General features: G+C 41.3%; 45 protein-coding genes, 3 tRNA genes, 2 rRNA genes and 1 riboswitch (2 of these 51 only partly in view). Of the genes, 32 read left to right on the top strand and 18 right to left on the bottom strand.

Annotation, left to right across the window (positions count from 1 at the left end; genetic code table 11):
- Together PVK79_RS21470 and rrf are read left to right on the top strand one after the other, a co-directional pair.
- Window positions 1-2121: ribosomal RNA gene (locus PVK79_RS21470) — 23S ribosomal RNA — on the top strand; it begins 766 nt to the left of the window's first position.
- A 131-nt stretch (window positions 2122-2252) separates the two neighbouring features.
- Window positions 2253-2367 (top strand): 5S ribosomal RNA (gene rrf, locus PVK79_RS21465).
- A 714-nt stretch (window positions 2368-3081) separates the two neighbouring features.
- Here rrf and PVK79_RS21460 read toward each other — a convergent pair.
- The 6 genes from PVK79_RS21460 to PVK79_RS21435 are packed head-to-tail and all read right to left on the bottom strand — an operon-like array spanning window position 3082 to window position 8003.
- Complete coding sequence (locus PVK79_RS21460; RefSeq protein ID WP_182735679.1) at window positions 3082-4467, bottom strand: tetratricopeptide repeat protein; 1386 nt, start codon at window positions 4465-4467, stop codon at window positions 3082-3084.
- A 27-nt stretch (window positions 4468-4494) separates the two neighbouring features.
- The gene (locus PVK79_RS21455; protein ID WP_257324693.1) at window positions 4495-5157 is read right to left on the bottom strand and encodes an energy transducer TonB; all 663 of its coding nucleotides are present in this window, start codon (window positions 5155-5157) and stop codon (window positions 4495-4497) included.
- A gap of 1 nt (window position 5158) precedes the next feature.
- On the bottom strand, window positions 5159-5563 hold the full coding sequence (locus tag PVK79_RS21450; RefSeq protein WP_182718359.1) for an ExbD/TolR family protein: 405 nt from the start codon (window positions 5561-5563) through the stop codon (window positions 5159-5161).
- Between the two features lie 4 nt (window positions 5564-5567).
- Window positions 5568-5939, bottom strand: a complete 372-nt coding sequence (locus PVK79_RS21445; RefSeq protein ID WP_145234597.1) for a MotA/TolQ/ExbB proton channel family protein — start codon at window positions 5937-5939, stop codon at window positions 5568-5570.
- Window positions 5932-7242, bottom strand: a complete 1311-nt coding sequence (locus tag PVK79_RS21440) for a MotA/TolQ/ExbB proton channel family protein (protein WP_149983260.1) — start codon at window positions 7240-7242, stop codon at window positions 5932-5934. Before PVK79_RS21440 ends, PVK79_RS21445 begins: the two co-directional genes overlap by 8 nt.
- On the bottom strand, window positions 7239-8003 hold the full coding sequence (locus tag PVK79_RS21435) for a DUF3450 domain-containing protein (RefSeq protein ID WP_257324691.1): 765 nt from the start codon (window positions 8001-8003) through the stop codon (window positions 7239-7241). Before PVK79_RS21435 ends, PVK79_RS21440 begins: the two co-directional genes overlap by 4 nt.
- Before the next feature lie 336 nt (window positions 8004-8339).
- Between PVK79_RS21435 and PVK79_RS21430 the strand changes: the two genes are divergently transcribed.
- Window positions 8340-10520, top strand: coding sequence for a TonB-dependent receptor (locus tag PVK79_RS21430; RefSeq protein WP_257324689.1), 2181 nt, complete (start codon window positions 8340-8342; stop codon window positions 10518-10520).
- Between the two features lie 87 nt (window positions 10521-10607).
- Window positions 10608-11288: a Fe2+-dependent dioxygenase gene (locus PVK79_RS21425; protein ID WP_145234605.1), complete on the top strand. Its 681-nt coding sequence runs from the start codon at window positions 10608-10610 to the stop codon at window positions 11286-11288.
- A 134-nt stretch (window positions 11289-11422) separates the two neighbouring features.
- Here PVK79_RS21425 and PVK79_RS21420 read toward each other — a convergent pair whose 3' ends face one another.
- Both PVK79_RS21420 and galE read right to left on the bottom strand, forming a co-directional pair.
- Window positions 11423-12160 (bottom strand): DUF417 family protein, encoded by a 738-nt coding sequence (locus tag PVK79_RS21420; RefSeq protein WP_338052580.1) that lies wholly within the window; start codon window positions 12158-12160, stop codon window positions 11423-11425.
- Between the two features lie 204 nt (window positions 12161-12364).
- Window positions 12365-13378 carry a UDP-glucose 4-epimerase GalE gene (galE, locus tag PVK79_RS21415; RefSeq protein WP_257324684.1) on the bottom strand — a complete coding sequence of 338 codons (1014 nt, stop codon included), beginning with the start codon at window positions 13376-13378 and terminating at the stop codon, window positions 12365-12367.
- Window positions 13379-13626: 248 nt separating this feature from the next.
- Here galE and PVK79_RS21410 point away from each other — a divergent pair, with 248 nt between their 5' ends.
- Window positions 13627-14124 (top strand): DUF3016 domain-containing protein, encoded by a 498-nt coding sequence (locus PVK79_RS21410; RefSeq protein WP_145234611.1) that lies wholly within the window; start codon window positions 13627-13629, stop codon window positions 14122-14124.
- A gap of 45 nt (window positions 14125-14169) precedes the next feature.
- Here the strand turns inward: PVK79_RS21410 and PVK79_RS21405 are convergent, their stop codons facing one another.
- Window positions 14170-14460, bottom strand: a complete 291-nt coding sequence (locus tag PVK79_RS21405; protein ID WP_145234613.1) for a prephenate dehydrogenase — start codon at window positions 14458-14460, stop codon at window positions 14170-14172.
- Window positions 14461-14531: 71 nt separating this feature from the next.
- Between PVK79_RS21405 and PVK79_RS21400 the strand changes: the two genes are divergently transcribed.
- Entirely contained in the window at window positions 14532-14741 is a 210-nt protein-coding gene (locus PVK79_RS21400; RefSeq protein WP_145234615.1) for a hypothetical protein, read from the top strand.
- Between the two features lie 9 nt (window positions 14742-14750).
- Here the strand turns inward: PVK79_RS21400 and epmB are convergent, their stop codons facing one another.
- Window positions 14751-15764 carry an EF-P beta-lysylation protein EpmB gene (gene epmB, locus PVK79_RS21395; protein ID WP_182735674.1) on the bottom strand — a complete coding sequence of 338 codons (1014 nt, stop codon included), beginning with the start codon at window positions 15762-15764 and terminating at the stop codon, window positions 14751-14753.
- A 40-nt stretch (window positions 15765-15804) separates the two neighbouring features.
- Between epmB and efp the strand changes: the two genes are divergently transcribed.
- Together efp and epmA are read left to right on the top strand one after the other, a co-directional pair.
- The gene (gene efp, locus PVK79_RS21390; protein WP_145234620.1) at window positions 15805-16371 is read left to right on the top strand and encodes an elongation factor P; all 567 of its coding nucleotides are present in this window, start codon (window positions 15805-15807) and stop codon (window positions 16369-16371) included.
- 55 nt (window positions 16372-16426) lie between these two features.
- A complete protein-coding gene (gene epmA / locus PVK79_RS21385; RefSeq protein WP_257324680.1) occupies window positions 16427-17401 on the top strand; it encodes an elongation factor P--(R)-beta-lysine ligase in 975 nt (324 codons plus the stop codon).
- A gap of 78 nt (window positions 17402-17479) precedes the next feature.
- On the opposite strand, the gene PVK79_RS21380 is transcribed toward epmA, so the two are convergent.
- Window positions 17480-19573: a TonB-dependent receptor gene (locus tag PVK79_RS21380; RefSeq protein ID WP_257326409.1), complete on the bottom strand. Its 2094-nt coding sequence runs from the start codon at window positions 19571-19573 to the stop codon at window positions 17480-17482.
- 120 nt (window positions 19574-19693) lie between these two features.
- Between PVK79_RS21380 and PVK79_RS21375 the strand changes: the two genes are divergently transcribed.
- The 8 genes from PVK79_RS21375 (at window position 19694) to PVK79_RS21340 (ending at window position 27342) form a co-directional block, all read left to right on the top strand.
- Window positions 19694-20089, top strand: coding sequence for an acyl-CoA thioesterase (locus PVK79_RS21375; RefSeq protein WP_145234627.1), 396 nt, complete (start codon window positions 19694-19696; stop codon window positions 20087-20089).
- Window positions 20090-20213: 124 nt separating this feature from the next.
- On the top strand, window positions 20214-20615 hold the full coding sequence (locus tag PVK79_RS21370; protein WP_310736655.1) for an META domain-containing protein: 402 nt from the start codon (window positions 20214-20216) through the stop codon (window positions 20613-20615).
- Between the two features lie 55 nt (window positions 20616-20670).
- A riboswitch (TPP riboswitch) is annotated at window positions 20671-20782 on the top strand.
- Window positions 20783-20950: 168 nt separating this feature from the next.
- On the top strand, window positions 20951-22903 hold the full coding sequence (gene thiC / locus PVK79_RS21365; RefSeq protein ID WP_220491364.1) for a phosphomethylpyrimidine synthase ThiC: 1953 nt from the start codon (window positions 20951-20953) through the stop codon (window positions 22901-22903).
- 85 nt (window positions 22904-22988) lie between these two features.
- Window positions 22989-23990 carry an FAD-dependent oxidoreductase gene (locus PVK79_RS21360; RefSeq protein WP_257324675.1) on the top strand — a complete coding sequence of 334 codons (1002 nt, stop codon included), beginning with the start codon at window positions 22989-22991 and terminating at the stop codon, window positions 23988-23990.
- Between the two features lie 20 nt (window positions 23991-24010).
- Window positions 24011-24208: a sulfur carrier protein ThiS gene (gene thiS, locus PVK79_RS21355; protein WP_182732524.1), complete on the top strand. Its 198-nt coding sequence runs from the start codon at window positions 24011-24013 to the stop codon at window positions 24206-24208.
- Window position 24209: 1 nt separating this feature from the next.
- A complete protein-coding gene (locus PVK79_RS21350; RefSeq protein ID WP_257324672.1) occupies window positions 24210-25007 on the top strand; it encodes a thiazole synthase in 798 nt (265 codons plus the stop codon).
- A 33-nt stretch (window positions 25008-25040) separates the two neighbouring features.
- Complete coding sequence (thiE, locus tag PVK79_RS21345; protein WP_257324670.1) at window positions 25041-26576, top strand: thiamine phosphate synthase; 1536 nt, start codon at window positions 25041-25043, stop codon at window positions 26574-26576.
- Window positions 26569-27342, top strand: a complete 774-nt coding sequence (locus PVK79_RS21340; RefSeq protein ID WP_182732512.1) for a HesA/MoeB/ThiF family protein — start codon at window positions 26569-26571, stop codon at window positions 27340-27342. The genes thiE and PVK79_RS21340 overlap by 8 nt, the downstream gene beginning before the upstream one ends.
- 86 nt (window positions 27343-27428) lie before the next feature.
- Here PVK79_RS21340 and asd read toward each other — a convergent pair whose 3' ends face one another.
- Both asd and rsgA read right to left on the bottom strand, forming a co-directional pair.
- A complete protein-coding gene (asd, locus tag PVK79_RS21335) occupies window positions 27429-28295 on the bottom strand; it encodes an archaetidylserine decarboxylase (protein ID WP_182779322.1) in 867 nt (288 codons plus the stop codon).
- 18 nt (window positions 28296-28313) lie between these two features.
- Window positions 28314-29372, bottom strand: a complete 1059-nt coding sequence (gene rsgA / locus PVK79_RS21330) for a small ribosomal subunit biogenesis GTPase RsgA (RefSeq protein ID WP_257324665.1) — start codon at window positions 29370-29372, stop codon at window positions 28314-28316.
- Between the two features lie 121 nt (window positions 29373-29493).
- Here rsgA and orn point away from each other — a divergent pair, with 121 nt between their 5' ends.
- The 5 genes from orn (at window position 29494) to tnpA (ending at window position 31300) form a co-directional block, all read left to right on the top strand.
- On the top strand, window positions 29494-30039 hold the full coding sequence (orn, locus tag PVK79_RS21325; RefSeq protein WP_145234646.1) for an oligoribonuclease: 546 nt from the start codon (window positions 29494-29496) through the stop codon (window positions 30037-30039).
- A gap of 247 nt (window positions 30040-30286) precedes the next feature.
- Window positions 30287-30362: transfer RNA gene (locus tag PVK79_RS21320), tRNA-Gly, on the top strand.
- A gap of 160 nt (window positions 30363-30522) precedes the next feature.
- Window positions 30523-30598: transfer RNA gene (locus PVK79_RS21315), tRNA-Gly, on the top strand.
- Window positions 30599-30644: 46 nt separating this feature from the next.
- A tRNA-Gly gene (locus tag PVK79_RS21310) sits at window positions 30645-30720 on the top strand.
- Between the two features lie 136 nt (window positions 30721-30856).
- Complete coding sequence (gene tnpA, locus PVK79_RS21305; protein ID WP_182700879.1) at window positions 30857-31300, top strand: IS200/IS605 family transposase; 444 nt, start codon at window positions 30857-30859, stop codon at window positions 31298-31300.
- 78 nt (window positions 31301-31378) lie between these two features.
- On the opposite strand, the gene PVK79_RS21300 is transcribed toward tnpA, so the two are convergent.
- The 3 genes from PVK79_RS21300 to PVK79_RS21290 all read right to left on the bottom strand — a co-directional run bounded on the left by PVK79_RS21300 (window position 31379) and on the right by PVK79_RS21290 (window position 32783).
- The gene (locus PVK79_RS21300) at window positions 31379-31804 is read right to left on the bottom strand and encodes a secondary thiamine-phosphate synthase enzyme YjbQ (RefSeq protein ID WP_145234649.1); all 426 of its coding nucleotides are present in this window, start codon (window positions 31802-31804) and stop codon (window positions 31379-31381) included.
- Window positions 31801-32268 (bottom strand): chemotaxis protein CheX, encoded by a 468-nt coding sequence (locus tag PVK79_RS21295; RefSeq protein WP_145234652.1) that lies wholly within the window; start codon window positions 32266-32268, stop codon window positions 31801-31803. Before PVK79_RS21295 ends, PVK79_RS21300 begins: the two co-directional genes overlap by 4 nt.
- Before the next feature lie 80 nt (window positions 32269-32348).
- On the bottom strand, window positions 32349-32783 hold the full coding sequence (locus PVK79_RS21290) for a transcriptional repressor (protein ID WP_145234655.1): 435 nt from the start codon (window positions 32781-32783) through the stop codon (window positions 32349-32351).
- Window positions 32784-32876: 93 nt separating this feature from the next.
- Between PVK79_RS21290 and PVK79_RS21285 the strand changes: the two genes are divergently transcribed.
- The 9 genes from PVK79_RS21285 (at window position 32877) to PVK79_RS21245 (ending at window position 39045) form a co-directional block, all read left to right on the top strand.
- Window positions 32877-33497 (top strand): MarC family protein, encoded by a 621-nt coding sequence (locus tag PVK79_RS21285; RefSeq protein WP_145234657.1) that lies wholly within the window; start codon window positions 32877-32879, stop codon window positions 33495-33497.
- A 104-nt stretch (window positions 33498-33601) separates the two neighbouring features.
- Complete coding sequence (locus PVK79_RS21280) at window positions 33602-34072, top strand: outer membrane lipoprotein-sorting protein (protein ID WP_145234659.1); 471 nt, start codon at window positions 33602-33604, stop codon at window positions 34070-34072.
- Between the two features lie 202 nt (window positions 34073-34274).
- Window positions 34275-35207 carry a tRNA dihydrouridine(20/20a) synthase DusA gene (gene dusA / locus PVK79_RS21275; protein ID WP_246175640.1) on the top strand — a complete coding sequence of 311 codons (933 nt, stop codon included), beginning with the start codon at window positions 34275-34277 and terminating at the stop codon, window positions 35205-35207.
- A 235-nt stretch (window positions 35208-35442) separates the two neighbouring features.
- The gene (locus PVK79_RS21270) at window positions 35443-36114 is read left to right on the top strand and encodes a PspA/IM30 family protein (RefSeq protein WP_182735668.1); all 672 of its coding nucleotides are present in this window, start codon (window positions 35443-35445) and stop codon (window positions 36112-36114) included.
- Between the two features lie 11 nt (window positions 36115-36125).
- Window positions 36126-36332 carry a PspC domain-containing protein gene (locus PVK79_RS21265; RefSeq protein ID WP_145234665.1) on the top strand — a complete coding sequence of 69 codons (207 nt, stop codon included), beginning with the start codon at window positions 36126-36128 and terminating at the stop codon, window positions 36330-36332.
- Between the two features lie 9 nt (window positions 36333-36341).
- On the top strand, window positions 36342-36665 hold the full coding sequence (locus tag PVK79_RS21260; RefSeq protein WP_145234667.1) for a hypothetical protein: 324 nt from the start codon (window positions 36342-36344) through the stop codon (window positions 36663-36665).
- Between the two features lie 101 nt (window positions 36666-36766).
- Entirely contained in the window at window positions 36767-37285 is a 519-nt protein-coding gene (locus tag PVK79_RS21255) for a copper chaperone PCu(A)C (RefSeq protein WP_145234669.1), read from the top strand.
- Window positions 37286-37293: 8 nt separating this feature from the next.
- Window positions 37294-38280: a DUF2333 family protein gene (locus tag PVK79_RS21250; protein ID WP_274803976.1), complete on the top strand. Its 987-nt coding sequence runs from the start codon at window positions 37294-37296 to the stop codon at window positions 38278-38280.
- A gap of 3 nt (window positions 38281-38283) precedes the next feature.
- Window positions 38284-39045, top strand: a complete 762-nt coding sequence (locus PVK79_RS21245; RefSeq protein ID WP_145234674.1) for a TIGR04219 family outer membrane beta-barrel protein — start codon at window positions 38284-38286, stop codon at window positions 39043-39045.
- 24 nt (window positions 39046-39069) lie between these two features.
- On the opposite strand, the gene PVK79_RS21240 is transcribed toward PVK79_RS21245, so the two are convergent.
- Together PVK79_RS21240 and PVK79_RS21235 are read right to left on the bottom strand one after the other, a co-directional pair.
- Window positions 39070-39957 (bottom strand): TIGR03899 family protein, encoded by an 888-nt coding sequence (locus PVK79_RS21240; RefSeq protein WP_145234676.1) that lies wholly within the window; start codon window positions 39955-39957, stop codon window positions 39070-39072.
- Window positions 39926-40456, bottom strand: a complete 531-nt coding sequence (locus PVK79_RS21235; RefSeq protein WP_257324648.1) for an SRPBCC family protein — start codon at window positions 40454-40456, stop codon at window positions 39926-39928. Before PVK79_RS21235 ends, PVK79_RS21240 begins: the two co-directional genes overlap by 32 nt.
- A gap of 240 nt (window positions 40457-40696) precedes the next feature.
- On the opposite strand from PVK79_RS21235, the gene PVK79_RS21230 reads away from it, so the two are divergent.
- Both PVK79_RS21230 and PVK79_RS21225 read left to right on the top strand, forming a co-directional pair.
- Entirely contained in the window at window positions 40697-42892 is a 2196-nt protein-coding gene (locus PVK79_RS21230; protein WP_182732595.1) for a bifunctional diguanylate cyclase/phosphodiesterase, read from the top strand.
- 94 nt (window positions 42893-42986) lie between these two features.
- Window positions 42987-43335, top strand: partial view of a YgiQ family radical SAM protein gene (locus PVK79_RS21225; protein WP_145234682.1) — the beginning only. 1826 nt of this gene lie beyond the right edge of the window; only the first 349 of its 2175 coding nucleotides appear in the window; it begins with the start codon at window positions 42987-42989; its stop codon lies beyond the right edge, outside the window.

The raw sequence follows: 43335 nt of genomic DNA, 5'->3' as shown, positions 1-43335 counted from the left end.
AAAGGCTAATCAAACCGGGAGATAGCTGGTTCTCCCCGAAATCTATTTAGGTAGAGCCTCGGACGAATACTTACGGGGGTAGAGCACTGTTAAGGCTAGGGGGTCATCCCGACTTACCAACCCTTTGCAAACTCCGAATACCGTAAAGTAATATCCGGGAGACACACGGCGGGTGCTAACGTCCGTCGTGAAGAGGGAAACAACCCAGACCGCCAGCTAAGGTCCCAAAGTCATAGTTAAGTGGGAAACGATGTGGAAAGGCCCAGACAGCCAGGAGGTTGGCTTAGAAGCAGCCATCCTTTAAAGAAAGCGTAATAGCTCACTGGTCGAGTCGGTCTGCGCGGAAGATGTAACGGGGCTAAACTATGCACCGAAGCTGCGGATTCAGAATTTATTCTGAGTGGTAGGGGAGCGTTCTGTAAGCGGTTGAAGGTGTACCGGGAGGTATGCTGGACGTATCAGAAGTGCGAATGCTGACATGAGTAACGATAATGCGGGTGAAAAACCCGCACGCCGGAAGACCAAGGGTTCCTATCCCATGTTAATCAGGGTAGGGTAAGTCGACCCCTAAGGCGAGGCCGAAAGGCGTAGTCGATGGGAAACGGATTAATATTTCCGTACTTGGTATAATTGCGATGGGGGGACGGAGCAGGCTAAGCAAGCATGGCGTTGGTAGTCCATGTGAAAGTGAGTAGGCTAGCGACTTAGGTAAATCCGGGTTGCTGTTAGGCTGAGACACGAGACGAGTCACTAAGGTGATGAAGTTGCTGATGCCATACTTCCAGGAAAAGCCTCTAAGCTTCAGATTATACCGAATCGTACCCCAAACCGACACAGGTGGTCAGGTAGAGAATACTAAGGCGCTTGAGAGAACTCGGGTGAAGGAACTAGGCAAAATCGTACCGTAACTTCGGGAGAAGGTACGCTCCGATTGGTGATGGGATTTACTCCCTAAGCTGATTGGAGCCGCAGTGACCAGGTGGCTGGGACTGTTTATTAAAAACACAGCACTGTGCAAAATCGCAAGATGACGTATACGGTGTGACACCTGCCCGGTGCCGGAAGGTTAATTGATGGGGTTATCTTCGGAGAAGCTCTTGATCGAAGCCCCGGTAAACGGCGGCCGTAACTATAACGGTCCTAAGGTAGCGAAATTCCTTGTCGGGTAAGTTCCGACCTGCACGAATGGTGTAACCATGGCCACGCTGTCTCCACCCGAGACTCAGTGAAATTGAAATCGCAGTGAAGATGCTGTGTACCCGCGGCTAGACGGAAAGACCCCGTGAACCTTTACTACAGCTTGGCACTGAACATTGAACCTACATGTGTAGGATAGGTGGGAGACTTAGAAGATGAGACGCTAGTTTTGTTGGAGTCGTCCTTGAAATACCACCCTTGTAGTTTTGATGTTCTAACGTTGGCCCCTGAATCGGGGTTACGGACAGTGCCTGGTGGGTAGTTTGACTGGGGCGGTCTCCTCCCAAAGAGTAACGGAGGAGCACGAAGGTTGGCTAAGTACGGTCGGACATCGTACGGTTAGTGTAATGGTAGAAGCCAGCTTAACTGCGAGACAGACACGTCGAGCAGGTACGAAAGTAGGTCATAGTGATCCGGTGGTTCTGAATGGAAGGGCCATCGCTCAACGGATAAAAGGTACTCCGGGGATAACAGGCTGATACCGCCCAAGAGTTCATATCGACGGCGGTGTTTGGCACCTCGATGTCGGCTCATCACATCCTGGGGCTGAAGTCGGTCCCAAGGGTATGGCTGTTCGCCATTTAAAGTGGTACGCGAGCTGGGTTTAGAACGTCGTGAGACAGTTCGGTCCCTATCTGCCGTGGGCGTTTGAGAATTGAGAGGGGTTGCTCCTAGTACGAGAGGACCGGAGTGAACGAACCGCTGGTGTTCGGGTTGTCATGCCAATGGCATTGCCCGGTAGCTACGTTCGGAACTGATAAGCGCTGAAAGCATCTAAGCGCGAAGCAGGCCTCGAGATGAGTTCTCACTAGACTTTTAAAGTCTCTGAAGGGCCGTTGAAGACTACAACGTTGATAGGCAAGATGTGGAAGCATAGTGATATGTTAAGCTAACTTGTACTAATTACCCGTGAGGCTTAACCATACAACGCCAAACGCGTTTTATGTGATAGTTGATAGCGCAAGAAGTTAATAGACTAAAGTAGATTTACTGAAAACTTTATTATCAGAATTCCAAATTTTAGTTAATTGCTAACGCGATTAACACCAAATTTGCTTGGTAACAATAGCGTTTTGGACCCACCTGACCCCATGCCGAACTCAGTAGTGAAACGAAACAGCGCCGATGATAGTGTAGCATTTGCTATGTGAAAGTAGGACATTGCCAGGCTCCAAATAAGAGAAACCCGTTACAGCGATGTGACGGGTTTTTTGTTGTCTGGCATAAAGTAAAAATAAAGGTTCGAGGTAAAAGGCATCAGGTTAAAGGAAAAGAATAAGCGCCTAATGCCGACTCTATACATTTGCTATGTGGCTCTCTACCGCTGTGGGCACTATGACATCACCAAGCTCCAAATTGAGAAAGCCCGACTAGCAATAGTCGGACTTTTTTACGTCTGGAACAAAGTTAAAACACCAAGCCAAGACCCCATGCCGAACTCAGTAGTGACCGCTCTTGCAATCCTATGCTCCACGGCATGTGTATTATTCCTATTCATCAAACAAACGCTCCTTCACATCCCAGGGCATCTACCTTTAAAGCAATTTGAGTATGGATACTTATTTGGTGTAGTGTGCCCAAGTAATAGTAAAACAGAAGCGCTGAGTGCCCTATCGTCAATAAAGATTTCATGACGCAACACATGGGAATTAATATCAAAAGCGACGCAGGCGGGACGTCATACGGTGTGATCGTTGATGGGTAGTTTATGCCAATCGACTTAAATATTTAACCATTCTAGCGAGCTAAATAAAGTGCTAACTGCGTTATAATTTATTCAAGTAAAACAACTACATGTCGAAAATTACGCCTTGTTATCACTGTATTTATCTGTCGCTATAAATGGTCAGTAACTTAACACGATTGGTATAAATCTGTTAACTATTAACCTTCTCGTTGGATCAGACCTTCAAGAGCGCGAATGTTGGAGAGTAAATCTTGCCTTTGTGGGTTAGCGTTAAGTGCTTTTTTAAGCTGGCTTAATGCTTCTTTGTAGTTTTTATTTTCAATTTCAATTTGCGCGAGACCTAACCATGCAGAGAGTTGGTACTCAGGTAAAGCTTGTGCTCGTACATACATTAACCTTGCTTGTGTCAGTTGGTTTTGTTGCTGATAGATATTTGCCAGGCTTAACAGTGCATCGCCAAGATTTGGGTCGATTGTTAATGCTTTATGTAAACTCTTTTGAGCTTGTTTAAAGTTACCTTGCTCAATTGCTAGCTGAGCGGTATAAACTGAAAACTCTGCGCGGGATTGTTTTGATAACTTATTTATAAAAGGGTTTAGTTGCGAAACGAGCTGCTTGGCTAGCTGCCATTTTTTTTGTGCGATAAGCCAATTTAGGGTTTGCATACTAATCTCGCTAGCTTCTGCTATTTGAGCTGGCTGAGTGCTTGCTAATGCATTACTTAACAATTCAACAGAGCGTGAGTAGCTACCTTGTGTAAGGTGAAGTTGTGCTGCAAGTAATTGATTACTTGCATTGCTAGGTGCCAGCTTTAAAGCTACTTCAATACTTGCCAAAGCTTGTTTATTGTTGTCTTGTTGTAAGGCAATTTGTGCACGTTGTAGCCAAAGATCTGGATTGTTAGGGGATGCATTTAATAGCTCTTTTAGCAGAGCTTGGGCTTGACCTAGATCGCCTGCAGCAATTAGTGAAAATAGTAACCCTTGTTGATATTCTGCTTGCTGTGGCTCAAGCATTAATGCCTGACGATAAGCTGCAATTGCGCTCCAAGGTTGCTCAGCTTGTACATGAATATAGGCAAGTTGCGCATAGACTTGCGCATCAGCTTGGCCAAGTTCAATACAGCGGGTTAGATGTGGCTGTGCTTGTTGATAATTACCTTGCTGCATATAGAGCAGACTTAAACCTTGATGAGCTTTAACTAAATCTGGCATGCTTGATAAACTAGCCTTTAACGCCTGCTCAGCTCCTGCAAACTGTTTTAAGGTTAACAAAACTTGGCCACGTAAAAGTTGTAACGCAGGGCTATCGTTACCTAATTCACGTTGTGTAAATAGATCAGCTACAGCTTGGTAGTTACCTTGTTGTAATAGTGGTTTTAGTTGCTGGGCGAAGCTGCGTTCATTAGCTTCGATTTTTATATCTGTTGGGCTCAGTAAATTATTATTGATCAGCAACTGCCAGTGTGGATCGCTTGGCTGTAGTTTTACCTGCAATGAGGTTGCTTGGCTGGCAGTCATATAAAAGGTTAATGGCACGATAGCTAAACACGTTAACCATTTTTTTGTTGTTAATCTTTTCATTGTATTTTCACTTAAATACTGGCTTTACTAAGGTTTAAATTCAATGGGCCAAATAAATCTGGCTCTCACTATTTCACCGTCTTTTTTTGGTGAACTAAACCGACTTTGCTTAATGATCTTATCTATTTCAGGCTTTAGCTCAGGGTACGGGTTTTGTATAACATCAATTAAGCTTAATCGGCCATTTTCATCGATAAAAACATCGAGCTTCACGATGAAGGTACTCACACCTTGGCGAGTTAACTTTTTAGGTAATACTGCTTTTACGGGAGTGAGTAGCGTGGGTAAACCATCTAGTTGATTTAAGCTAAAGGCATCCCAATTAACTTCGATAGATTGAAATTCAGGAGTCGCAATTGGCATATTTGCAAGGGTTGGTTTACTAAGCGAAATTTTACTTTCAATTTTTATATTAATGGCTTGAATAGTTGCACCCGCACCTTCGACAACGAGGCTTTGCATCGGCTCTGTCACAGCTGATTGCGTCACGGTTGGTGGCGGAGGTGGAGGGTGTGGCACTAAAGCAACTTCGCGAACGATAACTTTGTCGTTGATAACGTGCTCAGCAATTTGCCCAAGCCAAAGTAAAACTAATGCGCATGCAAGTACCGTTAGGCTCAACATAAAAGCAAAAAACGGATGACGATTATTAGCTATTGCAGGTTGTGATGCGAGTATATTATTTTGCATATTATTGCTGGGTCGCTAAGTTAACGGTTGCTGCACCAGCAAGTTTTGCTTCGTCTATTACTTTTACTAATAGCTCAGTTGGTACGGTTTTATCAGCTTGGATCACTACTGGTCTTTGCTGTTGTTTTAGCATTTGCTCTACGCTGCTGCGCACACCGGCCACGCCAATTTGGCTACCGTCAAAGTAAACCTGCTGACTATCAGTTATGGCAAGAAAAATAACTTGTTGCTTTAATCTGCTTGCTGAGACGGCTTGCGGTTTATCAACCTCGACCCCACTTTCGCGAACGAAAACGGTGGTTACAATAAAGAAAATCAATAGTATAAATACCACATCTAATAGTGGTGACATATCAATATGATGCGCAGATTGTTGTTCTAGGCGTTGTTTTAAACGTGCTTGCATTGGCTTAGCTCGCTTGCTGTTGGATAGCACTGTTACGTGTTACGTACAGCAAGTAAGCTTGCATCAGCCATGCAGGAATTGCGCAGACTAACCCCAGTTGTGTAGTGAGTAGAGCATTACTTATCGCTTCGCTCATTAATTCGTTTTCGCCTTGCGACATCACTTTAAATGTATCGAGTAAACCAATAATGGTGCCTAATAAACCAAGTAATGGCAGCGCAGCGGTCAAAATAGAGCTGACGTCGTGCCAGTAACCTTGGCGTTGCAGTTTATATTGTTTTAAATGCAGGATATCGTGCCAAATGAGCTGATAAACAAATAGCGCTAATAGGATGATAAGCCAGCAGATAAAATTATCGAACAGTTGCTCAAACATTTTTCACCTCAAGTTGACTAAGTTGCAGTGCGAACGCTTCAAGTTGGGTGTAATAGGCTTTAGCTTTACGCGATAGTAGCGCATTGAGTACTAATGCTGGTATGGCAACAACGAGGCCAAGCTCGGTAGTGATCAAAGCTTGGGCAATACCACCAGATACCACTTCTGGATCGCCTGAGCCAAATAACGTCATCATTTTGAATGTTTCAATCATGCCACTGACTGTGCCCAATAAGCCCAGTAGCGGTGCTACCGATGCTGTGATCGCGATTGCGCCAATGTAGTTATCAAGCTTGTGTTTATTATGCATCAGCTGATTAAATAACTGGTCATCTCTTATTTGTCCTATGTTGCTATCAACAGAGAGTTGAAACAGTGTTGCTTGCATTCCGCTGAAGCTGTGTTGCTCAGGTTGATTAAACGCAGTTTGTAAAGTCAGCGTCGAGACAGCTTTGATCTTACTAAGGCTAAATAATTGATATGCCTTGAATAGCGCAATTAATAATGCAAAACATGCAAATAAAATAATAGGGATTGCCCATAAGCCACCTTTTTCAAGATGTTCAACTGCACCTTCTTGTTGCGCTTGACTGGCAACTAAGCGGGTTAAACTTGGATCAAATGTTAAAGAAGCTGCGACCTTAGCTGAGTTTGTATTTACTTGTGAGTAAGCAATATCAAATGGGTTATTCTCATCACTTGATTGAACTATAGCTACTTTTGGTACTGCAACGTTAGCTGCTGATGAAAGCAGGCCGGTTAGTTTTGGCTGTGCAACACTAAACCAAGCCACGGGACCTACTTGTAATGTTGTAGCTGCGGTCAGTTCGCCATTTTTCAATACTATATTTTGTTTTTTAAACTCTGGATATAATGCCGCGGTTTGCTGCTCTATCACCGCGACTACATCATTCAAAAGTGCTTGTTGATCGTTTTTACTTTGCGCTTGCTGAGCGTATTGACGAGTAAATCGGTTGAGTAAATTTAGCCGATATTGCTGTTGTTGTTGCCAGCTATCTAAGCGTGTTTGTAGCTGGGTTAAACTCAATGTGTCTTCATCAGCTAAACGGCGATTGAGTGTCGCTTGCTCACGCTCTTTTTTAAGTGCTTGCTGTTTTTCAAATATCTGTTGTGCCATAGTTGTTTGCTGTTTGGCAATCCGCTGTTGTGCTTTATTTAAAACGCTCTGCGCCGTTTTAATATCCGTTAGCAATTGTTGTTTGGCAGCATCCGCAGTCGCGGCTGTTACTACTTGGCTAAAACTCAGTAGTGTAACAAACCAAAAAGTACAGAATCGTTTCATTGCGTCAGCTCCTTAGCTGCATAGCTAAATACAGGCAAGGTAAGCCAGTGAGCTGCTTGTTTTTTTTCTTGTACAGCGATACCGTGGGCAATTTGCTCGCCATCAATTTCAGTATCAAATTGCCATTGCCAACCTAACTCAGAAGGGAAGCCAATGCCCGCATAACTTAAATCATTACTAACAAACCATGCTTGTGCGGCACCCAAATAAAGCTGTTTTACCCATATTTCTTTGCCTTCACTATTACTGATTGCCATTTCATGAATTGAAATTCGGTTTTGAAAATCAGCCAATTGGCCAAGCATTTTTAAAGCAATTTGTAGCTTTTCATTCGCATCTAGGCTTTCGTTATCTAGATCGCCAATACTTTGCCAGCTCGCCAGTAATGGGGGAGGTAATTGTACTTGCAGTGAGCGCAATTGCTGGCTGAGCTGGATTAATTGACTATTGAGCGCGTTTTCATCGGTCTCAAGCTGGCTTTGTTTTTTAATTAGCGCAGTGCGCTTTTCTGCCAGCTCAGAGGTGTTCTTTTGACGATTTTGGTTTAGCTGTTTGAGTTGTGTTTGCTCTGCATCAAGTAATATTAATGTTTGTTGCATCGAGGTTTTTTTTTCTAGCCAATGTGTTTCTAACTCACTAGTTTGTTGTTCTATTTGTAACCACTGATTAACGAGGTTTTCAAGTTCGCTAACCGGATCAGCTAAGCTTGAGAATGAGCTTAGTAAAATAACTGCCCCAACAGATTTTATACAACGTTGCATATGCTAAGTAATGCCCTAAAAGTAATAACCATTTACAGTACAAAGCCAAGCTCTGGCTTTAACTTTATAAAATTAAAAAACCTTGATTTTTAAGCGCTTAAACTTAATTTTTCACGCCACTCATGCACCCAAGTTTACTGTGCATTTACAGTCGCGTTACGTAAGTTTAAAAGTGTGAAAAATAGTACAATGATTGACAAAATAATACAAGTGATAACATTTCGCATTTACATTAATATTACTCGGTGCTAGGATTCCGCCGAACTTAAATCAACGTGCTTAAATGACTTGCTACAAAAACAACGTGTTAGCAAGTTCCCTGCTAATGGAGCTAAAATGGGTAAAATGACTAATAAACGCCGAACTTATATAAAACCGCTGGCTGCTTTTGTTACCGCAACTTTATCAACTTGGGCGTCTGCTCAAGGAGCTGAAAATATACAAGAGCTATCAGTAACCAAAGCAAAAACGCAATCGGAACAAAGCTATAAAGTTGAAAAATCATCATCAATAAAGAACACCCAGCCGTTGGTTGATACTGCAAAATCAATAACGGTTATTAACAAAGCTGTGATGAAAGATAGAAATGTAGATAGTTTGCAAGATGCGTTACGTAATGTTTCGGGTATTTCATTGGCGGCGGGTGAAGGCGGTGCGCCAGCTGGTGACAGTTTATCTATTCGTGGTTTTAGTGCTGCCAATGATATTTTTATCGATGGTATTCGTGATATTGCCGGGTACGACCGTGATACTTATAACGTTGAGCAAATCGAAGTTGCAAAAGGCCCAAGCTCAGCAACAACAGGTCGAGGTTCAACGGGCGGTAGTATTAACTTAACTACAAAAACGGCGACGTTGGATGAATTTAATGATGCTTCGCTGCGTTTAGGCACAGAGAGTGATTACCGCGCGCAAATAGATAGTAACTTTAAAGTGGCTGAAACATCAGCGCTACGTGTCAATTTACTGGTTGATAAAGGGGATGTTGCTGGGCGTGATCATGTTGAAAAAGAAAAACAAGCAGTCGCGGTTTCGTTTGCGACTGGTTTAGGAACCAATAGCCGTTTTAATCTTAATGCTGATTATCAGAATCAAGATAATATGTCTGATTACGGTATTCCGTGGGTTGGTTCTAGCCCTGTTGCTGAACTTGCTGGTAGCGAAAATGCAGCGCCACCGGTGAATTTCACTAATTTTTACGGTAACGTATATCGTGATTTTGAAGATATCGAAGCGTATTCAACAACTGCAAAGTACGAGTATGACTTGTCGCAAACAACCATGCTACGTGCCCAAGGTCGCATTGGCCGTGTAGAGCGAAAAGATACAGTAACAGCGCCGCGTTTTATTGATGTAAAAAAAACAACTGATATCAGAATGAGCGACGTTAAAAATCGTGATACGCGCAATGAATTGGCAACACTGCAACTTGATTTAGTTGGTGAGTACTATTTTGCTGGTGTAAAACATAATGTGGTTACTGGTGTTGAATTAACTAACGAGACATTTAGCCGTTGGAATGTAACTGCATTGGTAGCTGATAATTTAAAGAACGAACCAGCGCTGAATGATTTATACAACCCAGATGCTTATTTACCTTACACTGGTGAGTATGGTCGTGATGGCACTAGTACTGAAGCGGTTGCTAAAACCCGTGCAATTTATGCATTCGATACAATTACATTTAATGAATATTGGCAATTAACTGCGGGTTTACGTTCAGAGCAGTACGATAGCGATTATCAGTATGATTACAAGGATCCAGCATTAATGATCTCAACTAGCGATACCATGACTAGTTGGAACGCATCTGCCGTATATAAGCCAAGTCAAAATAGCAGCATTTACTTTGGTGCAGGTAACTCGTATAACCCATCGGCTGAAGGCATTGCAGTATCTACTCGTGGTAATTCAAGTGAGTTAGATCCGGAGAAGAGCCAAAGCTATGAGTTAGGCACTAAATGGAATTTACTTGATGATAAGTTGATGACCAGTGCCGCTATTTTTAGAACGGTTAAAACTAATGCGCGCGTGGATGATCCTAATAGTGATCAGCGTGGTGTTGAAGTGCTTGATGGTGAGCAACGAGTGCAAGGTTTAGAGTTGTCTGCAACAGGTATTATCACTGACGAATTAAGTATTATCGGTTCTTATACCTATCAAGATAGCGAAGTTACTGAATCTACGGTTGATGGTGATGTTGGGCATAACTTGGCTCGAGCACCTAAAAATAGCTACAGTGTTTGGGCTCGATATGACTTTAGCGACGCGATAGCTGCAGGTTTTGGCGCACAATATATTGGTGAGCGTTATAATGGTAATTCAGCGACCAGTCGTAAAGCCGATAGTTATGTTTTGTTCGATATGATGCTTTCTTATCAAGCAACTGAGCAGTTAAGCATTCAGTTTAATGGTGAGAATTTAACGGATGAAGATTATGAAGATAAACTAGGTGGCGGACACTTTATTCCTGGTCAAGGTCGTTATTTTACACTAACGGCTAGTTATTCTTTCTAATTACAAACTAATGTTTGTTGAATAGGTTAAAGCTTATTAAACAGGTTAATGCTTATTAGCCTGTTTTTTTAAGATTTGGGAACTTCCATGCTATTAAAAATACCAGACTTGCTCAGTGCTGATGAAGTCGCTTATTGCCGTAATGTTTTATTGGCCGCGCAATGGACTGATGGCAGTGTTACCGCAGGTTATCAATCAACTAAGACCAAAAATAACTTACAATTACCTGAGCAAAGCGCTGCAGCCAAAGAGCTCGGTGATATAGTTATGGGCGCTCTGGCTCGCAGTGATCTATTTATGTCAGGGGCGTTGCCTGCAAAAATTTTTCCACCTTTATTTAACTGTTACCAAGGTGGCCAATCGTTTGGTATTCATGTTGATAATGCGATTCGACAAGTACCTGGCACACCAGTGAAAATTCGTACGGATTTATCAATGACGTTATTTTTGAGCGAACCAGAAGACTATGATGGTGGCGAACTCGTTATTGAAGATACTTATGGCTCTCACATAGTAAAACTCCCTGCAGGTAGTATGGTGTTGTATCCATCAACCAGTTTACATAAAGTCACTCCCGTAACTCGGGGGCGACGTTTAGCTTCATTTTTTTGGTTGCAGAGCATGGTTAATAGCGATGAAAAGCGTGGTTTGCTATTTGAGTTGGATATGTCGATTCAAAGCTTGCGCGAAAAAGTCAGCGATAGCCCTGAGATTGTTAGGTTAACTGGTGTGTATCATAATTTATTAAGGCAATGGGCACAGACGTAAACAGGTTGTAGTGATGTGTATTTAAACTCAAAATATAAAAGTATATATTTATAAGGCGCTACCACGATTGGTTAAGTGATAGTGCTTTTTAGATCTTACAATGCACATTATTAAATATGTTATTGAAATAGTAGTTAATTAAGACTTTTTTTTGCAAAGCTAACAATTACCAGTAAATTTGCGATAAACCATAAGTCTTTAATAACAAAAAGGCCTAATCTTGCAAGTAGTGTTGAGCTGTCAAAAGCTCCTTCAGCTGAGAATAAAAATGTCTGCGTCATTAAAAATACGGCACTGCAGCCAAGAGCCGCAACATAAATGGCTAATGGATGCTTTTTAATGATAGCCAAAGCGAGTGCTAAAGCAAAAAAGATGTCGTACGCACCAATTAGATTAGACGCTGTTTGCACTGAAAATAAGGTATATAACCAAGACATAAAAATAGAGGTTGATACCAGTGATATAATTCCATTTGCTTCAAACTCGTAAAATTTCATACCACCAATCCAAATAAGCACTAATGCAACAGGAAAGAAGTTCAAAATTACCATGCCTTGAGCTGACAAGCGCTGCGGTTTATAAAGGTAAATAGCGAGAGAAACAAGTGCGGTGTACTTAATTATACCTTGCCCAGAGCCTATAATTGGGAAGCCACCTAAGTCATTCATCCAGCGGCTTTCATTTAATAAGGTAACAAGCGGTATAACGGCAACAGTGATCAGGCTAACAAAAGCAGGGGTCTGAAAACGTGATTGTTTTAAACTTAAAATAATAAATAAAGCGGTTACTAAAAAAGCCACTCCTGCGAGTATTGATTGCCCAGTTTCAGGGATTACATTGGCTAATTGATAAAAATTGAAAATAGCATGCACATTATTTACCTCTGCTCCTAATAAGAGACTAAGACCCAATAGCGATAAGCTAATAATTAGCAGTGAATGAATACTGTAACGAGTATAGGTTGGTTGCATTTTTGATAGGTGATTAAATATAGATACTGTAAAAGAGTGATAAACGAGACTTTTTATTTCAAAAAATATAAAAAAACCAGCTTATTGAAGCTGGTTTAAGTTTAGCTATTTATACCCATTTGGGTTGTTACTTTGCCAACGCCACGTATCTTTCATCATCACATCGATACCACGCTCTGCTTGCCAATCAAGTTCACTAAGGGCTTTTTCAGGCGCTGCATAACAAGCTGCAATATCACCTGGGCGACGAGGTGACACCTGATACGGAATATCTTTACCACAGGCTTTGCTAAATGCGTTGAGCATTTGTAGCACCGAATAACCATTACCGGTGCCAAGATTGTAAACATGTGCACCGGTATCTTGGTTTATTTTATTAAGTGCCTTTAAATGACCAAGCGCTAAGTCAACAACATGGATGTAATCACGCACACCAGTACCATCAACCGTATCATAGTCATTGCCGAAGATACCCAGCTGCTTTAATTTACCCACTGCCACTTGCGCTATGTAAGGTAATAAGTTGTTTGGAATACCATTGGGATCTTCACCAATTAGGCCTGACTCGTGCGCACCTACGGGATTAAAGTAACGCAAAATTGCAAATGCAAAGCGCTCATCTGATTTAGCGATGTCTTGTAACATCATTTCAACCATCAGTTTTGATGTGCCGTATGGATTAGTAGTGCCACCTACCGGGAAATCTTCTTGAATTGGCAGGCTTGCTGGATCACCATATACTGTTGCCGATGAGCTAAATACGAGTTTAAACACACCTGCATCGCGCATAGCATCAACGAGAGTCAGCGTACCTTGCACGTTATTTTGGTAATACTCAATGGGTTTCACCATTGATTCACCGACAGCCTTTAAACCGGCAAAATGAATAACACTCTCAATTGTATGTTTTGCAAAAACGCTGGCCAAAAATGTTTTATCAAGGATATCACCTTGATAAAAGTGCACAGTTTTACCAGTGATTTTTTTTACACGCTCAAGTGATTCCACACTCGAGTTGCTTAAATTATCAATGATAACAACATCATTATCTTGTTGTAATAATTCAACAACAGTGTGTGAGCCTATGTATCCCGCGCCACCTGTTACTAAAATTGTCATGAAATCTCCATATATAAGGTGAAGGTGTATAGTTGTAATTTCATCATAAATAGCACTTCAATACATGCTTTATCTGATCTTTTTGTTGTTCCATGATGTTACGGTATCAATTAATCATAGTTAACTGGTGTCTGGTTACATATTTTACATAAATGATAACAATGAGACTAAATAGTATTAAGCTATAGTTAAGTTGTTAGTGCTATTATTTCAACTATATTAGCCCAAGGGCATTTTGGAGATAGACAATGAATACATTTAAAAAAGTAGCGATGGCTATGTTAGTTGTACTGCCTGTATTTGCTCAAGCAGGAGAAGCTGTCGTTAAATGGCAAGACTTCAATGACTACCGTGATGTACGTCCTTCAAATGAACCTAAAGGCTCATACCATAAACATGTAGCTAGCAGTTTTGAAAAGCACTTTAATAAACTGGCAGAAAAGTTGCCCGAAGGATATAAGTTTAATGTTGAAGTGACTGAGCTGGATTTAGCCGGTGATGTACGCTTTGGCGGTATGAATGATTTACGTATTGTAAAACCAATTTATTTTCCACGCATTGAGTTTCAATATTCGGTTACTGATAAAGACGGTAACGTGATTAGTCAAAGCGATAAAGTCGAATTAAAAGATATGGGCTTTATGGATAAAATTAAAATGGGCCGTGATGAACAGTTTTACTATGATAAACGTTTGATCACTGATTGGTTTGATAAAGAATTACTGCCAGTTGTTACCCCAAGCTAAATTAAGAGTAAAAAGCGCTACAGTTTAATGATAGCGCTTTTATAGTTACTTGAACGTTGCGAGTAATTGCAGTAACTGTTGTAATTTAATAACAGTGGTTTTTAGCTTTTCTTCACTAAAACCTTCTGAACTTAAGCTTTCTACATCTGCAGCTACATCTAATACATAAGGTTTGAAGCGTTTTGCTTCAAAGGTAAAACCAGCATCGGCAGGAAATAACGCTGTAAATTTACCTAAGCCTTGTTGTTGCAACTCATCTAATTTTTTATCTGCGTCAAGAGACTGGCGATAAACAATTTTTAAGTTGGCATTGAGTTGTTCAATAATTGAATCCATTTTTTTCCTAAAGCTTTAGACCGCAATGCCGATATAATACGGGTAATAAGCTAAAAAGTCAGGTATGAGCTATGAATATATCAGGTGGAAATCTACCGGCCATGAGTGGCGCGGGTCAAAGTGGCGAAGTATACAGCGCAGCATTGGCAAAAAAACAGCAAAAAGCGGATGGTGCAGCAGCACTGGCACTTATTGAAGGTGCCGCTAGTTCGAGCGCTGCACAAACGCCAGCAAAATCAGTTACAGCTTCGCTTGGCAATAACGTTAACGTATACGTTTAAGTCTTGTGTTTATAAAAGCTTGAGGTCAATCGGCGTTTTACTTTTTTGACCGCCGATTTCGCGCATCAGCTTTGGTACTAAAAATCCTGGCAATGCGATAAGCATTTCGGCCATGATTTTGCGTGCCTGTGATTCGTCGATATCAAAATGACTCGCTCCTTCAACTTTATCAAGTAAATATAAATAATAAGGCAGTACGTCGGCATCAAATAACGCTTCGCTTAATGCGACTTGCGCTTCGCTGGTATCATTTACATCTTTTAATAGCACCGCTTGATTGAGCAATGTGACACCTACCTTTTTGAGTTTTTGCATTGCCACTTTAAAATCATCATCAATCTCGTTGCCATGGTTAATGTGATTAATAAACACAATTTTAAGTGGAGACTTTGCAAAACGTTCGCACAATTGGTCAGTAATGCGAGATGGGATCACCACCGGTAGGCGGCTATGAATTCGCATTCGTTTAATTTGTGGTAATTGTTCAAGCTCATCCATAAACCAACTAATTGCGTCGTCTTTGGCCATTAACGGATCACCACCACTTAAAATCACCTCGTTAATATTAGCATCCGATTTTATGTAATCGAGCGCTGCAATTAAGCTGCGTTTATTTAGCTGATTTTCTTGGTATGGAAAATGGCGACGAAAGCAATAACGGCAATTAACGGCGCAACCAGTTTTAAACATCACTAAAACTCGGGATTTATATTTGTGTAATAATCCTGGTTGAGCGTTGTTTTGCTCTTTTAATGGATCTTTATCAAAACCTGTTTTAGCGATAAACTCTTGGTGGCGCGGCATGACTTGCAGCAGTAATGGGTCATTAATATCGCCATAACGCATTTTTTTGATAAAAGGCACAGGCACACGTACCGGGAAAAGAGCTCGTGCTTTGAGGTCTTTTTCGTCGGCCATGCTTGATAAACCTAGCATTTCTAGCAAGGTGCGTGGGCAAGTAACAACATTAGCTAATTCTTTTTGCCAGTTTATATGCAAATTTGCTTCATTTCTTTGTATCATTGGTAGGTAGATTACTCGAAATTATTAGATAGAGGAAACGATGGCGAATTATAGCACCAACGAGTTCAAGGGCGGCCTAAAAATTATGATGGACGGCGAGCCTTGCAGTATTTTAGAAAATGAAATGGTAAAACCTGGTAAAGGCCAAGCGTTTAACCGTGTTCGTATTCGTAAACTTATCTCTGGCAAAGTACTTGAAAAAACTTTTAAATCAGGTGAGTCAGTAGAGGGTGCTGATGTAATGGATACCGATCTTGCGTATCTTTACACTGATGGTGAGTTTTGGCATTTCATGAATAACGAAACATTTGAACAAATCGCAGCTGATGAAAAAGCGCTTGGCGATGCTGGTAAATGGTTAGTTGAAAATGATGTATGTACTATTACTTTGTGGAACGGCAATCCAATAGCTGTTGCACCACCTAACTTTGTAGAGCTTGAGATCACTGAAACAGATCCTGGTCTTAAAGGCGACACAGCAGGTACTGGTGGTAAGCCAGCAACGCTAAGTACTGGTGCTGTTGTGCGTGTACCATTATTCGTACAAATCGGTGAAGTAATTAAAGTCGACACCCGTAACGGCGAATATGTAAGCCGTGTTAAGTAACTTTAATATAGCTTAATAAATCCCAGCTTAAGCTGGGATTTTTTTTGGAGAAAATATGTCAGCAGATCTTTGGCAACCAAGCGCACAAGTAAATACTTTGGCACAACGAGCCGCAATTTTACGCACTATTCGGGAATTCTTTTACCAACGCCACGTTATGGAAGTTGATACGCCTAGTTTAAGTGCAGCGAGTGTTACTGATGTTCATTTAGCGAGTTTTAAAACGCAGTTTATTGGCCCCGGTTTCGCTAAAGGCTTACCGCTTTACTTACAAACATCACCAGAATTTGCCATGAAGCGATTATTGGCAGCCGGCAGTGGTGCTATTTACCAAATTTGTAAGGCATTTCGTAACGAAGAGGCGGGCAGCCATCATAATCCTGAGTTTACTATGTTGGAATGGTATCGCCCTGGGTTTGATGAGTTTACGCTGATGGATGAAATTGATGAATTAATGCAGCTTATCTTAAATGTTCCACCTGCAGAGCGTTTAACCTATCAAGATGCTTTTACCAAAGCATTAGGACTTGATCCGCTCAGTGCCACTATTGAACAGTTACAAACACTTGCCTGTGAACAGGGGTTTGCTGATATCGCTAAGCATGAAACCCATCGTGATACGTTACTACAATTATTATTTTGTATGAAAGTTGAGCCAACAATTGGCCAACAAAAACCTTGTTTTATTTATCATTTTCCTGCATCGCAAGCCGCACTGGCGAGTATTTGTGAGCATGATATTAGAGTCGCTGGGCGGTTTGAGCTTTATTATCAGAACATGGAGCTGGCGAATGGTTTTAATGAGCTCACCAATGCACAGGAGCAAGCTAAACGTTTTACTGAAGATAATGCATACCGCAAAGCGAATAACTTAACACAAGTGCCTATGGACACCCGTTTAATCGCCGCTCTTGAGCATGGTTTACCACAATGCGCAGGAGTAGCATTAGGGGTTGATAGGTTAGTGATGTTAGCAACGCAAAAAAACACCATAAAAGAAGTCATCGCGTTTGATGTAGGTAGGGCTTAAAAGGCTCAAGATTCAAGGTTAAGAAAAGGTAAAAGTAATCTAGCTTTTACCTTTTAACTTATCCCTTGAAACTCGTTTTTATAACTCGTAGATAAATGTGACGCCGGCAACCATTGGTTCGCCAAGCTGAGTGTATGTGTGAGTTGCATACCCTTCGCGTGGGTCGTTACCAAATTCAAAACCACGTGTAGGTACTTCTTCATCAAATACGTTACGTGCCCAAGCGCGAATTGACCATTGCTCAGCCTCGTAACCAGTAGTTAAATTAACTAAATTAATGTTCGGTGCCTGCGAGTTGTGGCTATCTGAGAAGTAATAATTATCTTTACCTTCAATGCCGATTGTAGCAAATAACTCATCAGTAAAGTTATAGCGAGCCGTGAATGCATACTGGTATTTAGGCGCTTGTGATTGCTCGCGACCATCTTGATCTAGACCAGATTGAGCGACAAAGTCATTGATTTTAGTATGTAAATAACCAGCGCTACCGGTGAAAAATAAGTCATCAGTTAATTGGTAACTGCCTTCAATTTCAAGGCCGTAATTCTCTCCAGAGCTGGCGTTATCAATATAACCAGTAAACTTTTGGTCTTCCACTTTCCAGGCTTTTAACTGCATATCTTCGCGATACATATAAAAGGCCGCTAAGCGCAGAATAAATTTTTCATCTAAAGAGCTACCTTTAACGCCAAATTCACCACTCCATAGGTACTCTGGTGCGAAACTAGTGTGGTTTTTAAAGAAATCAGCATCAAGGTTTAAACCGTCATCTTTCGCTTTGGCGAGTGCTTCAGAGTTAATCCCTCCTGCTTTATAACCACGAGTTAGGCTGGTATAAATCATGGTACGGTCAATGACTTGATACTCAAGGGCAAGTTTACCACCGACCATCACATCATCAGTACTTTCAATAAAACCATTATTATCGGTGTAATCACCTTGGTATTGCTCAACGCGTAAGCCTGTTATTAAGGTGGTTTTATTACCAATCGGCGTTGCTAGTTGGCCGTAAATTGCGGTATTACTAGTTTCATAAGTTGAAGCGAATGGAGCTGCAAGCCAAGTGTATTGGCGTTCTAAATCAACATTACGGGCTTGATAATAAAGTCCCGTAACCCAGTTACCACCTTTGCCATTAAATTGCAGTTCAGCAGCCTGGTCTTGACGATCTCGAAAGTAGCTATCGGTTGAGCTATAACCATCGGGGTGTAGTCCTGCACCGCATAACTGCGACTTATTAATATCGTTACATACCCAGTCTTCATCAAAGCTATAAACTAAATCACTATCAATACCTGATAAGTTTAAACTGACATCAAACCAATCAAAGCCAGTGTAGATGTTGGCAAGACCTACCGCGATACTTTCTTGGTTATCTTGGCCTGGGTGATCGGCTACACTATTACGGCTATTATCAAGCGTAAATGCATCGTAGCCGTTATTGATATCAATATAATGAACACTTAATTCAGTGCGAAGATGATCTGTAAGTTGGCTGTGTAGTTTAAAACGACTAACCAGTTCATCTTGCTGTTGTGTTGACTCGTTTAAATATAGGTTATCAACATAACCATCAGACTCACGTTGATAAATACTAGCGCGCACTGCGGTGCTGTCTGTAATACCAATACCTGCGGCAACACCCGCTTCATAACTGTTGTAGTTACCTGCGCCTAGCTGCACTTTGACGCTTGGATCAAAAGTTGGATCGGCTGATTCCATTTGGATCATACCAGCCATACCATCAGCACCAAAGCGAGTACCTTGCGGACCGCGATAAATCTCAACTTGGTTTACATCAAACAGTAATGAACTACCACCTAAGCCGGAATAATTAATGCCATCAATCACTAAGCCAACAGAAGGGTTAATAGGGTCAACAAATTGTGAGCGTAAACCAACCCCTCGAATTTGGATGTAACGGCCACGAGAAGCACCAGCGGTAAAATTTACGTTGGCAGCACTGGCAAGCATTTCGTCTAGAAAACTAGCACCTCGGTCATTAATTTCGCGTTCGCTAAATAAACTGGCACTGGCACTAAGGGTTTGAATGCTTTCTTTTTGAAAGTCTCCGGTGACGAGTATTTTTTCAAGTTCAGTATCTTCAGCAAAAGCTGGGGCGCTTATCAAAGGTAAAAGCGCGGCAGTAATTAAAGACAGGCGTAATTTCATTCTATTACTTAACTCCATTTTAAGGACTTGCATGATAGCAACTATTCTCATTAAAGTCGTGATACCAGTTATATTTATGTGCTATAAACGCGCACAGTATACATAATAAGGAATACAAATATGACCTTTAAAGTTGACTTTAAAGTACGCGACTACGAATGCGATTTACAAGGCATTGTAAATAATAGTGTGTATTTTAATTACCTAGAGCATGCGCGCCATGAGTTTTTGCATGCGAATGGGGTTGATTTTGCTCAGCTTACTCGCGATAAAATTAATTTAGTCGTAATGCGTAGCGAGATGGATTATAAGCAATCACTAATGCCCGGAGATGAGTTTTATGTCGCTGTAGAGCCTGAGCGTATTAGTCGCTTAAAGTTTGGCTTTCGACAAACCGTGGTAAGAAAGCATGATGAAAAAGTGATGTTAAAGGCACTGGTGATTGGCACCGCGGTGAATGAGCTAGGTCGGCCATTTTTGCCCGATCAAGTTGATCTACTATTTAAGCCTGAGTAATTTTCCGGTGCCACCTTTTTTACTATCTTAGAACATTTTTTTACATTAAAAACATGCATTATTAACGGTATAAACTGTTATTTATTGTTATCATGTTGCAATTGAGTTTTAGGTTAGTAATTACATGAAATTAGCAGCAATCCCGATGCTTATAATCGGTTTATGTATTGGCTGCTCATCGACAGGGACAGTCACCAGTGAGCAATTAAAATACACTAAGTGGCAACTATCACGGGTTGATGGTTTAGCGATCCCTGCATCATATTCAGCATCATTAAGTTTTATTGAAGCCCTGCAAGTCAATGGTTTTGCCGGTTGTAATAAATTTTTTGGTGAGGGTCAGCTTAATGATAACCATTTAACTGTGAATAAATTAGGCATGACCCGTAAATCATGCGGAGATGAGTTGGACGAGTTTGAACTGCAGTTTTTAAATGCGTTAAAGCAAGGTGTGCCACTGCAAATTCAAGATCAGCAATTGGTTTTAAATGGCGAGCAAACATTTGCGTTTATTCCTGCAAGTTGATCTCTTGCAGGCTCGCAATATCTAACGTACACTCGTTAGCGAACAATATATAGAATTTTACTTGTCGGAGTGCCTTGAGTTTTTAACTTAAAGGCTGAGATCGCGAAAGCGGGATCCGTGAACCTGATCAGGCTAACACCTGCGTAGGGAACAAGCTGCCTAAAACGGGTGCTTGTGCGCCAGTTTTGGGCATAAGCACTGTGGCTGCCAAGGTTGGTAGTGCTTTTTTGTAACACCAATCTACGATCCATGTAGCATTTGCTACTCTCTATTGCGTTGCTTTTTATCGCACAGCAGTATCTGACAAGACAACCCTTTTAGCAATGAGGTAAGTCATGTCAAACACATCAAATAAACCGTCTCGCCGCGAAACTCGTGCGGCTGCATCAGATTATATTTATAACCTTACTGGGCAACCATTTCCAAGCTCACACAAAGTTTATGTACAAGGTACGCAAGATAATGTGCGTGTTGGTATGCGTGAAATTACTTTGAGTGATACCTTTATCGGTGGCACCGATGAAAACCCAGTGTACGAATCAAATGCACCACTGCGTGTTTATGATACGTCAGGCCCATACACAGATCCTGATTTTACTCTAGATGTTCGTAAAGGGCTGGATAAGTACCGCGAACAGTGGATTGAAAGCCGTGGCGATACTGAAATTTTAGGCTCAGTCAGCTCGCAGTTTTCTCAGCAACGCATGGCAGATGAAGGCCTTGATCATATTCGCTTTGAGCATCTCCCAAAAATTCGCCGCGCTAAAGCCGGTAAAAATGTCACGCAAATGCATTATGCTCGCCAAGGTATTATCACACCGGAAATGGAATATGTCGCAATTCGTGAAAACATGGGCCGTGCGCAACTTCAAAAAGAGTTATTAGCACAGCAGCACCAAGGCGAGTCGTTTGGTGCGAGTATCCCTGAGTTTATTACTCCTGAATTTGTGCGTGATGAAATTGCCCGTGGTCGTGCGATTTTACCTAACAACATTAATCACCCAGAAACCGAGCCGATGATTGTAGGGCGCAATTTTTTAGTGAAAGTGAACGCTAATATTGGCAACTCATCAGTTAGCTCATCTATTGAAGAAGAAGTTGAAAAAATGGTCTGGTCAACCCGCTGGGGCGCTGACACAGTTATGGATTTATCAACGGGTCGTTATATTCATGAAACTCGTGAATGGGTAGTACGTAACTCACCAGTGCCAATTGGTACAGTGCCTATTTATCAAGCGCTTGAAAAAGTAAATGGGGTTGCCGAAGATCTAACGTGGGAAATTTTCCGCGATACTCTAATTGAACAAGCCGAGCAGGGGGTGGATTACTTTACTATTCACGCTGGGGTGTTATTACGCTACGTTCCAATGACGGCAAAACGTGTCACTGGGATTGTGTCGCGCGGCGGTTCAATTATGGCGAAATGGTGTTTAGCGCATCATAAAGAAAACTTCCTTTATACTCATTTTGAAGATATTTGTGAGATTTTGAAACAGTACGATGTGTGTTTCTCATTAGGAGATGGCCTGCGTCCTGGTTCAATTGCAGATGCCAACGATGACGCGCAATTTAGTGAACTGCGTACGTTAGGTGAGCTGACCAAAATCGCGTGGAAACACGATGTACAAGTGTTTATTGAAGGTCCAGGGCATGTGCCAATGCATATGATCAAAGCCAATATGCAAGAGCAGCTTAAGCATTGCGACGAAGCACCTTTTTACACCCTTGGCCCGCTGACAACTGACATCGCCCCAGGCTATGACCATATCACCTCTGGTATTGGGGCGGCGCAAATTGCATGGTATGGCTGTGCAATGCTGTGTTATGTCACACCAAAAGAGCATTTAGGTTTACCAAATAAAGAAGACGTTAAAGAAGGGCTGATCACCTATAAAATTGCCGCTCATGCCGCCGATTTAGCCAAAGGTCATCCCGGAGCGCAAGAGCGTGATAATGCGTTATCAAAAGCGCGTTTTGAGTTCCGCTGGCATGACCAATTTAATATTGGTTTAGACCCTGTTCGTGCTCGTGAATACCATGACGAAACACTGCCACAAGAATCTGGCAAAGTAGCGCATTTTTGCTCTATGTGTGGGCCAAAATTCTGCTCAATGAAAATCACCCAAGAAGTACGAGAATACGCTAAAGATCTAGAAGCCAGAGGCATAGATCCTAACAACGTAGGTGATGCTATTGAGATCAAAATGGTCGATGTTGAAGCCGAGATGCAAGCTAAATCAGCCGAATTTAAACAAAGCGGCTCAGAGATTTATCATAAAGCGGTTTAAAAACTAGTTAGCGAGTTAGAGAGTTGGCGAGTGAAAAGCTCGCTAACTTTACTCTTGTAGCTAGAAAACTGAATTAAGGATTCTCATGTCTTACAATATTGCGGTGGTGGGGTTTGGTTTAACGGGGCGTTTAACGGCGCTTGAGTTGAGTTTACAGCATCGGGTAACTGTTTATGAAGCGGGTGACGAACAAGCGCTTGATAGTGCAGGAAGAGTGGCAGCGGCGATGCTTGCACCACTGGCTGAATCTGTATTCTGCGAGCAAGACTTGGCCTTGATGGGGCTGGATTCAATAAAGCGTTGGCCGAGAATTTTAGCGCAACTTGATGAAGCGGTGTTTTTCCAACAGCAAGGCACACTTGTGGTTGCACACCAGCAAGATAAAGGTGACTTACAAAGTTTTATACTGCGTTTAAAGCCTTTAGCTGAACATCAAGGACATCAGTTAACAGGGGCACATATTGCTGAATTAGAGCCAGAGCTTACAGGGCGTTTTAACCAAGGTGTGTATTTACCTTGCGAAGGGCAAATTGATAATCAGGCTTTTTATCAAGCTAGTTTTAACACTCTAAAGCAGCGTAATGTGAGCTTTAAGTTTGCACAACAGGTTGATGTAACATCGCTAAATCTACAGCAATCGTTTGATTATATTATTGATTGCCGTGGCCTTGGCGCTAAAAGTGTAGCGTGTAAGCTACGCGGAGTACGTGGCGAAGTAGTGCGTTTGTACGCCCCTGAGGTTAATTTAACGCGGCCAGTGCGGTTAATGCACCCGCGTTATCCTATTTATATTGCTCCGAAGCCAAATCATCAATACGTAATTGGCGCGACAGAAATTGAATCACAAGATAAGGGGGCTGCCACTGTGCGTTCGACTCTTGAGTTGTTGTCAGCAGCGTACACAGTACACAGTGGTTTTGCTGAGGCGCGAGTGTTGAATATTCAAACCGGCCTGCGTCCTGCATTTAGTGATAATCGCCCGCAGGTTTCCCAGCAGCAAAATGTGATCAGCATTAATGGCTTATATCGTCATGGTTATTTACTCGCACCGAGTTTAGTGGCCGATGCCATTGCACGGATAAAATAAGGCTTATTATGAAAGTAAGTATGAAAATAACAATTAATGGTCAACATTTTGAGTTAGCAGATAACGCCAATGTAGCCCAAGGTTTGACGCAGTTTGCAGCAAAAGAGCCTTTTGCAGTGGCGCTTAATGGTCAATTTATACCGCGTAGTCAATGTGATACTACCTTACTTAACGAAGGCGATAGCATTGAATTACTGTCACCGATCCAAGGTGGCTAATATGAGTAGCGTAATATCAGATAGTTTCAGTATTTATGGTGAGCAGATCACTAGTCGGTTATTAATTGGCTCAGCACTTTATCCATCACCTGCGGTTATGGCCGATTCGATTGTTGCCTCTGGCACGCAGATTGTTACTGTGTCATTACGACGTCAACAAAGTGCCGCCGCAGGAGATGACTTTTGGCAATTGATCAAAGATACGGGCTTAAAAATTCTACCCAATACTGCAGGCTGCCACAGTGTCAATGAAGCAATTACACTGGCACAAATGTGCCGCGAAGTGTTTGCTACCGATTGGATAAAACTTGAGTTGATTGGTGATGACTATAACCTGCAACCAGATCCATTTGCATTACTGGAAGCGACACAGATTTTATTAGCCGAAGGTTTTAAAGTATTACCTTATTGTACTGACGACTTAGTGTTATGTCAGCGTTTAGCTGATGCAGGGTGTGAAGTGCTGATGCCATGGGGAGCACCTATTGGCACAGGTAAGGGCTTGTTAAATAAATATAATTTAAAAACTATTCGGGAGCGCCTACCCGATACCACATTGATTGTTGATGCTGGCCTTGGCTTACCATCACACGCCTGCCAAGCGCTTGAATTAGGTTATGATGCGGTGTTATTGAATTCGGCTATTGCAGGGGCGGGCTGCCCTGTTACCATGAGTCATGCATTTAAAGCAGCCGTTGATGCGGGTCGTTTTGCTTACCGAGCAAAGGCGATGCCAGAAAAAGACGTCGCTGCGCCATCTACGCCCACTATGGGTATGCCATTTTGGCATCAACAGTAATAAATGAAGTAAAAAATTAGGAAATACGTAACTATGAATCATGTTGTTTGGACAATTGCTGGCTCTGACTCTGGCGGTGGTGCAGGTATTCAGGCGGATATTAAAGCGATGCAAAGTTTTGGCGTCCATGGTTGTACAGCGATCACCGCATTGACTGCGCAAAACAGCCTAGGCGTTGAAGCACTTAACCCGATTTCAACCGATGTTATTGAGTCGCAATTACTCGCCCTTGAAAGCGACATGAAAGCCCGTGTTATTAAAATTGGTATGCTGGCCAATGTGCAGCAAATTCAATTGATCAGTGAGCATCTAAAACATTATAAAGCCACTTGGCCGGTTGCGCCTTTGGTTGTATATGATCCGGTGGCCATTGCTAGCAGTGGTGACTTACTGACAGAAGAAGATACCGTTAGCGCAATTAAAGAATGCTTATTGCCGCTGGTGGATGTGATCACCCCCAATACCCATGAAACGCAGTTGCTCACTGGGATATATTTAATTGGTCCCAGTGCTGTGATCGAGGCTGCGCAAAAGCTGCAAAGCTGGGGCGCAAAAGCGGTGCTGATCAAAGGTGGCCATTGGGATTATCCAAGCGGATATTGCATTGATTACTGCAGTGATGCCAGCTCTTATGGCAGTAATGAATATTGGCTTGGTAACGAAAAAATTCAAACGCCGCACAGCCATGGTACCGGTTGTAGTATGGCGTCAGTGATTGCAGCGTGTTTAGCGAAAGGTTACCCGCTTAAAGATGCCTTTATTTTAGCCAAAGCCTATATAAATCAAGGCTTAAAAGCTGCGGTTCGTTATGGTGAAGGAATTGGCCCTGTGGCACAAACGAGCTTTCCCGATAATCTTGATGATTACCCACAAGTCATTGAAGCGGGTAGTTGGCTGGGTGATGAGCTGGATTTTGAACAACCAAACGAATTTACTATGGCGGCAGGTTTTACTGAGTGTGAAAACAAACGGCTTGGTTTATATGCGGTGGTTGATAGTCTCGATTGGTTAGAAAAGTGCTTAGCGCAAGGCGTTAAAACTGTACAACTTAGAATGAAAAACGCCAGCGAAGAAGAGCTTGAACACGCTATTGCTGCGGCGGTAACACTTGGTAAAAAGTACGATGGCAATGTGTATATCAACGATCATTGGCAGCTGGCAATCAAACATGGCGCTTATGGTGTGCATTTAGGTCAAGACGATTTACTTGAGGCTAATCTGGTGGCCATTAAAGAGTCGGGCATGCGTTTGGGGATTTCGACCCATGGTTTTTATGAAATGCTGCGCGCTCATAATTACCGCCCGAGTTATATGGCGTTTGGCGCTATTTATCCAACCACGACCAAAGATATGACAGGGCAAATTCAAGGGCTTGAAAAGTTAAAGCATTTTGTGCCGTTAATGAGTGATTACCCAACGGTAGCTATTGGTGGCATTGATTTATCAAGAGCGGGCGAGGTTGCTGCAACCGGTGTTGGCAGTGTAGCTGTTGTTAGGGCTATTAGTGAAGCAAGTGACTATCAACAGGCGATTGCCGATTTACAAATGGCTATTAATAGCAATGAGTGAGGCAATAAAAGGATCTTTATCTGACAAAGAGCAGTTACGTTACAGTCGTCATTTAATGCTTAAAGAAGTCGGCTTTGAAGGGCAGTTAAAGCTCAAAGCCGCTCACGTTGTGGTAATTGGAGCGGGGGGGTTAGGCAGCCCCGCATTACTGTATTTAGCTGCGGCTGGCATTGGCGAATTAAGCTTGTTAGATGATGATAAGGTTGAGCTTTCAAATTTACAGCGCCAAGTGCTCTATAAAGTAAATCATTTAGGGCAAGATAAGGTCAGCGCTGCGGGCAAAGTATTAAGCAGCTTAAATAATCAAATCAAGATCAACACAGTAAGTGCAAAATTAACCACTGAAAATGCTGAGCAAGTTTTTACTGGCGCAACCTTAGTACTTGATTGCAGCGATAACTTCAGCACTCGCTATGTAGTAAACCAGCAATGCTTGGCACTGGGTATTCCACTGGTGTCGGGGGCGGCAATAGCGAGTGAAGGGCAGCTGATGTGTTTTGATTTTCGCCAGCCACAGAGCCCTTGTTACGGGTGTATATTTGGAGCACAACCGCAACAGCAAGCGCTTAATTGCAGTAACGCGGGCGTGCTTAGTCCGTTGTTAGGTGTTATTGGCTCGATGCAAGCACTGTTGGCAGTTAATATCTTGCTGGGCCATCATCAAGGCAGTCAGTTTATTCGTTTTGATGGGCTAAGTTTAGCGCAGCAGCAGTTTAAATTAACTAAAGCGCCCGAGTGTACTGAGTGTGCAGGGGAAAGAGCTTAAATAAAAAACGCGGCATGACTGCATTAGTCGGTCCGCGTTTTTAATTAAAATGAGTTATAACTTAATTATTAATTAGGTATTAATCATCAATCATCAACTTTAGCAAACGGTGTGCCCATGCGAGTCACTGTGCCTGGTTTTTGATCATCAAAGATATCTGCTTTATTAGCACCCCAGGCTAAAATAACCGTGGAGCCTAATTTAAAGCGACCCATCTCTTCACCCTTTTTCAAGGTAATTGCATTTTCACCTGAGGTTTTGTAGTTCCAGCTAAATACATCTTTACCTGCTGGTGGTGTAACTGTACCGGCCCAAATAGTTTCGATACTGGCAACAATTGTTGCACCCACTAATACCATAGCAAGCGGGCCAATTTCAGTCTCAAAAATGGCTACTACGCGTTCGTTACGAGCGAATAGATTAGGTACATTTTGCGCGGTAAGTGGGTTTACTGAAAATAAATCACCGGGGACGTAAATCATTTTACTCAAGGTGCCATCAATCGGCATATGAATACGATGATAATCTTTTGGCGCTAAGTAAATCGTTGCAAAGTCGCCGCCTAAAAATGGCGCTGTATCTTGCTCTGAGCCGCCAAGTAAAGCTTGTAAGCTATAGTTGTGATTTTTAGCTTGAATAAGCTGGCCTTCAACAATTGGGCCTAATTGACTGATGGCACCATCTACAGGGTGAGTAATTATGTCATCTTCAGTGGTTAATGGCCGAACGCCTTCTTTTAAAGGACGAGTAAAAAACTCATTAAACGTTTTATAGTGAGCTGGGTCGCTATATTGCGCTTCATTCATATCAATTTTATATTGTTTAATAAACAATTTAATTAAAGTAGTTGTTAGTGCACCTGCTTTAGCTGCAGCTAACTTGCCTACCATACGGGATACAAAATGTTTTGGCATTGCGTACTGCATTGCGATTTTGAATTTGTCTAAACTCACAAGTTTTTTCCTAAAAAATTATACGCGTGGAGCACGAGCACCCGCTCGGCCATCGGCCATTGTTTCTAAAATTCTATGGTAGCTATCAAAACGTAGCTGTGAAATATCACCATCATCGATTGCTTGGCGAATTATACAGCCTGGATCATTTAAATGTTTACAGTCTCTAAAGCGGCAACCGCCAATAAACTTGCGAAACTCTTTAAAGCACCAAGTCACACGTTCAACATCTAAGTGCCATAAACCAAACTCACGAATACCCGGGGAATCAATTAAATTACCACCAGAAGGGAGGTGATGTAATCGTGACACCGTTGTTGTGTGCTGGCCAAGACCGCTGTTTTCAGAGACCTCTTTAGTGAGTATTTCAGCATCAGGTAAAACGGTATTCACTAAGGTCGATTTACCGACCCCACTTTGACCAACAAAGATACTGTTCTTATCAACTAACGTTTCTTTTAGCGCGTCAATGCCGTAACCGCTTTTATTACTTACTAATAAAACCTGATAATCAAGCTTACGGTAAATATCAAGTACTTGGTTAATGCCTGCTAAGCCTTGTTCGTCAATCAAGTCTATTTTATTAAGTACTAAAATAGGCTCTATGCCCATGTCTTCACAGGCAATTAAATAACGGTCGATAATACTAGGCGTAAACTCTGGTAGTACTGCTGACACCATTAGAATTTGATCTATGTTAGCAGCAATGACTTTTACACCATCGTAAAAATCAGGACGTGTTAACTGCGAGCGACGATCGTGCATCGCTTCAATTACACCTGCTAAATCACCCTCACTGACTTTTGCGCGGCGAAATTGCACTTCGTCTCCGCAAACAATACCTTTAACGGTACGGCGAATATTGCAGCGCAAAACATCTCCGTTATCAGTTTCAATATCGGCATGTTGACCAAACCGACTGATCACCACGGCATTTTCAGGCGCACCTAAATTGTCAGTTTGCCATTGCTCAACCTTGTTAGTGGTTGGCGCAGAATCTGCATTAGACAAGCGTTTTTGGTGATTGGCCTTAATCCTACGGGATTGACCTTTACTTAATTTCTTCTGTTTTGCCACTTTTGGCCCATAACTTAGTTAAATGTCGTGCTTTTTGAAAAAAAAGCTTTAGGTCGACTGATGATACTAATATGATATATCTAAATGCGTTAGATCTAAAGGAAAGCACCGCAAGGTAATTATGTCTTTTCATAAATCAAATCTGATTTGGCTCGACCTCGAAATGACAGGTCTTGAACCAAGTACAGACAAAATACTCGAAATCGCCACGGTTGTCACCGACAGTGCGTTAAACATCTTGGCTGAAGGGCCAACTATTGCTATTCATCAAAGTGATGAATTGCTTGATGGTATGGATGAATGGTGTACTAAGCAACATGGTCAGTCAGGGTTAACTGCACGCTGTAAAGCGAGCACATTCACAGAGCAAGATGCTGTTGAACAAACTTTGGCATTTTTAAAGCAGTGGGTTCCTGCTGGCGCTTCGCCTATGTGTGGTAATTCAATAGGCCAAGATAGACGCTTTATGAATAAATATATGCGTGAACTGGAAGATTACTTCCACTATCGTAATTTAGACGTAAGCACTATCAAAGAACTAGCACGACGCTGGAAACCAGAAGTTTTAGCACAAGTGCACAAAAAAGGTTCACACCTTGCTCTTGATGATATCAAAGATTCCATCATGGAATTAAAAGTCTACCAAGAAAAATTCTTTAATTTGTAAAAAACACTTGCAAACACATCGGATTATTGTAGAATCCTGCCCCGCTTAAGACGATAACCCCCGCGGGGTTAGTGTGCTTGAGCAATTTGAATGCGGCACTAGTTCAGTTGCCGGAACGTTCACCGCGACCTGTCGCGGACCAACGGAAAAATTACTAACTATTTTGAATGCGGCACTAGCTCAGTTGCCAGAACGTTTACCGCGACTTGTCGCGCACCAACGGACAAATTACTGACAATTTTGAAATGCGGCACTAGCTCAGTTGGTAGAGCGCGACCTTGCCAAGGTCGAGGTCACGAGTTCGAGCCTCGTGTGCCGCTCCAATTTCTCACCAAAGAAATTGCAGCAAGTTTCAAATTAAAAGCTATAAACTTTTTTAGAACCTATAACCTAAAAATTATAATGCGGCACTAGCTCAGTTGCCAGAACGTTTTACCGCGACTTGTCGCGCACCAACGGACAAATTACTGACTATTTTGAAATGCGGCACTAGCTCAGTTGGTAGAGCGCGACCTTGCCAAGGTCGAGGTCACGAGTTCGAGCCTCGTGTGCCGCTCCAATTTCTAACCAAAGAAATTGGGGTAAGTTTAAAGTGAAAATATTATGCGGTACTAGCTCAGTTGGTAGAGCGCGACCTTGCCAAGGTCGAGGTCACGAGTTCGAGCCTCGTGTACCGCTCCAATCTCTTCAAAATGAATACCCACCCAAGTTTGATTGACAAGCAGTTATTGCTTAAAGCACATATCCAATTTATTTAGTACTTCAATTTAAATCTCTTCGGGTTTATTCCCCGCCGCTTGCGGCGTAGTATTGAGTAATGAGCGAATTTATACATAAAAGCCACAATGTGACAGTTTTACTTTATCACTTAGTTTTCCCTGCAAAATATAGAAGAGCAGTTCTTGATGTGGGAGTTGATAGGGCAATCACAGAAATTTGTGTTGAAATAGAAAAACGTTACGAAATCAAATTTTTAGAAATTGGGACGGATGAAGATCATATTCATTTTTTAGTTCAGTCAGTACCAACCTACAGCATTACAAAGTTGGTAACGATGATTAAAAGTTTAACGGCAAGAGAGGTTTTTAAAAAGTGCCCTCATGTTAAAAAGCAGTTATGGGGTGGAGAGTTTTGGTCAGATGGTTATTTTGCAAGTACGGTAGGAAAACATGGTGACGAATCAATGATAAGAAAGTATGTGAAAAACCAAGGAAATAATTATGACCAACTCCATTCGGATCATCAGTTAGCTATGTTCTAACCAAATACCCCGCTCACGAAGTGAGTTCTGCGTTAGCATAAGGGCTTGCCCCGGGGATGTTTATTTAAATAGTTTTATTTAAACTTGCCCTTGCAGCGTTGCAATAATACGTCTTGCGCCGCCATGGTCACGATGTTCGCCTAAATAGATCCCTTGCCATGTACCAAGCTGTAAACGTCCTTGGCTAATTGGAATCGTTAGCTCGCAGCCTAAGGTACTCGTTTTTATATGCGCAGGCATATCATCATCACCTTCGTAATCATGACGATAATAAGGTTGGCGCTCGGGAACAAATTTATTGAAGTGACTTTCCATATCCATACGTACTGTCGGATCAGCATTTTCATTAATCGTTAAGCTGGCTGAGGTATGCTGTATAAAAAGGTGTAATAAGCCAATTTGGTAATCGGAAATCTCAGGGAGTTGGCTGAGTATTTCGCTATCAATAATATGAAAGCCTCGAGAGCGAGGCTTTAAAAGTAGTTGTTTTTGCAACCAGCTCATATTTTATCGAAACTAACTTCAATATTGGCATTACCGGCATCAGAGGTAAATGGGATCAATATTTTTGCCCCTTCACTTTTATGAGTTATGGTATGACCTTTACCAGACACAACGATTGGTGTAGCCATATTAAAGTCATAGCCTTTTTCACCAAGTAAATTTTTTGCCCCACCAGTGACCATATTGGTAATTTCACCAACCATATCGGTTACTTCTTCATTGATCGAATCAGGGCGTTCACCTAGCATTCTTTCCATAATAGTCAGGGCAAGGCTCTCATCAAAAGTGATCGAAAATGAACCTTTAGTTTGCGGTCCTACCATGCCAATTAATCCCGAAACGTCGCCACAGGCAACTTCATCTTTTTTTATTTTCGGCTTACCCGGTTTTAGTTCGGTTTGCGCCATTGTGCTGAGCACATTTAATAAAGATGATAAAAAAGGATTGATGAACTCTACATTCATTATTGTTTATCCCTCGAATTTAGCAGTTTAACTGCGGTTATACGTTAAAGTGTAGTGAGTTATTTTAGCTCTGCACTTAATTATTCTTTACAATTTCCACATCTACCATGGGCTTCAATAGTTTGCCCCGATACGACGAAACCACTCTCAGCAGCAAGACTATTAAGTTCATGCGAAATCACGCTAGAGTGTAGCTCTTTGACAAAACCACAACTATCGCATATCAACAGTTGTACAGGGTGGATATGATCAAAATGATGACACAACATAAATGCGTTAGTACTTTCAATTTTGTGAATAAAACCTAATTCAGCTAAAAAGTCTAAGGCACGGTAAATTGTGGCTGGTTTTGCTCCTGATTCAGTGAGTTTTAGTTGCTCTAATAAATCATAAGCGCCCACTCCGCCTTGCGCACTTGCTAATAGGCGAAATACTTTTTCACGAATTGGAGTGAATCGCGCACCGCGATTGTCACACACTTGTTTGGCTTTACTAACGAGTGATTCTATTTTCATCTTCTCTTATCCTTACGCTACCGTGATATACTAACATACTGTATTGTAGTTGCAGCGTTTTTATTAGACAGTTTTATTCTAGGAAGGCCAACAATGAATGAATTATTAGCGGTATTTATTTTCTTTTTTGCGGTTATTGATCCAATCGGTACTGTGCCTGTTTTTATAGCCTTAACACGCGGTGATAGTGACAAATTCAAACGTAAAGTCGCGTTGAAAGCTGTTCTGGTGTCTGCTGGGGTACTATTGTTTTTTGTTGTCGCTGGGGAGCTGCTTTTAAATGCTATCAATATCCCCTTGTCAGCGTTTCAAATCGCAGGTGGTATCGTGTTATTGCTGTTCGCTTTGTCTATGATCTTTGGTGAAAGTAAACCAGAAATGGAAATTAAAAGTGTACGTGATAGCACTGAAACGGCCATTTTCCCTTTAGCTATTCCATCAATCGCCAGTCCAGGTGCGATGCTTGGCGCTGTTTTGATGACTCGTAACACTGAATACACGTGGGTTGAGCAGTTAATTACTTCATCAATGATGTTAGCTGTTCTTGTTGTGGTACTTGTGCTGTTACTGTTGGCAACCCATGTTCACAAATTAATTGGTGACAGCGGTGCGAGTATCATCAGCCGGATCATGGGTTTGATCCTTTCATCAGTTGCCGTGACAAATATACTCGACGGGATAGCCCACTATTTTGGCTTACAAGTATTTACATAAAGGCTGTGTATTGCTGTTAAATAGCTATTGTCATATAAAATTTTGAATTGTTGCTTAGAATTATCTAGATTAAATATAACGTAATAAAATTTAAGGAATGAAAAATGTTATTAAAAAAGATTATTTTATGCGGTTTTCTTGTTTTGGGATTAACGGCCTGCGTTGAACCGCCTCAAAGCGAAATGAAGGTTATTCAAGTTACTGACTATGATTTTAGCCATAATGACAATCATGCTGTTACCGTATATTTCGGTCATACGGGAGGAGATCATTACACCGTTACTTTATTACGAGACGAAATTAAAGAGGGAGTGTTTATTGAATCTTCCGCTAAAAATGCGCCTAATTTAGTGTTTGATGCCAGTTGGGCTGGTGAATATTATGTGCAGTCAGCTAAGCATGATACTCATTCATCTTTAAAAATACTTGAGCTAAATAGCGAAGCTAAAGTTGCTAAATTTGAAGTCGCAGCACGTTTGGTTAACCCCAAGCAAAAAAATGATTATATAAGCTTAGAAAAAACCACCATTACAGTGCAAGGCCAGCAATTTGATAATCTAACAAAATCGTTTTAAGTATATTATCTAAAGCGCAGCATACATTTTTGTTGCTGCGTTAAACAACTCAATCTCTGCTACCGACAAACAACAACTTGCTTACGATTGAAGCTCGGCTTTGATTTGTGTAAAATATAGTGCCTTCCAATGAGGGAATAACCCTTATACTTATATATCATCTGAGGATTTTACTTTGAATAGACGTTTTTCTGTGGCCCCCATGCTTGATTGGACAGACCGCCATTGCCGTACTTTTCATCGTAAAATGACCAAGCATGCGGTGCTTTACACCGAAATGGTAACAACCGGTGCAATTTTATTTGGGCGTGGTGATTATCTACACTTTAATACACATGAAAACCCCGTTGCTTTGCAATTAGGTGGCTCTGATCCTGAAGCTTTGGCAAAGTGTGCAAAACTGGCTGCTGAACGTGGTTATGATGAAGTAAACCTAAATGTTGGTTGCCCTTCGGATCGAGTGCAAAATGGCCGCTTTGGTGCGTGTTTAATGGGCGAGCCGCAGCTTGTTGCTGATTGTATTGCAGCAATGAAGGCGGAGGTTACTATTCCTGTTACGGTGAAAACACGCATTGGTATTGATGAGCAGGATTCATATGAGTTTTTATGTGCGCTGATCGAAGCGAGTCATAAGGTTGGCTGTGATGACTTTATTATTCACGCCCGTAAAGCATGGCTAAAGGGATTAAGTCCGAAAGAAAACCGTGAAGTTCCACCACTTGATTATCCGCGTGTTTATCAACTGAAAAAAGATTACCCACAGCTTGATTTAAGCTTAAATGGTGGGGTTAATACCATCGCTGATAGTCTTGCTCATTTAGCGCATCTTGATGGCGTTATGATCGGTCGTGAAGCGTATAGTAATCCATTTATATTAAGTGAAGTGGACGAGAAAATTTACGGTGATACTGCGTGTACATTATCCCGTCATGACGTGGTGCGTTCAATGTATGGTTATATTGAAGATGAAATGCGCCAAGGCGCTAACTTTTGGCATATAGCTCGCCATATGTTGGGTATTTTCCAAGGCCAACCAGGGGCGCGAGGATTTAGACGTCATTTATCTGAAAACGGCCATGGTAAGCAAGCCGATTTATCAGTGATGGATAAAGCATTAAGTTTTGTGCCTGAATAGCTGAAATTTTAATCTTGAAAGCCACTTTTTAGTGGCTTTTTTTGATCCTAAAATTTAGTCAAAATATCACTTTTTTAGTTAATTTAACGTATTTTAATTCAGCTAAACGTCACTTTTAAATTGATGTTATCTTTCTATCCTATTGTTATTTATTGTTTTAGTTGTTTTTCTAACGACATGGCATAAGTCTTGGAATCTCCTTGGTGTAATCACCCATAATCAACAGGAGAAAATCATGGGCCTAATGAATCGTGTTAATGATCTAATTCAATCAAACTTGGTCGCTGTGCTTGATAAGGCAGAGGATCCAGCAAAACTACTTAATTTACTTATTATCGAGATGCAACAAGCTCTGAATGAGTGCCGTACTACCGCTGCAGCTATTTTGTGTGAAGAAAAAGCATTGAAACGCCAGCAAAGCGATAAGTTAACATCCATAGCACAATGGCAAGAAAAAGCCGAAATAGCCGTCAGTAAAGGTCGAGATGATTTAGCCACAGCCGCATTAAAAGAAAAGCAGCGTGTAGCCGCTGATATGGCAGCTGTTGAACCTGAGCTCGTTAAATTAACCGATTCAATGGCCAAGTTAGCTGACGATGCACAGCGTTTACAAGACAAACTTAGTGCTGCCAAAGCAAAGCGGCAGAGCTTAACTCAGGTGCATAGTGTTTTAAATGCACGAGTACGAGTTAATCAACAGTTACATAGCGATAAAGTGGCACATGCACTGTCGCGTTTTGATGTGATTGAGCGCCGAGTTGAGTCAATTGAATCACAAGTGGAAGCATACGAAATGGCTGCAGCTAATCAATCAGACACGGCAATGCAAATTGATGCGCTTGTTAAAGACGAAGCCTTGGATAAAGAGCTTGCAGCACTTAAAGCTAAAGTAAAACAGTCGGCTTAGGAGTTATAAAAATGAATACATTTAATAACAATACTCAATGGAGTAAAGATCCATTAAATAAAAAAATATCGGGAGTATGTAGTGGCTTAGCGCGTCGGTTTGACTTTCCGATTTGGGCAACTCGATTAGCAACTATTGTACTGTTTATTCAGTTCCCACTATTTATAGGTGCGGGTTATTTAATTGCACATTGTTGTTTAGACAACAAGGTTTATTAGGAGAGCGCCATGAAAATTATTGCACTGTGTCTGCTAGCAGCATTGTTTATCGCTTCTAGTCCATTTGAGATAATGCAGTTTGACTCATGGCAGCTCCCTTTGTGGATTGCTGACTTGAGTTGGGTTGGCATTGAGTTATTTGGTGCATTAGTCGCTGTTGTGGTCGTTATTGCCATTATTGCGCTGGTTAGCGTTGGTTTGATTGGCGCAGGTCTAATAATAGGAGTCGGCGTGATGCTAGCTTTGTTGTTCGGTTCTGTGATGATCGCATGGCCGCTACTGCTGATTGTTTTTCTGTGTTGGTTAGTCGCGGATAATAAAAAGGTCGCATAGCTTGCCACACAGAGGTTACCTTAAATGCTAATTTAGCTGACTATTTTTTCGCAAATATGCTAAATTTAGCACTTAAAGTGATTATTATAACAAGGATCGAAATGACTCTTAAGCCATTACTAACTATCTTCACAGCGGCTTTTTTAGCTGTAGGCCTATACTCTCCAGTGCTATTTGCCCATGCAGAGCATCAACATGATACAGCAAGTGATATTGTAGTTAGCAATGCCCAAGTAAGGATTTTTTTACCTGGCAGTCAATCTAGTGTTGGTTATTTAACGCTTGTTAATCATGGTGATGCAGCAGTGACATTAACTAAGGCTAGCCTTGAGAGCTTAGGACGAGTTGAAGTACATGAACATCAGCATGTTAATGGTATGATGAAAATGCAAAAAGTAGATGCGTTAGAGATCAAAGCACATCAACAGCTAGATTTTAAACCAGGCAGTTATCATTTAATGGTTTTTGAACCAAAAGAGCCGTTAAAAATAGGGCAAGAGCTCAAACTCACGCTATATTTTAGCAATGGAGATCGTGTATTTACTCAAGCTACCGTGGTTTCATTAGAAAGCCAAGTTGAGCAAGTATCACAATCTGAACAGCACCATACACATCACTAGGAGATTAAATGTCACAACATAAAGGGAAAATTATAGCAGGGCTAATATTAGTTTTTATTTTATTTTATGCCGTATCTGTGTATTGGAGTGTTGAGCCAAGCCGCGTAAATGTGATCACGCAAGCTAAACAGGATGCGCAGCAGCGTGGCGAAAAACTAGTAACAGGTTACACAACAACTACGGCTTTGATTAATGTTGCCAGCACATTATTGAAAAAACCTGGTGGCTATTTATCAAATGATGTAATACCTCCGAGTATTCTTATGGATAATATGCCTGCTTGGGAATATGGCGCATTAGAAATGACGCGTGATTTGGCGCTATCAATGCGTAAAGACTTTAGCCGTTCTCAGTCGCAATCGACCGAACATGAAGCTCTAAAAAAAGCCCAGCCCCAATTTAATATTAGTTCAGAAGCATGGGCGTGGCCAAGTGCCGAGAGTGAATACCAAAAAGGCATTGATTTATTAATTGTGTATCGTACTCAAATCGCTGACCAAAACAGCCGTGACAGTCAGTTTTATGCGCGGGCAGATAACCTACGAGGCTGGTTAAAAGAAGCCGAAAAACGCCTTGGTAGTTTAAGTCAGCGGTTAAGTGTCAGTGTTGGTCAAGATCGGTTAAATACTGATTTAGCCGGTGACAAAGAAGCACATCAAGCGACTTATGCACCATTACAAAATCAGATAAAAACCTCTTGGTGGGAAATAGATGACGTGTTTTATGAGTCACGCGGTGCAACTTGGGCTTTATTACATTTTTTGCAAGCGGTAGAATATGACTTTGCTGATGTATTAGAGAAAAAGAATGCACGTGTGAGCTTACAACAAATTATACGTGAGCTTGAAGCAACCCAAGAGACTGTTTGGAGTCCGGTGATTTTAAATGGTAATGGTTTTGGTTTTGTTGCTAATCATTCATTAGTAATGGCAAATTATATTTCACGAGCCAATGCGGCTCTTATTGAACTTAGCGAACTTTTAGCGCAAGGATAACACATGAAAAAGTACTGTTTAGCCGCTGCCCTTTCGATGGCATTTTTGGCTCCAGCGGCTCACGCTGACACCCTTTTAGGTTTATATGTTGGTGTTGATGGCTGGCAATCTGATAATTCAGGTAGCTTTTCAGATAGCGGTAATATGCAAGACTTTAATTTTGAAGATGAAACCTTCATCAGCTACTACGCAGCGCTTGAGCATCCAATTCCATTAGTGCCAAATATAAAGTTAAAGTATACCGAGCTTGAGTTAAATGGCTCAACCTTGCTTAATGAGACGTTTGAGTTTGGTGGTACTTCATTTACAACCAATACCACAGCAACTACGATCAGCGACTTATCACACGTTGATTATATTTTATACTATGAGATATTTGATAATGACTTATTATCTATCGATTTAGGTGTAAATGCTAAGCAGTTTGATGGCGATATTGTTGTTACTGGTACAGCAAATGGTAAAGCAACAACAGAAACTGTGGATTTTTCAGGTTTTGTGCCATTAGTTTATGGTCGTGCTGAAGTAGGCTTACCGTTAACGGGTTTAAGTGTTTTCTTTGAAGGTAGCTTACTTGCTATCGATGATAGTAAAGTACAAGACTACCAAGCGGGTATTGCATGGGCTTTACTTGACAACTTAGCGGTAGATTTAGATATCAAAGCGGGTTACCGTCAAATGACGCTAGAGCTTGATGATATTGATAATCTATATACTAATATTGATGCATCAGGTCCATTTGCAGGCATACAAATTCACTTCTAATTTGTTTGCTTTGGCGTGGTACCGTTATTTAATTGCGTGCCACGCTACTTCAAACTCTTCCTCAAGTGCACTGCTTAACAATTGCTTATAAGCCTTATTAACTGGCGTGTTAATCAATTTTCTAAGTTCATCACCCGTTTGCGTAAATTTATAGTAACTGAGCACTAAATCGTTATTTTTTGGTTTGAGTACGACCCGTTGGGTTAAAAATGTCAGATTCATTTCTTGGCCAGCCTTAAGCGCTGCAGATTCAATTTCTTTACGGTAGATTAGGCCAATATCCATCAAAGTTAATACATCAGGAAAACTGATCCCAGCTTTACCTAAGTTAAACGATACTTTATTGCCTTTGCGTAGCAAATCAAATAGCGAAGGTTTTTTATAAAAGCCTAATAAAATTAAATGGCTATTATCTTTTTCATTATAGCCACAAATTGCGGTACATTTTTGTAGTGCATCCGCTTCGCGCTGGGTCATCTGCTTAAGTGTTTGTAAGCTTTTAATTGAAAATGTTCCCGGTGATACAGTTTCTCCCGCTAAAATTTTTGCCCACAGTTTTTGCATTGATTCGTTTGAAGTATCTTCACATAGTGCAATAAAGCGTTCGACCCAATCACTGTCAGGTTGCCCTTTACTAGTTACGTCGGGGCAAAAATCCATAGCCATAGCCATAATCGCTTCAATATTTTGTTGTTGTTTGATAAGTAGTAATTGTTGGCGATGTTGGGCTCTATTGAGCGTTGAGTTATCACTATTGACTTGATAGGGCAGTTTACTTTGCCCTTGTGGACCATAACTATCATCACTGGCACTGGTAAGGCGAGTCGAACTGGTTTTACTCATCGAGTAACCTAGTTTAATTTCAATTATATGAGCAAGGTTAATTTTTGCTTGGGCTGTTTGAATCGTCATCGATCTTCTCGCTGTGTGTTGCTGTTTGCAGCTGCGCAGTAGTTTTTAAATTATTAAGTCCAAGTTTCACCGTATTTGCCAAAATATATTGGCTAAATAGCGCCAAATAGCCACCTAGAATCGAAGTAGTAACTTCGCCATCTAGTGAGCATGTTACTTGATTTCCATTAGCTAGAGGTGAAAAAGAGATCACACCTTTAATAATATGTTCTTCATTAAAGAGAATATTAAAATTGATTTTAGTGCTGCTTATATTGGTAATCGTCATTTCACCTACTCCCCAGCTACTTTGCCAAAACTGATGAGCACCCACGCCAGAACTAGGCTCTCCAAGCGTGAAAACAATACTTGGATCTACTTTTTGCCAAGGTGACCAGCTAGTCCACTTGGTAAAATCACTAAGCAACGGGGTGATATCTGTTTGCGGAGCATGAATTTTAATGCTCTTTTGGACTTGGTATTGTTGTGGTAATAGCAGTCCAATTACCAGTAAAATCAAAGTAATCAGAAAAATAAATTTAGTAATTCTGGGTAAAATATTAATGGCTGTTCCTTAAATTATAAATTCTACTATCGCACAGCAAGGTGCTGAATATCGACTATAATCTGTAAACCAATATTCATTAATCATCGACATTAATACTGTATCATAAGTTAAATAGTGATAACTTATTAGTCAATAATGAATTGTCTTAATATTAAATGATGGCGCGCAATATTTGAATTTAAAGGATTTGGAATGACGTCAGAACACAATGATTTTTTGTTTTTCAACCATGAAGACGAGCCTCATGAAGAAGTTGCGCCCAAAGATTACTGGGATGTTCTGATTGTTGATGATGATCCTGAAATTCACACTGTAACAGAACTAGCACTCTCAGGCGTTGAGTTTTGGGGAAGAACACTGCGTTTTCATCATGCTTATTCTGGCGCTGAAGCAGTTGAAGTGTTAGCTAATACTAATAATGTGTCGGTATTACTGTTAGATGTAGTCATGGAATCCGATGATGCAGGCTTAAAAGTAGTTAAAGAGGTACGCGATACGCTGAAAAACCATAACGTACGAATTATCTTACGAACGGGTCAGCCCGGATATGCGCCTGAAGAGCGAGTGATCCGAGAATATGATATCAATGATTATAAAACTAAAACCGAACTTACCCGCAGTAAGCTAGTTACCTCGTTAGTTACAGCTATTCGCTCATACGAACAAGTTTGCCAACTTGAATATCAAAGCAAAGCGTTAAATAATATTCTGTTAGCCTCAAAGGCTATTTTAGGTTTTACCGACATTAAAGCATTTACTATGGCGGTGATTAAGCAGCTCTCGGTAATTTTAGATTGTGCGCCAAGGGGGGTTGTGTGTGGCAGTCTGGATGATAGCTATCAGGTTCAAGTGTTGGGTGGTTGTGCTGAGTTTAGTGCTTTTATTGGCCAAGGTGTAGAACAACTTGATGATGGGCGGATTATTTTGCAAGTGCAAAATTGTTTTGAGTTTGGCGAACATCAGCACACTGAGCACGACACTACGTTTTTATTGAAAAGTAAAAATCGTCAGGCTGCTATTTACTTAGAGTACGTTAGCCAACCAAGCTTAACACAATTGCAATTTGCTGAAATTTTCTTAACAAACGTCAGTGTAGGCTTAGATAACGTCAGACTTTTTAATAAACTCAGAGATGCAGCCTACAAAGATGTGTTAACAGGTCTTGCCAATAGAACTGATTTTATTGAACAAATTGAAAAGTATCATCGGTTAAATAGTAACGAGTATATATTTATTCTAATAGATGTTGCACACTTTTCAGATATCAATAATGGCCTGGGTCAAGAGGTGGGTAATCACTTGCTTACTTCAATCGTTGAACGGCTCAAGCAAGAATACCCAAACGCTAAATTACTGTCACGGATTGGTGCAGATGTATTTGGTTTTTTAATTGAGCGCGATGGATTTGATTTAAACGAATTAAGTGAAAATTTAAGTTTGCCGTTTGCAGCAGCAGAGCATTTGTTACCGGTTAATTTTAAAATTGGTTTGTGCGAGCAACAGGACTTTCAAACCACAGGTATTGAAACACTTAAGCTTGCGTATATCGCACTCAATCACGCTAAAAAAGGTAATCAGGGGAATGCTGTTTGTTACACTCCCGATATGGAAGAGCAAATGGCTTGGCGATTAGGGATTATTCGCCAGCTTCGCCAAGACTTTGAAAATAATAAATTGGAAGTCTGGTATCAACCGCAATTGGCGTTTAGTGATTTGTCATTAAAAGGCTGCGAAGCATTACTACGTTGGCCATCGGGACAAGGTAACTATATTTCCCCCGCGGTTTTTGTGCCACTTGCTGAAGATGCCGGGCTAATTGTTGAGATTGGTCAATGGGTATTGGATCAGGCTTGTCAGCAGCAAAAACGTCTTGAGGCTCAAGGTGTTGAAATTTGTATTGCGGTCAATGTGTCGGTACCGCAATTTAAGGTGAAAGGCTACGCACAACAAGTCAAAGATACTTTGCGAAAATATCAGGTAAACCCAAAAAATATTGAATTAGAAGTTACCGAAAGTGTGGTGATGGATGATCTCTCGATGGTGATTGAAACACTGCAAGATCTAAAAGAGTTTGGTATTGAAGTGGCGATAGATGATTTTGGAACTGGTTTTTCATCACTGAGTTATTTGCAAAAGTTACCGTTGGATAGGTTGAAAATAGATCGTGCATTTGTCAAAGACTTACCCGAAAAAGACAGCGGCGCAATTGCCAAGCTGGTTATAGCTCTTGGCGCGCAGCTCGGATTAAAAACGATTGCAGAAGGCGTTGAAACACAAGCACAAGCTGATTTTCTTAAGCAATTGGGCTGTGATGAAGTGCAAGGTTTTATGTACGCTAAACCGATGCCTGAAGTTGAGCTTATTCAATATATTGAAAGTAAAAAATAATATTATGTTTGATGCCAGTGTAAATAGCTAATATCGCTTGGTGATTAATTCGGGTATACTTTGCGACCTTTTTTAAAGCAATTGGTTACTTTATATGAGCGCACTTAAAGCCAAGCGAGCGTTATTCTCATACCCTAAATATTGGGCTGAGTGTTACGGCACAGCACCATTTTTACCAACTACACGCGAAGAGATGGATGCCCTTGGCTGGGATAGCTGCGATATCATCATTATCAGTGGTGATGCTTATGTAGATCACCCCAGCTTTGGTATGGCGGTAATTGGTCGCGTACTTGAAGCACAAGGTTTTAGAGTCGGTATTATCGCTCAGCCAGAATGGGATTCGAAAGATGCCTTTATGGCACTTGGTAAGCCTAACTTATTTTTTGGTGTGACTGCCGGTAACATGGACTCGATGATCAACCGCTATACGGCTGAAAAGC

This window comes from Pseudoalteromonas rhizosphaerae, from assembly GCF_028885455.1.
GTDB classification, from domain to species: domain Bacteria; phylum Pseudomonadota; class Gammaproteobacteria; order Enterobacterales; family Alteromonadaceae; genus Pseudoalteromonas; species Pseudoalteromonas rhizosphaerae.
Note: the sequence above shows the minus strand (reverse complement) of the source record. Positions and strands in the feature narration are given on the sequence as shown.

Coding starts and splice junctions, on each gene's coding strand:
- epmA (WP_257324680.1), top strand. CDS start 16,427: ATGTCAGCAGATCTTTGGCAACCAAGCGCACAAGTAAATACTTTGGCA.
- PVK79_RS21460 (WP_182735679.1), bottom strand. CDS start 4,467: ATGAAAAGATTAACAACAAAAAAATGGTTAACGTGTTTAGCTATCGTG.
- PVK79_RS21350 (WP_257324672.1), top strand. CDS start 24,210: ATGAGTAGCGTAATATCAGATAGTTTCAGTATTTATGGTGAGCAGATC.
- PVK79_RS21250 (WP_274803976.1), top strand. CDS start 37,294: ATGTCACAACATAAAGGGAAAATTATAGCAGGGCTAATATTAGTTTTT.
- PVK79_RS21445 (WP_145234597.1), bottom strand. CDS start 5,939: ATGTTTGAGCAACTGTTCGATAATTTTATCTGCTGGCTTATCATCCTA.
- PVK79_RS21405 (WP_145234613.1), bottom strand. CDS start 14,460: ATGGATTCAATTATTGAACAACTCAATGCCAACTTAAAAATTGTTTAT.
- orn (WP_145234646.1), top strand. CDS start 29,494: ATGTCTTTTCATAAATCAAATCTGATTTGGCTCGACCTCGAAATGACA.
- efp (WP_145234620.1), top strand. CDS start 15,805: ATGGCGAATTATAGCACCAACGAGTTCAAGGGCGGCCTAAAAATTATG.
- PVK79_RS21230 (WP_182732595.1), top strand. CDS start 40,697: ATGACGTCAGAACACAATGATTTTTTGTTTTTCAACCATGAAGACGAG.
- PVK79_RS21270 (WP_182735668.1), top strand. CDS start 35,443: ATGGGCCTAATGAATCGTGTTAATGATCTAATTCAATCAAACTTGGTC.
- PVK79_RS21425 (WP_145234605.1), top strand. CDS start 10,608: ATGCTATTAAAAATACCAGACTTGCTCAGTGCTGATGAAGTCGCTTAT.
- PVK79_RS21380 (WP_257326409.1), bottom strand. CDS start 19,573: ATGAAATTACGCCTGTCTTTAATTACTGCCGCGCTTTTACCTTTGATA.
- PVK79_RS21375 (WP_145234627.1), top strand. CDS start 19,694: ATGACCTTTAAAGTTGACTTTAAAGTACGCGACTACGAATGCGATTTA.
- PVK79_RS21245 (WP_145234674.1), top strand. CDS start 38,284: ATGAAAAAGTACTGTTTAGCCGCTGCCCTTTCGATGGCATTTTTGGCT.
- epmB (WP_182735674.1), bottom strand. CDS start 15,764: ATGATACAAAGAAATGAAGCAAATTTGCATATAAACTGGCAAAAAGAA.
- PVK79_RS21300 (WP_145234649.1), bottom strand. CDS start 31,804: ATGAGCTGGTTGCAAAAACAACTACTTTTAAAGCCTCGCTCTCGAGGC.
- PVK79_RS21400 (WP_145234615.1), top strand. CDS start 14,532: ATGAATATATCAGGTGGAAATCTACCGGCCATGAGTGGCGCGGGTCAA.
- thiE (WP_257324670.1), top strand. CDS start 25,041: ATGAATCATGTTGTTTGGACAATTGCTGGCTCTGACTCTGGCGGTGGT.
- PVK79_RS21255 (WP_145234669.1), top strand. CDS start 36,767: ATGACTCTTAAGCCATTACTAACTATCTTCACAGCGGCTTTTTTAGCT.
- PVK79_RS21430 (WP_257324689.1), top strand. CDS start 8,340: ATGGGTAAAATGACTAATAAACGCCGAACTTATATAAAACCGCTGGCT.
- PVK79_RS21285 (WP_145234657.1), top strand. CDS start 32,877: ATGAATGAATTATTAGCGGTATTTATTTTCTTTTTTGCGGTTATTGAT.
- PVK79_RS21360 (WP_257324675.1), top strand. CDS start 22,989: ATGTCTTACAATATTGCGGTGGTGGGGTTTGGTTTAACGGGGCGTTTA.
- PVK79_RS21280 (WP_145234659.1), top strand. CDS start 33,602: ATGTTATTAAAAAAGATTATTTTATGCGGTTTTCTTGTTTTGGGATTA.
- PVK79_RS21450 (WP_182718359.1), bottom strand. CDS start 5,563: ATGCAAGCACGTTTAAAACAACGCCTAGAACAACAATCTGCGCATCAT.
- PVK79_RS21410 (WP_145234611.1), top strand. CDS start 13,627: ATGAATACATTTAAAAAAGTAGCGATGGCTATGTTAGTTGTACTGCCT.
- thiS (WP_182732524.1), top strand. CDS start 24,011: ATGAAAATAACAATTAATGGTCAACATTTTGAGTTAGCAGATAACGCC.
- PVK79_RS21340 (WP_182732512.1), top strand. CDS start 26,569: ATGAGTGAGGCAATAAAAGGATCTTTATCTGACAAAGAGCAGTTACGT.
- PVK79_RS21370 (WP_310736655.1), top strand. CDS start 20,214: ATGAAATTAGCAGCAATCCCGATGCTTATAATCGGTTTATGTATTGGC.
- galE (WP_257324684.1), bottom strand. CDS start 13,378: ATGACAATTTTAGTAACAGGTGGCGCGGGATACATAGGCTCACACACT.
- PVK79_RS21455 (WP_257324693.1), bottom strand. CDS start 5,157: ATGCAAAATAATATACTCGCATCACAACCTGCAATAGCTAATAATCGT.
- PVK79_RS21240 (WP_145234676.1), bottom strand. CDS start 39,957: ATGACGATTCAAACAGCCCAAGCAAAAATTAACCTTGCTCATATAATT.
- PVK79_RS21260 (WP_145234667.1), top strand. CDS start 36,342: ATGAAAATTATTGCACTGTGTCTGCTAGCAGCATTGTTTATCGCTTCT.
- PVK79_RS21290 (WP_145234655.1), bottom strand. CDS start 32,783: ATGAAAATAGAATCACTCGTTAGTAAAGCCAAACAAGTGTGTGACAAT.
- dusA (WP_246175640.1), top strand. CDS start 34,275: ATGCTTGATTGGACAGACCGCCATTGCCGTACTTTTCATCGTAAAATG.
- PVK79_RS21435 (WP_257324691.1), bottom strand. CDS start 8,003: ATGCAACGTTGTATAAAATCTGTTGGGGCAGTTATTTTACTAAGCTCA.
- tnpA (WP_182700879.1), top strand. CDS start 30,857: ATGAGCGAATTTATACATAAAAGCCACAATGTGACAGTTTTACTTTAT.
- PVK79_RS21440 (WP_149983260.1), bottom strand. CDS start 7,242: ATGAAACGATTCTGTACTTTTTGGTTTGTTACACTACTGAGTTTTAGC.
- PVK79_RS21295 (WP_145234652.1), bottom strand. CDS start 32,268: ATGAATGTAGAGTTCATCAATCCTTTTTTATCATCTTTATTAAATGTG.
- PVK79_RS21265 (WP_145234665.1), top strand. CDS start 36,126: ATGAATACATTTAATAACAATACTCAATGGAGTAAAGATCCATTAAAT.
- thiC (WP_220491364.1), top strand. CDS start 20,951: ATGTCAAACACATCAAATAAACCGTCTCGCCGCGAAACTCGTGCGGCT.